The organism is Arthrobacter sp. Bz4, from assembly GCF_003075455.1.
GTDB lineage: Bacteria > Actinomycetota > Actinomycetes > Actinomycetales > Micrococcaceae > Arthrobacter_D.
The window spans coordinates 1-57472 of the sequence record NZ_QDAE01000014.1 but is presented as its reverse complement, the minus strand read 5'-3'; the positions used below and the strand labels follow the sequence as shown (position 1 = coordinate 57472).

The following is a 57472-nucleotide window of genomic DNA, read 5'->3' as shown; positions in this document are numbered from 1 at the left end:
CCGGGCCCGGTTGCGGATGTCGCCGTCGGTCTTCAGCACCAGGAACCCCAGGGCATGGACCAGGCTGAACAAGACGACGGCCGATCCGCCGAGGACCGCATAGCCATTGAACCAGGCGAAGGCTCCCCCTTCCCGGTCGCCATTGGCATTGATGGGAAGTCCTGTCGTCGTCAGCGCCAGGGCCGCGCCTATCCCGAATGCTGACACCAGCGACCCGAGCGCAATGGCCCAGTCCCACCGGTTGCGCCACGCCTCCGTGTCGCCTTTCCCCCGGTATTCGAAGCCGACAGCGCGGAAAATCAGCCCCATCAGGACCAGCAGCAGCGGCAGATACAGGGTGGAGAAGAGCGACGCATACCAGAGGGGAAAGGCAGCGAACGTCGCCGCGCCAGCCGTAATCAACCACACCTCGTTGCCGTCCCAGACCGGTCCAACGGTGTTAAGGAGAACCCGGCGGTCGCGGTCGGTGCGGGCGAACAGTTTCATCAGCATGCCGACGCCGAGATCGAATCCTTCCAGCAGCAGGTATCCGGTCCAGAGGTACGCGATGATGACGAACCACAGGGTGGGAAGGAATTCCATCTCAAATCTCCAGGCGTTCGATCAGGGCCGCGTTCGCGGCGGGGCACACGGGTCTAGTAGGCGAAGGCCAGCACATCGCCGTCGCCCTTCTTCGAGGGGGGAATGTCCCCGCCGGTGGAGTCGTCGTCGTCGGGGCCGTGCTGGGGAATGAGGTCAGGCATGGCCGAGGGAACCCCGCCACGCACATACCGGACCAGCAACTTCACCTCAACCACCAGCAATACGCTGTAGACGACGGTGAAGGCGATGAGCGACGTCGCGAGTTCGGCGGCCGAGACCCCGGGCGACACGGCCGCGGCGGTAAACATGAACACGTTGTCAATGCCGTTGGGGTCGGGGTTAGGGGCAACGACGAACGGCTGCCGGCCCATCTCCGTGAAGATCCAGCCAGCCGCGTTGGCCCCGAAGGGCGCGAGGATCCCGAAAACGGCGAGCTGCATCAGTCGTTTTGATTCCGGGACTGTCCCCCGGCGGGTTATGACGAGTGCCACTGCTGCTGCGAGCGCGGCGACGGCGCCGAACGTGATCATCATTCTGAAGCCCCAGTACGTCACCTCCATCACCGGGACGTAGTCGATTTCCATTCCGGCGCGTTCCCCGTACATCGGATCGTCCGGCAGGTTCGTTCCGTACTGGTCCTGGTACTGCGGCACGAGGGAGTTGACCCCCTGGACCTCGGTGGTGAGATCGCCGTTGGCCATGAAGGAGAGCATGCCCGGAACCTCGATCACTGCCACAATGTCATCGCAGTCCTGTGAGCCGAGGTTTCCTACCGACAGCACCGAGAAACCGGTCCCGTCGTGGCAGGCCGCTTCCGCCGCGGCCATCTTCATTGGTTGCTGCTCAAACATCAGTTTGGCTTGCAGGTCCCCGGTGACGGCAACACCAGCGAACGACACGACGGCGACGACGGCGCCGATCCGGAGGGAACGGAGCCAGACCTGGTGGTCGGCGGCATCCCGTCCCGTGCTTTCGACGCTGCCGACCAGGACTTTCCCGTCTGGGCCGATGGTGTCGATTCCGTCACGGCGTCGCTTCCACAGGTGATACCAGCTGATCCCCAGCAGGAACCCGCCGGCCACGGAGAAGGCTCCGAGGATGGTGTGGGGGAAGGCGACCAACAGGGTGTTGTTGGTCAGGACAGCCCAGATGTCCACCAGGACCGGGCGGCCGTCGACCATTTCCACTCCGACTGGGTGCTGCATCCAGGAGTTGGCGGCGAGGATGAAATACGCCGACATGATCGAGGCGATACTCGCGCCCCAGATGGTGGCCAGATGAATCTTCTTGGGGAGCCGGTCCCATCCAAAGATCCATAGCCCGAGGAAGACCGATTCAACGAAGAACGCGAGGAGTGCTTCCATCGCCAGCGGCGCACCAAACACGTCCCCGACAAAACGGGAGTACTCGCTCCAGGCCATACCGAACTGGAATTCCTGCACCAAACCGGTGGCGACACCCATGATGAAGTTGATCAGAAACAGCTTTCCCCAGAACTTGGTCATCCGCAGGTACTGCGCTTTCCCGGTCCGCACCCACATGGTTTGCATGGTGGCGACCAGCAAGCCCAGGCCGATGGTGAGTGGCACCATCAGAAAGTGATAGACGGTAGTGATGCCGAATTGCCAACGGGCAAGCTCCAGGGCTTCCATGCAACTTCCTTAAACCAACTAGGGCGTGAGCCCACCGATCCAGTTGTTCTACGATCCGTAGAAAAGCTGATTTCTACACAGTGTAGAACAACTCGTAGGGGGTCAGGAAATTGCCCTCCAGCCCGGCTTCCAGCACCTTCACAGGTTCTCCACATGTCGGCCGCACCCCGACCAGATTCCCGCTTGTAGGCTCGGAGGCATGACACAGGGCCGCGGAACCACCCACACAGTACTGGTCGTCGAGGACGACCCGACCATCAATCAGGCGCTCGCCGACCGGCTGATCGCCGAAGGCTTCGCCGCGGTCAGTGCGTTTGACGGGCCCGGCGCCATCAACGCCTACACCACTCACAAGCCGGACCTGGTCATTCTCGACGTCATGCTGCCCGGGTTCGACGGGCTCGAAGTCTGCCGTCGCATCCAGGCCCTGAAACCCATTCCGGTGCTGATGCTGACCGCCAAAGTGCAGGAGACGGACATGCTGGTCGGCCTGGGAGTGGGGGCCGACGACTACGTGGCCAAACCGTTCCGGATGCGGGAGGTAGTGGCCCGCGTCCGGGCACTGCTCCGGCGCGTCGACCGCGCCGCTCAGCTCTCGACGGTCCGGGTCCCCGAACTCGCCGTCGGCGAACTGGTGCTCCACCGGGATACCCGGCGCGTCCAAATCGCCCAGGTTGAGGTTCACCTCACCCCGCTGGAGTTTGACCTGCTCGCCATGCTCGCCGAGCAGCCGGGGACCGTCCGGACCCGGGAAACCCTGATGACCGAGGTCTGGGGGTGGGCCGATGCCCGCGGCACCCGCACACTCGACAGTCACGTGAAGTCTCTCCGGGCCAAGGTCGGTGCAGCGCGCGTGCGGACAGTGCACGGCGTCGGTTACGCCCTGGAGCAGTGACCATGACACCCGACCCGCTGCGTCCCCGCCGCCCACTGGACGGTGTAGCCTCCATCAAGATCAAAATCGGTCTGCTCGTGGCCCTGAGCATTATCGCCGCGGTGGTGGTCCTGCAGGTCGGCATCCGGGCTGGCGTGCCGGGCTGGCTGACCCTCCCCGCGACCCTCGCAGCGGCCCTCGGCGTGACACAATGGCTGGCCCGCGGAATGACCTCGCCGTTGAGGGAAATGACCGACGCTGCGGGACGAATGGCGACCGGTGACTACTCGACGCGGGTGGTGGCCACCTCGGCCGACGAGGTCGGCGCCCTGGCCCGGGCCTTCACCACGATGGCCGCGGATCTGGCGTCCGCCGAGCAGCAGCGTAGGCAACTAATCGCTACGGTGTCCCACGAACTACGGACACCTCTTGCCGCGCAACGGGCTCTTCTCGAGAACCTGGTCGACGGCGTCGTCAAACCCAACGACGCCATCCTTCAGTCGGCCCTCACCCAATCCGAACGGCTCAGCGCCCTGGTCACCGATCTTCTCGACGTTAGCCGCGTTGACGGCGGCGCAGCCGAACTTCAACTGGCGCCGGTACGGGTCGCTGACTTGCTTGATCAGGCCTGCCGGGAAGCGACACTCGGCGGACGGCCAATTCAGCTGACGACGTCGGTCGAACCACCCGATCTGGTGGTGACGGCCGACGCGGCCCGGCTGGCCCAGGTGGTGTCGAACCTTCTCGACAATGCGGTGCGGCACAGCCCATCCGATGGGACGGTTCATCTGGGCGTCGCCACCACGGAGGGGGACCTCTGGTCGCTCGAGGTCACTGACGAAGGGCCCGGAATACCCATCGAACAGGCACAGCGGGTTTTCACCCGGTTCGGCATGGGGGACGACAGCAGCGGCGGTACCGGGTTGGGCCTTGCCATCGCCAGTTGGATTGCCCAACTGCATGGTGGGTCAATTGCGGCTCTGCCCCCCGACCCAGGGTCAACCGGCGCACGGATGCTCGTCCTACTCCCCCGCACGCCCCATCCCCCGCCGGCATCCGGCCCTTCCGACGGATCGCCCCCTGCCAGTACCAACCCGAAGGAGATCGCCGTGACAGCTGCAGGCTACCCGTACCCCGCCGCCCATCCCGAGGGGACAGCCGACCAACCAGCCGCCCGGCCGTCACAATCGAGCGTTGACCGGTGGTGGCCGGAGCAGGGACTGCCCACCGCACCCTTGCCTGTCTACGCCTCGCTGGCCATCGGGGCGCTCGCCGCCGTCGTCCTCCCGGAGCGCAATCTTGGGCTGGGCACCCTACTGGTGTTGCTGGTCTCGGGGGTCCTCGTTCTGGCGCTTTCCCTGCACCGCCGTCGGCCGTGGACCGGTATCGCCGCCACCTTATGCCTCGGGCTGGGGTCCCTGGTCATCCTGCGCGACGCCGAATGGCTGGCAGTTCTGGCGGTGCTGGCTGCCGGGCTCCTGGTCACTACATCGGTGACTGATGCGAAGCGCCTGCTGCCCATCTGCGCCGGTGGGGTGGCCTGGGTGCTGAGCGGCATTCGGGGGCTTCCTCTGCTGGGGAGGACGGTGGCCGCGACTTCCAGCCACCGGATGCTGTGGCCCATGTTGCGCACCGCAGCCATTTCCCTGGTCGCGCTGGTCGTGTTTGGTGGCCTTTTCGCCTCTGGCGACGCTGTGTTCGGTTCGTGGGTGTCAACGGTGCTCCCCGATGTGCGGCTGGCAGACAGCCTCGTCCTGCGCGTCTTCGTCTGGTTCGTGGTCGGCGGCGTGGTCCTCGCCGCCTGTTATCTGGCGATCAACCCGCCTCTCGTGGAGAAGGTGTCGCTGACTGCTGGGCAGCCAGTGCGTCGGGCCTGGGAATGGCTGGTCCCGGTGGGCGTCGTCGTCGCAGTATTTCTTGCCTTCGTGACTGCCCAGGCATCGGCTATGTGGGGTGGCCATGAGTTTGTGCGGAACACCACCGGGCTGAGCTACGCGGACTACGTGCATCAGGGCTTCACCCAGTTGACCATTGCGACGGCGTTGACCCTGGCGACCATTGGCCTGACGGTCCGGAAAGCCCCTCGAGCGACAGCTCAGGACCGGCTGCTGCTGCGTCTCACGCTCGGCTCGCTGTCTGTTCTGACGCTCGTGGTGGTCGCGTCGGCCCTGAACCGGATGTCCGTCTATCAGCAGGCCTACGGATTCACGGTGCTGCGCGTGCTGGTGGACGCTTTCGAGGTGTGGCTAGGTCTGCTGGTGGTGCTGGTGATGGTGGCCGGGGTAAAGCTATCCGGCTGGTGGCTGCCTCGGGCTGCACTGGCCTCTGGGGCTGCGCTCTTGCTGGTTATCGGCGTCGCCAACCCGGCAGCCTGGGTGGCCGAGCAGAACATCGCCCGTTACGTGGAAAGCGGCAAGTTGGATGTCGCCTATCTGGCCACTCTGGGCGCCGATGCGACGCCCGCCGTCATTGAGGGTTTACCGCGGGAGATTGCCCGCTGCGTTGTGGCGTTCCAGCCCGCACCTGAGACCTCTGACGATTGGTTGGGCTGGAATCTGGGTCGGGTCCGCGCTGCCGAGTCAGTCACCGTTATTGATCGGGGCTCCCTGCCCGGGAACTGTTCACCCCAGCTGGGTCAGTGATGACGGCACGGGTTCGGGTACTCATGTGACCGCCCAGAAAGCCGCCCACCACGAGAAACACGCTGCCTAGCCGAGCGAGACCGATGCCCATGCTGTGTCGGTTTCGCCGTCGGGCCAGCCAGGAACCGGCGAAGATCAGGACAGCGACGGCGTTGGCGGACGCATGAACCACCCCCACCCGGCGAGTTCCGGGGTCGGAAAGGGCCCACTCGGCCCACCCGGTGAGGGCCGTCGGCGCAGCAGATACAACACCCAACCCAACCAACCGGGTAGCCGCCCGCCGCGATCCCTCATCCGGGAAGAAGTCGAGAAAGTCGGCCATGAACCAAGCGCCGAACGGAACATCGGTCAGAACCGGATGCAACGGCAGGCCTGTGGCGTCGCCGTGAAACATGCGGCGGATCGGCGCGTGGGCCACCAGTTGCGATGCGAAGGGTTCCACCAGGTCCACGGCGCGGTCCAGCGCCACGTTCTGCTCGAGCCCATGGACCAATCGAAGATAGGGATTTGGCTCCATAGGGCTCAAGATACTCCTCCAGCCCCTGGCTGTCACCCACGTCGGGGCACCCGTGACTAGCGGTACGGGCCCTCGGTCACCGCCCTGTTGGGGGTAACGATCGTGGGGCATTCGATATGCCACAGGACACTTCGGCTCACCGATCCGAGCAGAAGCCGGGTGAGCTTTCCGCGGCCACGCCGACCCACTACCAGGAGCTTCGCCCGCGATGCAGCCGTCACAAGCGCTTTGGCAGGCGACGCGTTCAACTCCAGATGTTGATGCACCACCAGATCCGGATACTGTTCGGTGAGGCCCGCCACCGACTCGGCAAGGTTGACCCGTTCCTCCTCGATCCGCCGTGTCACCACATCGTGTGGAATGGACCCACGCAACCGCAGGTTCGGTGATTCACTGGAGTAGACCGCGTACAGGTCCTCACCCAGACGATCGGCCTCCCGCGCCGCGTAGGCAACCGAGCCGAGGGAATGGGCGGACCCGTCAACGCCCACGACGACGCCCGACCGTCCTTCCATAGACGCCTCGGGGATGACTGCAACCGGCGATACGGCTGCCACGGCCACATTCAGGCTCAGAGCACCAAAAATTACACTCTCGACGCGTCCGAGTTTATGGGTCCCCACAACCACCAGACTGGAATTTTCCGACAGATCCGACAACACCCTGGCGGTATCCCCCAGTAGGAGTCTGGTAGACACCTTGACCGAGGGTGCCAGTTCGTTGGCTTTCGTGGCCGCCTCTTCAAGGACTTCCCGGCCGTGACGCATGAGGTCCTCGAAGTAGGAGACCTCCGGACCGACCCAATAGTCATCCAGCGTGTGTACCAGGATCAGTGGCCTTCGCAGACGCGCCGCCCGGGTAACTGCCCAGAAGAAGGCTTCAGGCGTCGGTCCGCTGGACGGCACGCCCAGAACGATTGACCGGGAGCCCGATGCTGAACCCATGGCATGAACACCTCCACTTGAACTGCCTTGGCTCCATTGTGGTGACATGCCAGCGACGCCTCTAGGGCACTAAGTCCCTTCGGGAACATGGGAGGTGTTCCCTAGCCAAATCTGACCACATCGGGCCAAAAGTCACTGGCCAGCACGCTCAGAAGGATCGACAGTATGCGGTAAGAAATAAGCCATGGAGAGGCCATGTCCGCCATGAATGACGCCCAGGGAGTGCTCCCGGAACTTCCACAGCCTGGTCTTAGCAGCGCGGATGCCTCAAGGCTACTGGCTGAGGTAGGGCCAAATGTGTTGCCCGCGGCCCGCAAGGCATCCCCGTGGCGGAAATTCTTGAGTGAGCTGACTCATTTCTTCGCCCTGATGCTGTGGGGGGCTGCAGGTCTGGCGTGGTTAGCTGGCCTGCCCCAGCTCAGCATTGCAATTGTTGTGGTGGTCATTGTCAACGGAGTGTTTGCCCATATCCAGCAGGAGCGGGCCGAACATGCGGCTGAACGGCTGCAAGGTTTACTTCCGTCGCAAGTCAGCGTCCGGCGTGATGGACGCCAACGGAGTGTCGGCGCCAGTGAACTGGTTCCTGGTGACGTCGTCATTCTGATGGCTGGGGACCGTCTTCCCGCAGACATTCGTTTTACTTCTGCGTCGGCCTGCACGGTTGACGAATCGATGCTGACTGGCGAGAGCGATGCGCTGTCTAAAGTTGTTGGAGAGGCAGCATGGGGCGGCACCTTCCTGGTCAATGGTCAGGCAGAGGGGGTGGTCACTGCTACCGGAGGGAACTCAAGAATCGCAGAGATCGCCTCGCTCACGAACACCACCGAACCCCCACCTACCCCGTTGACCCTGGAGCTGCATCGAATAGTCCGTGTCATTGCGATAATCGCCCTGACCGTCGCAAGCGTCTTCTTTGCAGTCTCAGTTTTGGTTGGAATCGAGTGGCGGCACTCCTTCCTTTTTGCAATCGGTGTCGCCGTCGCACTGATCCCGGAAGGGCTCCTCCCGACGGTCACGCTCTCACTGGCGATGGGGGCTCAACGGATGGCCTCGCGGAACGCCCTCGTTCGCAACCTGGAAGCAGTCGAGACGCTTGGATCCACCACCTTCATTTGCACGGACAAGACCGGAACACTAACCCAAAATCGGATGAATGCCGTTGAGGTGTTCACCCTGTCGGGCCCGGTACGTGTCCTCGGCGACGGGTACGAGCCCGATGCCGTCGTCGATGGCCCGGGGAGAGCCATGGCCCTTGAGGTCGCTGTGGCGGCACGCGCTGCCTCCCAGGGTCGCGTCGTCAAGGAGGGAAGGGAGTGGGTAGCAAACGGCGATCCGATGGAGGCGGCCATCGATGTTCTTGCACGGCGTCTCCTCCAGCATGAACCTGACAACCTGGCGCCAGACCGACGTCTCGCTTTCGACGCGCACCGACGGCGGGAGTCTGTCCTAATCGGCCCCACCCTCTACGTCAAAGGCGCCCCGGAATCTGTCCTCCCGCTCTGTGCAGATCGCGCCACGCGGCTCGAGGAGCAGGTCGAGGCGATGGCTTCCCGAGGCCTACGGGTGATAGCAGTGGCACGAAGAGACTTGCCCGGCCCGCGATCCTTCTGGCTGGATCAGCCCACTGAGAACATCGAACGGGATCTAATCGTCCTTGGCCTCATCGGTCTTCATGATCCCCCTCGCCCGGATGTCGCCGAGGTAATCAGGGCCGCCCGGAGAGCCGGAATCAAGGTAGCGATGATCACTGGCGACCATCCAGCCACAGCCTCGGCAATTGCGAAGGAAATCGGGCTGACGGATGACCCCAGTCTGGTGGTTCAGGGTGCGGACCTACCCGAGGACGAGCAGATCCTTGGTGCACTCCTGGATCGGGACGGCATGGTGGTCAGCCGGGTCTCACCCGAGCAGAAGCTTCGTGTAGCCCGCGCCCTCCAATCCAGGGGTCATGTTGTGGCCATGACTGGCGACGGAGTGAACGACGGACCCGCTTTGCAGCAAGCTGATATTGGGGTTGCCATGGGCCGGGGTGGTACCGACGTAGCTCGAGAGGCGGCCGATCTGGTTTTGCTCGACGATCATTTCGGCACCATTGTCGCAGCGATTGAACAAGGCCGCGCCACGTACTCGAATATCCGCCGTTTCCTCACCTACCACCTGACAGACAACGTCGCCGAGCTCACACCGTTTGTCGTTTGGGCACTTTCCGGTGGCCAGTTCCCGCTCGCCCTGGGTGTCCTACAGATTCTCGCCTTGGACATTGGAACTGACCTGTTTCCCGCTCTGGCGCTCGGAGCCGAGCCCCCGGGTCGGCGGGTCCTGACCAGGCCCCCGGAGCGGCGCCACCTCATGGACCGGAACTTGATGTTCAGAGCCTTCGTCATCCTCGGCCCTGTCGAAGCGATCATCAGCATGACAGCCTTCTCCCTCGTGCTCTTCGGCGGAGGTTGGGTCCGTGGCGAACCATGGGACGAAAAACTGGTGCTTGCCGCATCGGGAGCTGCGTTTGCCGCCGTCGTCTTCGGGCAGCTGGCAACCTCCTTTGCTTGCCGCAGCGCAACAGTGCCGCCATGGAAACAGGGGTGGTTCAGTAACCGCTTGCTGCTGTGGGCTGGCGCGGCCGAACTTGCAGCACTTACCCTGTTTCTTTATCTACCCCCTGTTGCAGCAGTCCTCGGACAGGCACCGCCACCGCCGTCGGGACTGATCGTTGCCGTCCTGGCCATCCCCGGCATGCTGATTGCAGACTGGATCTACAAACGGGTGCGGCAACCCGATAAACCCCTTGGGTAAGGGAGTCGGTCTACGATATCCATGCCCTTCGGCCCTAGTGCGTTTCCCACCCGAAGGGCAGGCTGGCCCCATGAACTCACTATCGAACTCGGGTGGAATCGTTGTTGGAGTGGACGGATCGGAATACTCGTCCAGCGCTCTGCTAGTAGCTGGGCGAATGGCGAAGCTGATGAATGAACCCATCGAGGTTATTTCCTGCATCAAGAAGTCCGACCAGCGCGCGGCGTCACGCTTTGAAACCGAACCCAATCGGTTCACCTCACAATTGAGCGAAAGTGTTGAATCGCTGGTTGAGGAAGCCTTGGACCGGGCCTTCGGTGCCTCCCGGCCGGACAACCTCTCGGTGTCTGTCAAATTCGACGGGGCAGCCGAAGCCCTGATCGAGGCAAGCCAAACGGCGCAACTGCTGGTGGTGGGGCGCAGGGGATCCGGGGGCTTCCTCAACCACCCGATGGGATCCGTCAGCAAGGCCTGCGCCGCACACGCCCATTGCCCAGTCCTGGTTGTGCCTCAGGACGAACCCACTCGACCTATCAAGGAGCACGACGATGGAAAGTGACGAGCGCCCAGGATCCACCCTCTCTGCAGAGGAGTCGTGGACCGTGCTGCAAAGAAACCAACATGGTCGCCTGGCGGTCAGCGTCATGGGCGATCCTGACATCTATCCGATCAATTTTCTTGCCCACGAGAGAAGGCTTCTCTTCAGGACCAATCCCGGGACCAAGCTGGCTGAGCTGACGGTGAACAACCGGGTGGCTTTTGAGGTGGACGAGATTGACGCAGGCGAGGCGCGAAGCGTTGTCGTTAAAGGAGTGGCCCGCGTGATCGACGCCCAGTCAGAGGTCGACAAGGTGGATCAGCTACCGCTCAAACCCTGGATTCCGACCCGGAAGTACACCTACGTTGAGGTGATTCCTACGAGTGTCCACGGTCGCTACTTCGAATTTGGGGAGGAACCGGACCGCTACTAGCGGCAGTGACGGCGGGCCGGCTGGTGCTGGCGGCCCGCCGCCCGCCGAGCGCCCGGAGCGCGTTAAGGATGGTTGCGAGATCCACCAACTCCTGCAGCAGCGCGCCAGCCACCGCGGGAACCATCCCCAGGGATGCAGCGATCATCAGGACGACACTGAGAACAATCCCCGTCCAGATACTGGCTTTAGCCACCCGGATGGTGTGCTGACCAATGTCGACGGCCGTAGCGACTCGTGACAGGTCGTCGAGCATCAGCACGACGTCGGCGGATTCGCTGGCGGCAGTGGAACCTTTGGCACCCATCGCGATGCCGACGTCGGCCGCAGCCAGCACCGGAGCATCGTTGACCCCGTCCCCGACCATCATCACCGGCCGCAACGACAGGGAGGCGACCTCATTCACCTTGTCGACCGGGAGACAATCGGCGATGAAGCGGGTGATTCCCGCTTCCGCGGCAATGTGTTCGGCCGTGGAGGAGGCGTCACCCGTCAGCAGAACAGTCTCTGAAACGCCCAACCGTCTGAGCGCGGCCAGGGTATCGACGGCGTTGGCACGCAAGGGGTCGCTCATGATCAGAGCCCCGGCGTAGATCCCGTCGACGCCGATGTAGATCCCCAACTGACCACTGACCAGGTCGACGCTTTCAAATCCGGAGGTCCGGGCGCGGACGAAGGCTGGCTTCCCCACAATCACCGTGTACCCGCCGCAATCGGCGCTCACTCCATCGGTGGCGTGTTCGCTCGCGTTTTCCGCCGGCAGAAGGGTCAGTCCGCGCGCCGATGCGGCTTCGATGACGGACCCCGCGAGGACGTGGGACGAATACTGCTCCGCCGAAGCGGCAAGCTGCAACAACCGATCCTCAGTGAGGGCGTCCCCGGTTCCCACCGCGATCTGGACCTGCAGGAGGGTGGGATGCCCGGACGTGAGCGTCCCGGTCTTATCGAACACGGCGGTCCGTACCCGGCTGAGCTGCTCCAGTGTCCCTGCGTTCTTGATGATAATCCCAGCATGGGCGGCCCGGCTGGTGCCGGCAAGGAACGCAACAGGGGCTGCGATCAGCAGCGGGCAAGGGGTTGCGACCACCAGCACCTGGGCAAAACGTGCTGGGTCCTGGCTGAGGAACCAGGCCACCCCAGCCAGGATAAACGCGAACACGGTGAACGGGACGGCGTATCGATCGGCCAGCCGGACCATCGGTGCCCGGCTTGCTGCCGCCTCCTGGACGAGGGCAACGATCTGGCTGTACTGGGAATTGGATGCGGTGGCGGTCGCCAACATGCGGACTGCATCGGCGCCATTCACGGTGCCACTGAGCAATCGGTCACCGTGTACCCGTTCCACGGGAAGACTTTCCCCTGTCAGGGCAGCCTCGTCGAAGGTACCGGCATCGGACGCCAGGGTGCCGTCGACTGGTACCGTCTCGGCGGGCCGGACGAGGAGGAAATCCCCTGGTACGACGTCCGCCACCGGGATGTCCTGCAGGGGAAGCCCCGGTGATTCGCGGTGCGCTGTGCGGGGGGAGCGATCGAGTAGCGCGCGTAACTCTTTCGTTGCCCGTCCGTGCGCGAAGTCTTCCAACGCCTCGCCCCCGGTCAGCATGAGGACGACGATCAGGGAAGCAATGTACTCGCCGACCGCCACTGTTGAGCCGATCGCTGCGACAGCGAGCAAATCGATGCCCAATCGACCGTGGAACAGTCCGCGGACCATCGTCACGGAGCGGAACACTGCAACGGCGAGGGCGTAGCTGCTCGCAGCCAGTTGTGCGGCAGCAGGCTGCGAGCTGATGAGGAGCACTGCCACGCCGACTCCGACAAGGAGGGTCGCGGACACCAACGGAAACCTGGTGATCAAGTTGATCGGCCCGGTGGGTTCGCGGCTCAGGGTCTGCTCCCGGTGGGGTTGAAAACGAGGGCTTTCAATCGGTTTCCTCCTTCAATCGTTCGAGTTTTGCGCGCAGGTCGTCGCTGAGAGGACTCCACCACATCAGGGGCGGGGTCACGGCGAAGCGGCGTCCGGTCAGGGATGTCGGGACGATGCGGATGAAATGGTCCTTCTGGCCTGCCTGCCAGGGGAAAAGCAGTAGCCCTACTGAGTCGAGGGTGTCTGGTGTGAGCTCGATGACTTCTGCCCGGCCTTTCACCACCACGCTCCAGGCGACATTCGCATCCACCAGAACGCCGTCGGCCTCGAGAGCGACGGGAGTGTCGCCTGCTGCTGCCTGGAGTTTGGTGCCTTCCCCGGTGCGGAACACCAGACTGCCGTGGTCCACCTTGTAGTTGACGGGGAAAATGTCGGGGTGATCCTCGACCCAGACCGCAAGCCGCCCCACTGAAGTACTCCGCAACAGGTCCCAACAAGCCTGCGATTGCAGAGTCTCGACCGACGGCAGGGATCGCTGGTTAGTCATGACAGTGACGATAGGGTCGCGGCGGTGGGATCAACAGGGCATAAAGGCCCCACCCCGAGAAACGGCTCGCTAACGGCTCGTCATAGACTGAAACTTTTCAGGTCCCCGGCGGCCAGGGGCTTCGTTTGAGCGTTCACCTGAATCCAGATCGGGGTAGCGTCCCCCGGTGCGGAGGAGATGTCGAGACGGCCTGGACTTAAATTGATCTGGAGCTGATGCCCCCGATACGAGATGCTGAAGGCTACTGCACCCAGCCCGGCGGGCATGCTCGGCTCAAACACCAGATGGTCACCGTTCAGTCGAAGTCCGGCGAAGCTGCGCTGCACGACATCGATCGTTCCGGCCATGGCGCCCAAATGGATGCCTGATTTGGTGGTCCCGTCTTGCGTGTCGTCCAGGTCGGCATCCAACGCCTCGCGGAAGCTGTCCCACGCCCGGTTGGGATCGGTCGACGCGAGCACCGAGGCGTGCACCACCCTGCTCAGGGTCGATCCGTGGGCGGTTCGGGCCAGGTAATAGTCGATGGTCCGAGCCAGCTGTTCCCGAGTCAGGGTGTAGCCGAGGTGGGCCAGCTGCGTGATCAGCCCCCCGTGACCGAGAAGATAGGGCAGCATGAGTACGTCGGCCTGTTTCGCTAGCTTGTAGCGGTCAACGGTGTCATCCTCGGCCTCAAGGATGAGATCAAGGCGTTCGATGTTGCCGTAGGTCTCGCGGTATCGCGCCCAGTCCAGCTCCGCCAGGGCGCTGTACCCATCGAACTGGCTGATGGTGCCGTCAGCCTCAAAAGGCACGTACATCGACCGTCCCATGCGTTCCCAGCGCGCCACCTCATCCGCGTTGATTCCCAGTCGCGCCTCCAGTTCGTCGAGCTCATGCCCAACGAAGGTCCGGTGGAGTGCTGCGGCCCGGACGAAGACCCAGGACGCCATCACATTGGTGTAGGCGTTGTCGTCCACGCCAGGATGGTCGCTACCCGGCCGTCGGGTGTGATACTCATCGGGTCCGGCCAGTCCCCGGAGATGGTGGCGGTCGGTGGCCGCCTCGTACTCCACCAGGGACGCGAAGTAACGACACACCCCCACGATCAGGTCTGCACCCTTGCTGAAGAGCCATGCACGATCGACTGTGGCCTCGTAGTACTGCCAGGCGTTGAAAGCGACCGCTAGCCCCACGTGCCGCTGCAGGTGGGAATTGTCGGCCATCCACCTGCCGGACCGGTGGTTGTACAACCAGCGGGGTGTCTCTTCGGTGCCGTCGCTTCCACTTTGCCAGGGGAACATTGCTCCGGTTCGGCCCTGGTCTGCTGCGGCTTGGCGGGCGGCGGGAAGCCGTCGCCAGCGGTAGTTGAGGAGGGCGCGTGCGACGTCGGGAGTTCTGAGTGTGAGAACCGGGAGCACGAAAAGCTCGTCCCAGAAAATCTGCCCACGGTAGCCTTCCCCGTGCAGGCCCCTGGCGGGGACCCCGGCGTCGAGTTCCATGGTGTGCGGTGTCAAGGTCTGGAGCAAATGGAACAGGTGCAGGTTCAGGACAAGGCGCACTTGCGTCGGCGCGTCGAGATCCACCCGGAAAGGACGGAGGAGGCGCTGCCAGGCGGCCCCGTGCGACGCAAGGAGCGCCTCGAAGTTCCTGCCCGAACGGGCGAGAATTGACTGAGCTTCGGTTCGCGGCGAGGAAATGGCCCGGTCCCGGGATGTCACCACGGCAACCACCTTTGTCAGGACTGTCGGTTCACCGTCCATCAAGGTCGATTCGTACAGTCGAAAATGATGCTGGCCGGTGCGCCCGGTGGTTCCCCGCGTTGTCTCCCCGGCGACTGCGGCCCTGAAGGCGACGGCGATGCGGATCCGGCTTTGCGTGGTTTCAGCTTCGGCAATGGTGTCGGCGCCGGCTTGCCCGTCGTCGTCGTCGGTGCAATCAAGGAGGTGCACCCGTGCACCAGCATTGGGGTCCGGGAGGTTTGTGTTTCGGGTCCCGGTATTGACCCCCGTGCGGAACGTGATGGTGCCATTCCAGCCCAAGGGGGTGACCCGGGTTTCGGTGGCGAGCAGGTGGCATTCGGCCATTGAGACGAACCTTTGCTGCTCGACCCGCAGGTGCCGGCCGGCAGCGGTCTCGAGGACAACCTGCCTTTCCAGGACCGCTCTCGCCAGATCCAGGGTTCGTAGCTCGCTGATGACCTGCAGACCTCCCGCCGACCACCAGTCGCCACTATCGACTCGAATGTCCAGCGAGAGACAATCCGGGGCATTGACCAGGTGTTCCTCGAGCACACGGCTCCCGCCAACCTGCTTCTCCAATCGGTTGAAGACGCCAGCCAGATACATCCCTGGGTAAGAAAATTCTCCGCCCTCCGGCGCTGCCCCTCTCACACCCAGATAGCCGTTGCCGAGGGTTGTCAGCGCTTCACGGTGGCCCTCATGATCGGAATTCATGCCCCGATACACCAGCTGCCAGGGGTCCCCGAGGACCACGCCAAGATCCAGCTGGCTCACGTCGTTGAGCACCACGTGCGCTCCAGCCTCTTCAAGCGTCCGGCGTGCCTTGAGCCGGTCGATGCCTACAACACGACCAAAGCCGCCGCGGCGGGCTGCCAATACACCGGCCACCGAATCCTCAATGACAACGGCACGTTCGGGTGATACCCCCAACCGGTGGGCGGCTTCAAGGAAGACTTCCGGTGCTGGCTTGCCGGGCAGGCCCAACTGCAGGGCAAGCGTCCCATCCACTACCACCTGGAAAGAGTCGGCCAACCCTGCAGCGGACAACACCGGCATGGCATTCCGGCTGGAGGTCACGATCGCAGCGGGCACGCCCTCATCCTGCATCGTCTTGAGCAGCCGACTGGTTCCCGGGTAGGCCTGCACACCGTCTGCAGCGAGCCGTTCCAGGTAGGCCCTGTTCTTGAGCGCCCCCAACCCATATGCGGTCCAGTCCCCCACGGCATCCGTGACCTGACCCAGGCCGAGGGGAATCCCGCGCGACGCCAGCAGGTCGATCAGTCCCGACTCCCGCGGTTTACCGTCAACGGTCCTGAAGTAGTCGTCCTGGGTAAAGGGGGAACGGTCAGCGTCGGACGGGCATCTCGGGTCATTGATGATTGCTTCGAAGACATCCTTCCAGGCCCGCTGATGAATGACCGCCGTGTTGGTGACCACGCCATCCAAATCAAAGATGACGGCGTCGAAGGGTGGCTGCGCTGCCGCAAGTGTCGGTGATCTGGTCATCAGCTAGATGTACCGGCGCCCGGGAACCGCAGGAAGTGCCTTTGTGCCCGAATAGAGCTGCGGCGACCAGGGCTGCGTGGACACCCACAATTCTTGGGACTTTCGACCCTATCGAGCGATATCGGTGCGCCAACACTCTTAGGCGAGAGCACAGGACGGCAGGACGCCGTTCGGCGGGAGGGAGTCTTTCCATGAACAGAGCAGGTTCAATCGCAATGCTCATCATCGGGATCATCCTGTCGATCATCGGCGCGTCGATGGCGGCCGGAGGAATCGCCGTCGCGTGGGTTGCCTCCGATCAGCGGGACGACGGTTATTTCACCTCCCCGACCGAACGCTACGCTGTCGCGTCCCATGCGCTTGTCTCGCCGCGTCTTGAGGCATTCGGCGAGGGTACAGCGGAACGCCTCCCGTTCGACGTCGGGACGCTCAGGTTGCGCGCCGCCGAACCGGACGCTGAAATTTTTATTGGCCTGGCACCACAGGATGAGGTCGACGAGTACCTCGCTGGGGTTAACCGCACCGAACTGCGGGACGTCGACTTCGATCCATTCCGTCCGGTCTACCGCAACATTTCGGGGTCAGCAGCACCAGCGGAACCAGGATCCCAGGATTTTTGGGCTGCCTCAGCATCAGGGCCGGGAGAGCAGGAACTCATCTGGGACATCGAGCCGGGCAACTGGACCGTCGTCGTGATGAATGCCGATGCTTCGCCTGGCTTCTCGGTCGATCTTCAGGCTGGCTTCCGGTCCGAACTGATTCGCCCTGCCGGCGCGATCGTCCTCATCATCGGCCTTGTAACCCTGGCCATCGGTCTGCCTCTCCTGGTTATCGGCGCCGTCGGGCTGGGACGCAACCAACCCGAAGCCGGCACCGTCGGCCCCGAAACCACGCCGCGTCGGGCTGCCCCGGTGACCGGACCGACTGCCGGAGTTGTTGCCGGACCGCCGTCGTACCCGGTGCACCTCGTTGCGCAACTCGATCCCGCACTGTCCCGTTGGATGTGGCTGGTGAAATGGTTCCTGGCCATTCCACATTTCTTCGTACTGTTTTTCCTCTGGTTCGCCTTCGCCGTGACCACCCTGGTGGCCTGGTTCGCGATCCTCTTCACCGGCCGCTACCCCCGCTCGCTCTTCAAATTCAACGTGGGGGTGCTGCGATGGAATTGGCGGGTGGCCTTCTACGCCTATGCAGCTGCCGGCACCGATAGGTATCCCCCGTTCACTCTGGGACGCACCGATTACCCAGCCGACATCGTGGTGGAGTATCCGGAGCGGCTATCCCGTGGTCTGGTGCTCATCAAGTCCTGGCTCCTTCTGATCCCACACTTGCTCATCGTGGCTGCGATTACCGGCTCAGCCACCTGGGGCTGGCAGGTGCAAAGTGGAGAGTATGACGCCACCGGCGGCCTGTCTTTGCTAGGGCTGCTGGTGTTGGTCGGGGTGGTGGCCATGCTCTTCACCGGCAACTACCCACGGCCTTTGTTCGCTTTCATCATCGGCTTGAACCGGTGGATCTACCGGGTTCTGGCCTACGGTTCCCTGATGCGTGATGAGTACCCGCCATTCCGCCTGGATCAGGACATCGAAACGTGACCGAGCCGACACGTGTCCCAGCGGTGATCCGGTCGCCGCAAGGCGCACTATGAGGCATGGAGAAATTGAACAAGGTGACGGCTGGCGCGTGGCGGTGGCTGCAGGCCAATCGTGACTGGTTGCCCGCAGTGGGAGTCCTCGCCTGCGTGGTGGCTTTCTGGGCTGTCGGGCTGGTGGGAGGACTGGCGATGCTGCGCGAGGCACAGTCCCCCATGGCTACCCTGATTGGGCTCTATTTCATGCTCGCCCTGATCGCGATCTCCATCACCGTTGCCGTCCTTGCAGCCTCCGATCTCACCCGCCGGATCGCTATCCGGAGGAAAAGGCAGCCCCGTTAAGTCACTGCACGGCGGCGGCTCAATCAGAACCCGCTGGACCTCATAGGCTGCGGGACCGGTAGACTAAAACGAAGGTGAGCCGGGAAGTCTGGTCGGCATTATCTTTGTTGACCCCAATCCAGGAGCTTTACTTATGGCAGACCCCACCACCGAGCCCAAACCAAAATCAGGGTTGCTCGGCCGCGGCACATACTCAGAATCACTCAGAGTCGGCGAGATCCTCCGTAAGGAAACCGTTGGCGGCATCCTGCTCGTGATCACTGCCACCGCAGCAATCATCTGGGCCAACTCCCCCGCGGCCGATAGCTACTTCGCGTTGCGGGACTTCACCTTCGGGTACGAGCCGTGGCATCTGGAACTGAGCCTCGGTGCCTGGGCGGCTGACGGCCTGCTGGCTGTCTTCTTCTTTCTTGTTGGTCTCGAACTGAAACGGGAATTTGTAGCAGGGGATCTGCGTAACCCACGCAAGGCTATAGTCCCGGTTGCTGCAGCAGTCGGCGGCGTCGTCGTCCCGGCCCTGGTGTATGTCGGCATCAACATCTTCAGCCCAGACACCCTCCGCGGGTGGGCCATTCCCACCGCCACCGACATCGCCTTCGCCGTCGCAGTGCTGGCCATTGTGGGATCACATCTGCCCAGCGCGCTCAGGATTTTCCTGTTGACGCTCGCTGTAGTTGACGATCTGATCGCCATTTCCATTATTGCCATCTTCTATTCGGACGATATCCAGGTCACCCCCCTGCTTCTGGCCCTCATCCCGCTGGTGCTTTACGCGGTGCTGGCGCAGAAGTATCGGGAGTTTTTTCACCTGAAATCGTCCGCTGCCTGGTTCATCCTGCTGCCCATCGGCTTTGTCGTCTGGGCCCTCGTGCACGCCGGTGGTATCCACGCGACAGTCGCTGGGGTTCTCCTCGGGTTTACCGTCCCCGTGCTGCATCGAAAGGCCACCGCGGGACCTGATGCGGGGCCGGGCCTGGCGGAGCTGTTCGAACACCGGATCCGGCCACTATCCGCAGGGTTCGCCGTCCCCGTCTTCGCTTTCTTCTCTGCAGGTGTCACCATCGGCGGCTGGAGTGGGTTTGTTTCAGCGGTGACCGATCCGGTGGCGCTCGGGATCATTCTTGGCCTGGTGATCGGCAAGCCCATCGGCATTGTCGGGACCACCTGGCTGCTCACCAAACTCACCAGGGTCAACCTCGACCCTGCCCTGCGTTGGGTGGACCTGATCGGTGTGGCGCTGCTGGCGGGAATTGGCTTCACGGTCTCCCTCCTGATTGCCGATCTGAGTTTCACCCCAGACGGCTCTACCAATGATCACGCCAAGGTCGGCATCCTCACGGCGTCCATTGTTGCGGCGCTAATTGCGTCAGTCATCCTGCGAGCACGTAACAAGCGGTACAAGGCGATTGAGGCTGAGGAAAACGTCGACGACGACGGCGACGGAATCCCTGATGTTTACCAGGACAACCCAGCAAATGAAACAGTGACAGCACCTGCAGCGGAAGATGCTGCGCCCGGCACCGACCGGAGCGGGCAACCACCCAGCAAGAACCGGGACGCATAACCCGGGGCGAACCATGCGATAAGGCGATTTCCGTGGCACGGAGATCGCCTTATCGCTTTAATCGGCAGGACCCGGGGTGCCGCAGCCGCCAGCCTTGCACGCCTGTGGCGAGTTGGACCCTGTCTTACCCGCCAGCTCTGTCCATTGGTTTGAGTTCATTCACCGCTGCTGCCCGCCCACTGTGGGAGCTTCATGGCCAGTGCGCGGGGTGGAAATCCAGGGCATAGGGCGGTACTTCCAGCGCCCGGTCATCGTTTGAGCGCCCCGTCTTCGTCGACCCGGTAAGGTCTGTTGGCTCGTCGGTGTTGCTGGGCGTAGCGGAGCTAGGACTGTGATCCATGTTTCCCCCATGGTGAACGTCGACGGAGGATACCGTCGCAGTACAAAAAGTATGCCATTCGCCTCGGACATTTCAGCGGATGGCCCGCGGAAAACCTTCCAGAATCGACCAGCTCGCAACTCCTTGCGCCCAAGACAGCGACGACGGTGACACGGTGCAACCTCCAGAACGCCACTAACACTGACCCGGGTGGTGGTTCGCCACAAGTAATGTATCGACTCGCTGCAGACTCATGGACCAATCGGTATTACTGTGTTCCTAATCGTCACCGATCCACCACGAAAGAGGCACCCATGGGCAAAGCACCATCTACACCGACGGAGACTTCGCTCCTGAAAGTTCTCGGCAACTGGGACGCTTTGGCACTGGGCTTCGGTGCCATGATCGGGTTCGGCTGGGTAGTGCTGACCGGGGGCTGGATTGCCGACGCCGGCACCATGGGCGCCACCCTCGCCATGATCACGGGTGGTGTAATCATGGCCGTCGTCGGGTTGACCTACGCCGAACTCACCGCGGCGATGCCCAAAGCAGGCGGTGAGCACAACTTCCTCCTGCGAGGCATGGGTCCGCGCTGGTCCTTCATCGGGTCCTGGGCCATCACCGGCGGCTACGTCACCATTGTGGCGTTTGAAGCGGTGGCGCTCCCCCGCACCGCTCTCTACCTCTTCCCTGATCTGAATCAGGTGCCGCTGTGGGAAATCGCCGGTAGCCAGGTGCATCTCACCTGGGCCCTGGTCGGCGCCATCGCCGCCGTCGTCATTACCGGTGTCAATATCCGGGGAGTGAAGCTGGCAGGTGTGGCCCAGACCTTCGTCGTGCTGCTGCTGCTGATCATCGGCTTGATGCTGATATTCGGCTCCTTTACCGGTGGATCAACCGACAACATGGAGCCCTTCTTCACCGGAGGGATGGGCGGATACTTCGCCGTACTGGTAGTGGTGCCGTTCCTGTTTGTGGGCTTCGACGTCATCCCGCAGTCTGCGGAGGAAGTGAACATTCCACCGCGACAGATCGGCCGTCTGGTGGTTATCGCAGTGGTTCTCGCAACCATTTGGTACGTGATGACGGTTCTCACCACGTCCTCGGCAATGCCTGCCAACGAGATCGCTCAGGCTGATATCGCGACGGCGGATGCGATGGGTGCACTATTTGGTACAGATGTGATGGCGAAGATCCTGATTGCCGGCGGTATCGCCGGGATCCTGACATCCTGGAACTCGCTGCTGTTGGGCGCGTCACGACTGATGTATTCGATGGCCCGGTCCGGCATGCTCCCACGATGGTTTGGCGTACTGCACCCGAAATACCGCACGCCTGTCAACGCTTTGCTTTTCATCGGCGGCTTGTCGTTCATCGCGCCGTTCTTCGGTGAGGCGATGCTGGTCTGGCTCGTGGACTCTGGCGCCCCCAGCATTGTGATCGCCTACCTTCTGGTGGCAATCGTGTTCATCATTCTGCGCCGCAAGGAACCAGCCATGGACCGGCCCCTGCGGATCGGTGGTGCAGGCAATGGTGGAGTCATTATCGGCTTCTCCGCGGTGGTGCTCTGCGTAGGCCTGCTGAGCCTGTACCTCCCGGGTATGCCCGCGGCCCTCACTCCCCCGCCGTGGATCCTGTTTGGGTTCTGGTGGGTCCTTGGCCTGTTCTTCCTGTTCCGGATCCCGACCGGCGTCAAGCCCGGAGCCGACGCCGAAGAGGACCTCCTGGCAAAGCTCGGCCGGAAGGGCCGGTAGCCCAGGGGTGATCCGCCTGCCGACGAACGGGTAGGCGGATCACCCCGCATGGTGTTGCTTTCGGCTACTGACCTCTGCACGAACGAAATCAGGGCGTTGTTCCACTCGTCCGGATGGCTGACGTTGCAGCCATCCGGCGCACCCTTGTCGCAGAAACTTTCCTCATCTTTCGTCAAGTCTTGGGTCATCCCGGCCGCGACGTCCTTGGTCAACGGCCCATCGGGATTCTCGTCGGTCTGCATGAGGTATTGAGTTACCGTCGTAGGTGATGACTCGATACCCTGCCTCCTGGAGCGTCGGAACCTGAGCTTTGAGTCGACCTAGAGCGACTCAGCCCTGGACTGGGTCACCCACATCTCCACGGTCTACACTGAGCCTCACTGTTGACGACGATACTGTTGACGACGATGCGACGCTTCGGTACCGCACAAGAGGTCCAAAGTCCGCTTCCCCACTGGACGGCCCGCCCCAATTATGGGGAGGATAAGACTGTGCCGGGTGGGTCCGTCGAGACTAGAATAGGGGCTGGCGCCAGTTCAATCCGTTCGTCGTTCCTTTGGCTAGGAGAACGACCCGGGGAAGGGTGGAGAAGATGTCCTTTGGGGCTCTTTGGGGTGAAGAGTGTGCGGGCGATGGCTAACGGAAACGTGGCCGAGCTGGAACAGTTAGGTTCCAACGTCTGTGCGTCCTATCTGGACGCGCTGCCGGTGACCGGAGCCGCGTTATCTGCGCTCGGCGGGTCCCTTCAAGAAACAACGCTGTGCGCTACTGACACCCTTTCAGGGGAACTGGATGAATTGCAGTTCGACCTGGGGGAAGGTCCACGGTGGGCGGCTATCCGGTCTCGGACACCAATATTGATACCCCAGGTGCGTCGCGCATCCCACGAGAATTGGCCCGTGTTTGGGAAGGCTCTCCTGGCGACGGACGCGCAGGCGCTCTTCGTCTTCCCGTTGGTCGTTGGTGCCATGAACATTGGCGTGGTTGAACTCTATAGTTTTGACCCCGGACCTCTCAGCAATAGCGATCTCACTGTGGCAAGCTCGCTCAGCGACAGGGCGGCGTGGTCCCTGCTGCGCAGCATACTGACGCTTGAGTCCGCCGGTGACTCAGTCCAGGCCGGCTCGTTGCTCTCACGACGTGAGATACATCAGGCAACCGGCATGGTGTTGGCGCAAACCGGCGGGTCGGCTGCCGATGCGCTGATGATGCTGCGAGCCCACGCGTTTGCCAGCGGATCCACGCTTCGCGCAACCTGCGACTCCGTGCTGAGCAGGCAACTGGATTTCAGTTTGCAAATAGGGTGAGCAATTAACGCCAGATTTGTTAGCATGTGCCCATGGAAATCGAGACCCGCTCGATTCGGGTCAGTGCAGCGTTCGTCAAGATTGCGGACACGCTCGTGGGTGACTATGACGTGTTGGAGCTGCTGCATACTCTCGTTGAAGAGTCTGTTGAATTGCTCGACGCCGCCGCCGCCGGGCTAATGCTGGCTGGCCCGGACGGCGTCCTGCAGGTGCTCGCGTCAACCAGCGAGGAGAGCCAACTGGTCGAGGCGCTGCAACAGGAATCTGGAGCAAGGCCGTGCGTTGACTGCTATGTCACCGGGGTACCCGTGACCGTCCGTGACATCGCCGGGACTGAAGATCGGTGGCCAGACTTCAGGAGGGCCGCCGCGACCCAGGGGTTCCGTTCGGTCCATGCCTTCCCAATGAGGTTGCAGGGGCGGACTATTGGCGCGATGAACCTGTTTCGGACTGAAACCGGGGAGCTGTCCGACGAAGACGTTGCGATTGGGCAGGCCTTGGCTGACGTGTCCACCATCAGCATCCTGCAGAAAAAGACGGCGTCAGAATCCGCCGTCGTCAATCAGCAACTGCAGGACGCCCTGAACAGTCGGATCGTCATTGAGCAGGCCAAGGGCATGATTGCCCACATCGATGACATTGGCACTAACGAGGCATTCCGTCGACTTCGTAACCACGCCCGCTCGAACAATAAGAATCTGCGGGAGACGGCGCAAGCTGTACTGAACCGCTCTCTCACTGTCTAGTGTCGGATTCCAGGATTTCCCGCCGTTCCTGTCGGACACATCAGGTGTGAGCGGAGTGTACTGGGTGTTGCACGTCGACCTCGATCAGTTCATCGCGGCGGTCGAAGTGTTGCGTCGCCCGGAACTCGCAGGCAAACCGATCATCGTCGGGGGTAGGGGCGATCCGGCGGAACGAGCCGTGGTGTCGACCGCATCCTACGAAGCCAGGGCATTCGGCGTCGGATCGGGGATGCCCCTCCGCGTTGCCGCCAGGAAAGCACCCCAGGCGGTCATTCTGCCCGTCGACCAGGCAGCCTATCTTGCTGCGTCTGAAACGGTGATGACCACCCTGCGGGGCCAATCGGGTGCCACAGTGCAGGTGCTGGGCTGGGATGAAGCCTTTGTTGGTATTGAGACCGACGATCCAGAAGCCTACACCCGTCGGCTGCAAGCCGCTGTATTGGATCAAACTCGGCTCCGTTGCAGCGTCGGCATCGGGGACACACTGGTTCGAGCCAAGGTCGCCACCGGTTTCGGTAAACCGGCGGGCGTCTTCCGTCTCACCGCGAAAAATTGGCTCGACGTCATGGGAACTCGACCGACGAAGGACCTTTGGGGCGTTGGCACCAAAGTCTCCGGCCGGCTGGCCAAACTCGGTATCACCACCGTGGCCGAACTTGGTGCGTCCGACCCCGAAGGTCTCGTCCCGGAGTTTGGTCCAAAAATGGGGCCCTGGTACGCGGAGCTTGGACGCGGGGACGGCACCAGCGTTGTGGATGACACTCCCTGGGTTGCCCGAGGACACAGCCGCGAAACCACCTTCCAACAGGACCTAACCGACCCCGTTCACATTAATGACGCCGTGCAGGAGCTCGCGCTGCGGGTCATGACAGAGGTATCGGCATCGGCCGAGGGACGGCCAGTTGTTGGCCTCACCCTCAAGGTGAGGTACGCACCGTTCTTCACCAAGACCCACGCACGGAGGATCTCTGCGACATCAGATCGAAACGAGATACTTGCGCGTACAGCGGATCTCGCAAGCGGGATCGAGGCGGGTCGTCCCATTCGACTTCTTGGTCTGCGAGCAGAAATGGCAATGCCCGACGACGCCCGCAAGGGTCACACGCCCACACGAGGCGGCTGGTGAGTGGCATCCCCCAGGGGAGGCTTCAGCGCGTTCGATAGCGGGCGTAGATGAGCCCAGTGGAGAACGCACGTTCCTGAACCAACTCCAGGTCCAGTCGCACACCGGTGGGAAAGAACCGTTTGCCGCCGCCCACCACGCTGGTGGTGATGAACAGGTGATACTCATCCACCAGGCCAGCCGCAATGGCCTGGGCCGCGAGGTTTGGACCATCAACGCTGAGGTCGTGATCAGACTCGGCCTTGAGCCTGCGCACCATCTCCGGATCGAAGGTTCTCTGGATCCGGGTCTTTGTGCTGGACACCGACTCTAGTGTTGTGGAGTAAACGACCTTCTCTGCGGCCTGCCAGTCGCGGGCGTACTGCACTATATGCGGCGGCACATCCGGCTCTGCGTGTGCTGTCTCCCAGAAGACCATCGTCTCGTACATCCGCCGGCCGTAGAGGAAGGTGCGGACGGGGCGGAAGATATCCCCGATAAAAGTATGCACTTCCTGATCTTCTGCTCCTCGGCCAATGTCGCCCTTCGCTGCCTCTGCGTAACCGTCAAGCGATGTGATCATTGAGTAGATGAGCTTTGCCATCAGTCTCCTTCGCATCCGAATAGGTCTGCGCCAATCATAGGACTCCCGGTGCCCCAGAAAAGGGCACCAGGTGGGCCAATTATGGGTCCCGTTTCTGGCTGAAGCCACCGATGATGGGCCGCCACCACTGTGCAGCCGGGTTGGAGTCGATCAGGACTGTGCGGACTAGCAGGGTGAGCGGGATCGCCAGAATTGCCCCGATTGGGCCGATGACCACCGCCCAGAACAGAACGGAGACAAAGGTGACGGTCTGGCTGAGGGCGACCGCATTCCCCACGATCCTGGGTTGGATTATCGATTGCACAACGAGGTTGATCACTCCGTAGACGACGACGACCGCGACGACGGTACTCCACCCACCAACGAAAAAGCCGAACACCAGCGGAGGAATGATTGCGATGAAGTAGCCGATGTTCGGGATGAAGCTGCAGATGAACGCCAGTAGACCCCAAAGAAAAGCGCCCGGCACACCGAGCAGCAAAAGTGCCAACCAGTTGAGAACCCCCTGGGCGATCCCCAGACCGGTGGTGGCGACCATATACTTCCGCACACCGATCGCAAAGGACTGCAGAGCCTCAACCACAGCGGGGTGTTCCGGCTCCAATTCACTGAGGACTTTCGGGATAGATGTCGCGTCCATAGCCATCAGGATGAGCGTGGTGAGGATGATGACAAGTGCGAAGGCCATGCCCGTGACCGAACCGAGGATGCCACCGATAACGGCGACGATTCTTCCCGAATCCAGATTTGAAACGGCCGCCTGGATCTGTTGTTGATCGAGCCCGGTCGCAGCCAGCATGTTGGCGATCGTTTGACCGATCTCCTCGATCTGCGAAGCGTACTGTGGCAGGAGGGCTGCGAACTGCGCGAACGCCACCACGAGCGCCGCTACGAATGCGGCAAGCAGAGCAAAGACCGCTGCAATGACGGTGCCGGTGGCGACCCCCTGGGGTGTTCCATGGCGTTCAAGCGTGAGTCGCAGCGGATGCGCACAAATTGTGAGGATCAGCGCCAGAAATACTGGGGCAAAGAACCCCTGAATGGCGGAGATGCCGAACACCGTGACCGTGGCCCCACCCAGCCCGGCGAGAATGGCCGCCGACCTGTACGACCGAGCGGATACCTCACCGGCCCGTGGTTCGGAGCGAATTTCGGTCGGTTCAGCGACAGCGAGACCGGGATCGGGCCGAATTCTTCTACGCCACCACACCATTCCGCCCTCCGGCTCCGTTGGTTTGGCCAGTATCGCTCGGGCAAATCGCTTGAGCATCACCCGATGCGGGCGATCTAGATGTTGTTGGCAGTATCCACACGGATACCAGAAAACAGCTCTGTCAACCTTTGGCCCCGCACCTGGGGTGAGCCTGTTCTGAATCAAGTGTGCATGTGTGTGCACTTAATGCTATATCTAGATGAGACAGGTCTTCAGTGCAGGTTTGATGGACAGGATTCGCATGCTTGAGGTTCTCCGGGTTGTCGCCTATCGGAGGCTGTTCACGGCACAGATTCTTGCACTCTTAGGCACGGGTTTGCTGACTGTGGCACTAGGCCTGTTGGCTTTTGATCTGGCCGGCGGGAAGGCCGGTGCGGTGTTGGGCACCGCGTTGACTATCAAAATGCTGGCCTACGTTTTCGTCGCTCCGATAATGGCTGCCCTGGTTCAGCGGTTACCCCGCAAAACGGTTCTTGTCGCGGCGGATCTGATGCGCGCGGCCATCGCACTCGCATTACCCTTCATTGACCAGGTCTGGCAGATTTATGTGCTGGTATTCCTCCTGCAATCCGCATCCGCCACGTTCACTCCGGCATTTCAGGCTCTCATACCGGTGATTCTGCCGAAGGAGAAAGATTACACCCGAGCCCTGTCGCTCTCTCGTTTGGCCTACGATCTGGAGTCGCTGCTTAGCCCGCTGATCGCAGCGGTGTTGTTGACGGTCATGAGCTACCACAACCTGTTCGTCGGGACGATGGCCGGATTCTTGCTCTCCGCGATAATTGTGCTTACCACCGCGCTGCCGCGGATACCGGCATTGGATCGAACCGGATCTCTACTACACCGGACCACTTTGGGTACGCGAATATTCCTCGGCAACCCGTCCCTCCGGGGCTTGATGGCTTTGAACCTTGTGGTGGCCTCCGGGACGGCTTTGGTGCTGGTCAATACCGTCGTCTACGCCCTGGACGTATTTGGTGGGTCCACTACTGATCTGGCTGTGGCCCTCGCCTGCTATGGCGCTGGCTCAATGGTCGTTGCGCTAGCCGCTCCACGGATCCTTGAGCGGGTGACGGACCGCACCATGATGGTTCGGGGCGGCGTTATTCTGGCGCTCGCGATCGCCGCGGCCGCGGTGATCGCCTGGACCGAACAATCCTGGCTGTTACTTCTCGCTCTGTGGATGGTACTGGGCGCGGGCACCTCAATGATCAATACGCCGTCGGCGCGGCTGCTCCGGCGCGCCGCCACCGACCGCACCCGTAGTTACCTCTTCACCGCACAGTTCTCCCTGTCACACGCCTGCTTCATCGTCACCTACCCGATCGCAGGTTGGGTTGGTGCGGGGTGGGGACAACCGGCCGCGGCAGTAGTCCTTTCTGCTCTCGCCACGCTGGGGACGGTGGCCGCGTTGCGGTTGTGGCCCGATGACCAGCACCCATGTCCGCCTAAGGTTTCGGTTAGACAGCAGGCCCGGTAACGTGATCAATCATGAAAGCGGCCCCGCGCCGAGCCTGCATCACCCTGGCGCCCCCGACAACGTCCGCCTCGAGGCTGGCGCAGCGGTGTTCAGGATGCTCGCCGATCCGACCCGGCTGCATCTCCTGTGGATCCTCGCCCAGGCCCCGAACGACGTCAGTTCACTCGTCGACCAGACTGGCGCATCACGGACATCTGTGAGCCAGCACCTGGCGAAACTGCGGTTTTCCGGTCTGGTGACCACCCGCAAGGAGAGCCGCAACGTGGTGTACAGCATCGTCGATGGACACCTGGCCCGGCTCGTGCAGGAGGGTCTCAATCTTGCTGACCACCGGGTCACCGGCGAGCCCACCCACGGCTGAGGCCCTCTCCCCCGGATCGATTAGCGCGGCCGACCAGGGTTAGAGTTCGGCGAGCAGCTGTTCCATTTCCTGGATTTCGGCGAGCTGGGTTTCCATGATGGTCTCGGCGAGAGCAATTGCCGCAGGATACTCCCCGTTATCGATTTCCTCCTGGGCCATCTCCACCGCCCCGTCGTGGTGTTCAATCATGGATTCCAGGAACAACCCGACCGCGTCGTCACCCTCGGCCGCTTCCAGATCAGCCATCTGATCTTCATCCAGCATGCCGTCCATCCCACCCATCCCGCCCATCTCGTGCCCAGCCATGCCACCGTCGGGCATGACCGGTCGGTCCCACGCTTCGAGCCAGCCGGTCATGATATCGATCTCAGGACCCTGCGCAGCCTTGATCCTGGTGGCGAGATCCGAAATCTCAGGGCTGACATCGTCTTTGGCAAGCATCATCTCGCTCATCTCCACCGCCTGCTGGTGGTGAGGAATCATCATCTGGGCGAACATGGCATCCGCGGGATTGTGCTCGGCAGACACCACAGCACTGGATTCGGTGGGAGTGCTCTGTTCAGCAGAGGCAGACGAGTCCGCAGCCGGGGTGCTGGTGTCACTGCTGCACCCGGCGACGCTAATAACGGCGGCAATACTTAATGCTGGCAAAGAGAGATAACGCTTCATAGTGATCTGATCCTTTTGAAATATCTGATGAATAGTCTGCAGTGGTGCCTTCGAAGGGCAGGTGCGTCGCTGAGTGAGAGCCTTAGGTGGTGAAGCGTTCGGGGCTGAGGTCGATCCTGCGCAGTAGTTGCGCGTTCAATGCGACCACGATGGTGGAAATACTCATGAGCACTGCTCCCGCCGCGGGCGATAGCACGAAACCGGCGAAGGCCAACACGCCGGCGGCCAGGGGCACGGCGATCAGGTTGTATCCCGTCGCCCAGACCAGGTTCTGGATCATCTTCCGATAACTGGCCCGGGACAAATCGATCATCGCCAGGACTGATCGTGGATCGTTGCCTGCCAGCACCACGCCGGCGGATTCCATTGCGACGTCGGTCCCGGCGCCAATGGCAATTCCCACCTCCGCCCGGGCCAGTGCGGGGGCGTCATTCACGCCGTCGCCGACCATCGCCACTTTCAGGCCACGGGACTGCAGCTCCGCGACCTTGGAGTCCTTATCCTGCGGGAGTACGTCGGCGAAGACTTCGTCGATACCGAGTTCAGTCCCGACCGCGTCCGCCACCTGGCGTGCGTCCCCGGTAATCATCGCGACCTTCACGCCCCGGTCCTGCAACGCTTTCACCGCGGCCCGGGACTCATCCCGTACCCGGTCCTCGAGTCGCACGGCACCAAGCACGGTGCCGTCACGGACCACATGCAACACAGAAGCGCCACGGCCGATCCATTCCTGGACGGTATCTCTCATGTCCGACGGGGTCTCCAACTGCAGTTCCCTGAGCATGTTCGGGCCACCAACAATGACCTCGGTCCCGTTGACAGTGGCTCGGACACCCCGGCCGGTCATCGACGAAAAGTCGCTTCCCCGATAACCGAACACCGCCGCTTCAGGCGTGTCCATAGCTGCGTTGACGATGGCGCGTGCCACCGGGTGTTCGCTGTCGGACTCTGCCGCCGCGGCCAACGCCAACATTTCCGCATCGGACATCGTTCCGGACGTGGTGGTGGCGGTGACGGCGTGCCGGCCCTCGGTGAGAGTGCCGGTCTTATCGAACAGCACTATGTCGACAGTGCGCATGCGCTCCAACGCCATCCTGTTCTTGATCAACACACCCGCCTTCGCCGCGCGCTCCGTCGAAATCGCGATCACCAGGGGAATCGCCAAACCAAGCGCATGCGGGCAAGCGATAACCAGGACCGTGACCGTGCGGATGACCGCATCATCGGGGCTACCCAGCAGGATCCACGCGATGAAAGTGAGGATGCCAGCGACCAGGGCAAAGTAAAACAACAAGGCAGCGGCCCTGTCAGCGAGGGCCTGCGCTTTCGACGACGAGGCTTGCGCCTCAGCGACCAGACGCTGAATCCCGGCCAGAGTGGTGTCGGCTCCGACGGCGGTCACCCGCACCCGGACCGCGTTATCGGTTGCCACAGTTCCCGCGACCACCACCTCCCCGACCATGCGTTGCACGGTGCGGGATTCGCCGGTGATCATCGCCTCATCGAACTCGGCCACACCGTCAACGATCTCGCCATCGGCGGGTACCCGTGCGCCTGACCGGACCAAAACGACGTCGCCGGTGGCCAGCGAGCTCACGGAGACGGTTTCGATTCCCGTGTCGGTGACTTTATCTGCCTCATCGGGCAGCAGCGCGGCCAACGCATCCAAAGCCCCCGCTGCGGATCCGAGGGCACGCATTTCCATCCAGTGCCCCAACAACATGATGACCACCAGCAGGGCCAGCTCCCACCAGAAGTCCAGATTGAAATCTCCAATCCCCAGGGTGGTCACCCAGGATGCGATGAAGGCGACGCTGATGGCCATCGCAATCAGCAACATCATCCCCGGTTGCCGGGTCCGTAGTTCGGTGATCCCGCCCTTGAGGAACGGGGCACCGCCATAGAAGAAGATGATGGTACCCAGAATCGGTGAGATCCACATCGCGCCGGGGAAATCCGGCGGCGTGTAGCCGACGATCATGGCGAACATATGGCTGAACAACACCACCGGAACACTCAAGACCAAACTCAACCAGAACTTGTTCTTAAACATTGCGGTGGAATGCCCCGCATGCTCCCCATGAGAATGCACCTCATGGTCCTCGCTCTTTTTCACCTTCGGAGTTGATTCTGCAGCTGGAGTACTGGACATGATGGTCCCCTAACAAACGCAATGGTGTCATTTAGAAGTCAACGGGTGCAGCGCCCGGCAGTCATTCCGCGGGCTACAGCCGCATCAAAAGACCTTCAAGGAGTAAGCGGCCCTCTTGGGGCTCGGACTTCCCGCTCGGTACCCTGACACTATACCCCCTAGGGGTATTGGTCAAGGATGAGCTGCGGCATTGTGATCGCCGTTTCGCATCCGTAGCGCGACGACAAGTCCCGAGAGTGCGGTGACGAGCGCGACGACCGCCACAGCAGCCGGAATACCGTAAGCGTCCGCGATGACGCCGGAGAGAAGGGCCCCGACGGCGAAGCCACCGTCGCGCCACAACCGGTAAACCCCCACCGAGCGGGCCCTCCACTCGGGGTGCGCGACATCGCCTATCGCAGCCAGCAATGTGGGGTAGACCATCGCGGTGCCTGCACCAAGCAGGATGACGGCGGCAAGCCAGGTTCCGAAGCCAGTTCCAGCAGCGACCATGACCAAGGCGACTGCTTGAACCAGCATCCCCGCGACAATCAAGGGCTTGCGGCCGATTCGATCTGACAAACCGCCAGTGATCAATTGCCCGGCACCCCAGACAGCTGGATAGACGGCAGCAAGAATACCGATACGTTCAAGACCCAGACCCGCTGTGGCGAAAAGGATGGGAAACAGCCCCCAGGCGAGACCATCGTTCAGGTTATTCACCATGCCGGCCTGGCTCACTGAGGACAGGGATTTGTCCCGGAAACTCGTCAGGGTGAAGACGGCACGGCTGCTCAGCCCTGCTTCGGTGCCGGCATGGACGCTGACATGCCGAGCCGCTTCGGCTTTGGCGTGGTGATGGGTTTCGCGGATGGTCAGGGCGGATAGCCCCAGCCCAAGAGCAATGAAGACGGCACCCAGCAGGAACGGTCCGGGACGTAACCCATAGGTCGATGCTATGTAGCCGGTGGCCAGTGCTGCTCCCGCGACGCCGAGGTAGCCAGCCGCTTCGTTCAGGCCCATCGCCAGTCCTCGGCGTTCGGGACCCACCAGGTCCATTTTCATCATGACGGTGATTGACCAGGTTAGGCCCTGGCTGATGCCGAGGACGACGTTGGCTGCCACAATCCACCCCCAGGACGGCCCGAAGATCAGCAGGAGTGGGACCGGCAACGCGATCAGCCAGCCGGAAATGAGGACGGGTTTGCGCCCGTAGCGGTCTGCGAGAGTGCCGGCAAAATAGTTGGTTGCAGCCTTCGCGAGACCGAACGCGAGAATATAGGTCAGCGCGGAGGTGTAGAGCTCGAGGTGGAAGACCTTCTCGGCCAGCAGGGGCAGCACCGTCCGCTCCTGGCCAAGAGTGCCACCCACCAGGGCATTGACTGCGACGAGGAGCATGAACTGCGCCAAATTCTGCCGCAATCCCAGCTCTATTGCAGCGCCCTGTTTAGGTGGCGACGAGTTTCTGCCGGGTTTCACGGATATTCTCCTGTCACGGACCGATGGCCGAGGTTAAATGCTGTGGCGGCGACCGGAATGACCGTGCCGCCGCCACAGCTCAAGGACTGAGCTGGCTCTGTTTACTTGGAGGAAACAGTTTCCTGCTGCTTCCAGCTGGCCCATCCCGCGTAGCTTCCGTCGAGTTCGACGACGTCGTACCCTGCGCGACGAAGGCCGCTGGCCGCCACGGAGTTCCGCACTCCGGACTGGCAGTACGTGACAATGGTTCCTTCACCTGGCAGTTCATCCAGGTGCCACATAGCACGGCCACCGCTGAGCTGGTGCGAGCCGGGGATGTGCCCGGCAGTGTGTTCGGTGCGGTTGCGGACATCCAGCACCATGGCGGCGTCGAAATCGTCCAATTCCGCAGGCTGGATCAGCTTCGGGGTGTTCGTGGGAAGCCCGTCAATGCTGGTGACGTAGCCGCCAACCTTGTCGATGCCTACCCGGACCAGGTGATCCCACATGTCCTGCGCCATTTCTTGATCGGCGGCCAGAAGCACCAGCGGATTCTTGTCCGTTTCCGGGTTGACCACCCATGCTCCGTAGCTTGCCACTGACTTGCCGGCAGGAACGTTCAGGGAGCGGGCAACCGTGCCCTCATGCACCTCGGTATGTGACCGGGTGTCGATGAAGGTGACCTGATCGTCGGCTAGCTTTGCGGCGACGTCGGCGATGCTCAGCTCCGTCAAGGGTGCTCGCTGGCCCATGACTACTGGACCTTCACGATTCTCCCTCTTCATTCGACCGAAATAGGCGTGAGCATCGGGCTGTCCATCAAGCAGTTCGTCGATGAAGCCCTGTTCGTCATTGGCCGCGAGATACGGTCCCCACCAGGCGTACAGGCGCTCGTATCCCACAGTGGAAGACGGGATTGCCCCGAGGGCCTTACCGCAGGCACTGCCGGCACCGTGGGCAGGGTGGACCTGGACATAGTCGGGCAGGGTCAGAAACTTATCCCGCAGGCTGGTGAACAACTGCTTGGCACCCTCGAATCGGGTATCAACGCCGCCCGCTGCCTCATCCAGCAGATCGGGGCGCCCCAAATCTCCCGAGAATACAAAGTCCCCCGACAGCAGGAAGCCGGGTTCGGAGCTGAAAGCTCCGTCGGTCACCAGGAAGGACAGGTGCTCCGGGGTGTGGCCAGGGGTATGAACGGCCTTGATGGTGATGTTGCCGATGACAATTTTGTCGCCGTCGTAGAGCCGTTCGCCGTCAAATTCGTACTGCCAGTCGGGGCCACCTTCACCGGAGACGTAAATCTTTGCACCAGTGGCGGCGGCGAGTTCGCGGGTACCTGAGAGGTAGTCGGCATGGATGTGGGTTTCAGTGACGGCGATGATCTCCATGCCGTTCTTTTTGGCCAGATCCTGGTAGACGGCAATGTCGCGGCGGCCGTCGACAACTACCGCGGTGCCGTTGGCCTGGCAGCCAATCAGGTAGCTGGCCTGTGCGAGGTCTTCATCGTAAATACGCTCGATAAGCATCTGCTGATCTCCTTCGTTCGTGGTCTTGATCTATTACTACTGTAATACCCCTAGGGGTATATGGCAAGGCAACATTCTTCTATGCTTCACGCTCTGGGGCACGCCCCCATGGCGGCCACCGGCGGAATGGGTTAGGTAGTCGGAAGACCGGCCTTGGTCCAGGCAGACATTCCACCGGCCATCGTGTCGGCGGTAAACCCTGCGCCGTTCAGCGCGTCGGCAACCCGGGCGGAGCGGTTGCCGCTCCGGCACACCGCGATCACATGAACCGAGGGATTCAGTTCGGACAGTCGCGCCTGCAACTCGCCCATCGGGATATGCAACGCCCCGGGGATCATGCCCTCGGCTACCTCAAAATCTTCCCGAACATCGAGGATGATCGACTCTGAACGGCGTTGGTCGGCCTCGTTGATGGTGATTTCAGCCATGGTTTTCTCCTTCAATAGTTCATTAGGGTGTGGCAGCGGTCAGGTCTTGCCCGCCGAACGATTGGATTGCGGGTGGGCCCACAGGTCTCGCCTGGCGTGGGCTGTGATTCAGGCGGGCGACGGGGCCTTCTCGCGTCGTGGCCCGTCAGGCTTGCGAAGGGGACACGATTTGAGGAAGAACCAGCAGGCCACAACCCCGACTGCCGCGAGTGCGGCAACCCCAGCAACAAAGAACCACCGCAGGTCAGCGGGTGCCTGCTGAATGAGTACAAACGTGCCCATTGCCAGAACGAACCACCCAAACGCCTTCCGCAGCGCCACCTCGGGAATTCGCCCGGCCAGTCTGGAGCCAATTAGGGTGCCCACGACGGCCGCCGCGGTCACGGCCAGGGTGATACCCCAGTCGATCTGCACCGTCGTCAGATACCCAGCGAGTCCGGCGAAGGACTTCATGGCGATGACGACGAGCGAGGTACCGACGGCAATCGACATCGGCAAGCCACCGAGCAATGCCAACGCTGGAACGACGAGGAATCCGCCGCCTGCGCCGACTAGTCCAGTCACAAGCCCCACAACAGCCCCATCCAGCAGCACTCTGCCGATAGGAAGTTCGTGCTTGACTGGCTCACCGCTGTCCGTCGATTTTTTCTTACGTCCGCGAAGCATCGCCACGGAGGTGGCGACCATCATGAGCGCAAAGGCAATGAGCAGGATCTGCCCCGGGATTTGGCCACCTAGGAGACCGCCGGCAAATGCACCGACCATTCCGGCCGCGCCAAAGATCAAGCCGGTTCGCCACATCACCCTCCCCCCACGGGCATGACTGATGACACTGACCGCTGACGTGACGCCGACGACGAAAAGGGAAGCGGCGATAGCCTCCTTGGCCTCAAACCCGGCGACGTAGACCAGGATTGGGACGGTGAGGATCGATCCGCCGCCACCCAGCACGCCGAGGGAGAGCCCGATCACCACAGAGAGGGCCAGAACCAGGACCAGGGTGGTGGTCATGAGGCTGCGGTCTCATCTCCGGCGTTAGCAACGGGAAGAGTCAGTATGGCACTTTCGCGTGTGGGATCAACAGCGGCCCTGTTCCACGGCATCGTCGAGATGGCTTTACCCATCGCACAGGTGTTGGTTGCGGCCGAGAAGGTGAGACCAGTGCCAATGACACCGGCCAACAAACGGATTTTCGGTGATACGAATTTACCTCCAGTGAGGCCCACCATCACCAGGGAACCTGCTGCGAGACGGACCTGGCGCTCTAGATCCCAGCGGTCCTTACCCTTGACTACATCTCCACCGGCGGCAGCAAATCCTGGAACACCACCGGTCAGTACATAAGCGGTGTCAATACCTGAGGTTGCTAGCCGCTGGCGGGCCTGTTCGGCGCGGATGCCGGAATGACAGACCAGCACGACGCGTGAGGCCAGGCGGGCTGCAAGCTCATCGGTGTGCTCTGACAGCAACGGCAGCGGCACGTTGTAGGAGCCGCGGATATGCATGGACTCAAATTCGGCGGCGGAGCGGACGTCGATCACGACGAGGTCCTGATGCTCTGTCGCCCATTCACGCAGAGTCCCCGGATCAAGTGCTGTGATGGAAGTGGACGTGGAAACAGGAGTCATGTGTGCCTCTCAAAAGGATGTACTGGATACCCCACCGAGTATTGCAGATACCCCATGGGTATGCAAAACACCCCAGGGGGTATACGATGGATCGTACACAATCTAAGCCCTTGGAGATCTCATGCAACTTGATTCGACTGAACTAGCGCCGGTCGTCAACAGACTTAAACGTGCGCAGGGTCAGCTCGCTGCTGTTACGCGCATGCTTGAGGAGAGCAAGGACTGCAAGGACATCGTGACGCAGCTGGCCGCCGTTTCCAAGGCACTCGATAGGGCGGGCTTCGCTATTATTGCCAGCGGTCTCGAGCAGTGCATCGTTCGCGAGGACGCCACGATGGACAGGAAAGAACTCGAGAAGCTTTTCCTCTCCCTCGCCTAACCGGCATGATCTTCCCTTGGGAGAAAGCTTCCGCACATGCTTTCGCCTCAGGCGTTGCGAGTCCCGCTGCCTTCGCCTCTGGAATCACAGGCACTCATAAGTCAGCAGCGAAGAGCGCATCCTCAGCCGCGCGGGTCAGGGAACGAATTAGCTGGATCTGATCGGCTTCACTACCGTCACCGGTGTTCTTGGTATAGATCACCAGGGCTACAGTGGAATCGCCATGGGTCAGGAGTGCAGCATCGTGAAGATCTGAACCTATCAGTCCGTACTTATGATGCACGGTGACCTCCGGACTGGCTCCTGCAGGGATTAGTTCTTCATTGTTCGTTTCCTGCATGTAGCCCAGCAACTGAGCTGTATTCTCCCGGTTCAGCAGTTCTCCCTCATGAAGCATTGTCAGCACCCGCGCCATATCCGCGGTGGTAAGCAGATTTTCCTCGGGATCATAGGCAACACCAAGGGACTCGGCATAGTCAGTCAGTTCCGGATAACCGACCGACTGCATCAGGAGCAACCAGGCATTGTTGTCACTGTTGTTGACCATGTCCTGGATCTGGAAGCCCGCGTCTTCTTTGCCCAGGTTTTCATCGAGACTGGCTTCGCCGTCTTCGACTGAATGGTAGAAGGCTGCAGCCGTAATGATCTTTGCCGTGCTGGCAGCAAAGAACGCTGACTCTTCCCCGAAAAGTCGTGCATTATCGCCGGAAGTGTCGGCTATCGCGACCCCGACGCGGTAGTCACCTGCGGCGTCAAGGATCGCTGTGATGTCTTCATCAAGTGACTCGGGTGCTTCCGCTACGGGGGCCGACGGACGCTCCGCTGAACGTTCAGCATCCGTCGGGAGCATATCGGCGGCAGAGGGTATAGCCGTCGAGGTTTCTTCGGGAGCCATGTCCGTCGGCTTCCCTGTCGCCGGAGCGCAGCCAGCACCGGCCACCAACAATACAAGTGCAGGCAAGAACGCAAACTTCTTCGTGGTGACCTCCCAGGTGGTTCGATCTTGTCATGGCCGGTACGACGCGCCGGCATCTCAACAAACCGATATTTGGCGTCTCTATGACCTCCGGCAACACCTTGCATTCAGTGTCTCGCCTGTTACGAGCGTCCCACAGACCACCGCAGGGACAAGAACCAGTGTGCAGGTCAACCGTAGATATGAACCCTTCCAGCGGTGTCGTCGGCCGCAATCCAGCTCAATGGAGTCCGCAGCAGGGGTGGGGCGACGGACCGAGTGCGCTCCTTATGGGAGCGACACTTCGCAACCTTGGAGGGGTGTACTCACTAGCTGCTTGCAAAGCCTGGGAAGGGGATCTCCATTCCTGACCTTTCTGTCTTCCATTGAGCAACATCGTCATACCTGTGTGCAACAGTCGGCGTATTTGGTAGTCAATCTGACTAGACTTTTAGTTATCCGGATGTCAACCTTGGTCATCCTGACCGCGCCTATTGAGGAGAACCATGGCCATCAACAAAGATCAACGTCCGATCAGGGATGCTATTGATCGCGCTGTCCTCGAAGCACTCGACGCTGACCCTCGAATGACCGTGCTGGCCATCGCGCACCGCACAGGGTTGGCCCGCGGCACGGTCCAGGCGCGCCTGGAGCGCTACGAGTCACAAGGTGCCCTGCGGGATAACAGCGTGCGCATCGTGCCAGAGGCCCTCGGCCTGTTCATATCAGCGCATGTAGCCGCAGAGCTTGACCAGCACAGGATCGATGTTGCCGTTGAAGGGCTCCGCGCCATTCCAGAAATTGTCGAATGTCTTGCACCCGCAGGAGAAACGGACCTTCTCTGCCGGGTTGTCGCTCGCGACCCGGACGACCTCTACCGAGTGTCAGAAGAGATTCGCCTCTGCCCCGGAATCCTGCGAACCAGAACCAGCATGTTTCTTCGCCAGCCCATCCCCTACCGGATGAGTCCGCTGCTTGCGACGCTGGGTGGCTAACCAACGGATCGGTACAGCGGTTCCGCTGCGCTTCATGCCTGGTGACTGTCTACGTTCCCTATTGCTGCCCTTGCTGCTGCAGGAGGTCGGCGTGGTGAAGCGCGGCAACGTTTGGGTGGGCCCGCAACCGATAGCGCAGAGCATTATCCCCATAGGTTTCAAGGATTGGGCTGTTGGTCGGGTCCACCGACAGCCCCTGGGCCTTGGCGTGAAACTGCGGGCTCATGCGCAGTGCGGGCATGGTGGCATCCAGCGCCGGATTGTAGAAGAAGGGCAGGGAAATCCTGTCGGTTCCGGTACCAGGTGAGATGACACGGTGCAGTGTCGCTTTGAGGTAGCCGTTTGTCGCCAATTCGAGCATTTCACCGATGTTGACCACGAACGTTCCAGGGACCTGAGGTACGTCGATCCACTCTCCTTGGTATTCGACCTGGAGTCCGCCCTTTCCCGGTTCCACCAGGAGCAGCGTGAGCACTCCGCCGTCGCGGTGCGACCCGACGCCTTGTTTCGGCTCGTTGCCGGACTCCCCCGGGTAACGCACGATTTTCAGCATCGGGAAGGCGCTTGAACCAAAGGCTTCATCGAAACTGTCCTCCGGTGCACCGAGAGACACGGCAAGCGCCCGTAAAAGGTCGAGGGAAATGGCACTCAGTCGCTGAGTCCACTCAGAGACGATCTTCCGCATCTCGGGCAATTCAGCCGGCCACAAATTGGGGCCTTCCAACCGCCAGTAGTCAGCGACCCCTGCCGCCGGTTCCACAGCGTTGCGCTCGACGCCAATGTCGATCTGCTCTCGCCAGTCCACCGCCCGATCAGTCAATTCGGCGCCCATCCTGGTGTAGCCACGAAACTGGGGGCTATGAACGTTCTCCAGCTCCAGTTTTTGCTCCTCCGACAAGTCGAAGAAGCGTCTGGAGGTAGCGAGCATGGCGTTAGTGAGCTCCTGCGGGATGCCATGACCTGCCAGGTACAGGAATCCGACCTCGTGCATCGCATTGCGCAGATCGTCCCGGAAGTCCGATGCCTCCTCGGGCCCTGCGTTCAGCTGAGAGTAATCCAGGACGGGCAGTGATTCGAGTGACAAGTTCTTATAGTCCTTTACAACGCGTTTCGGAAACCGAAGTCCGTATCCGCTTCAATGTTACGACTCAAGCCGAAGAGACGAACGATCCCGTTGCGAAGTATGTCGATCTGACTTTGTGGCCGCGCGCAGTCCTCGTTTCAGCCCAGGCCGCAGCTTGGGAGCTGCAGTGAAATCAGGAGGCGGTCTTCACGACGAGCACGTCACAGGGTGCGTTATGTACGACACTCCACGCAACGCTTCCCAGAACCCGTCGAAGCCCCTTCATTCCCACGTTACCTACCACCAGCAATTGGGCACCGACACGCTCGGCTTCCTCGATGAGGACATCCTGCGGCTTGCCCCGCCCCGCAGCGGGGCGCACCTTCACGGAAGGGTGTTGTTCTCGCAGTTTCACTGCAACCTGCTCGGCCAACTTGAGAGCCTGCTCAGCATCATCCAGTATCCAAGTGTCGTTGCCGATATGGACAACTTCCGTGTTACCCGTAATGTGCGCGCTGACCACCACAAGTTCTGCATCGAGCCTTCGGCAAGAGTCGCGGCGCGCGAGGCTGCCTTGTACGCGGTCTCGCTTCCATCCACACCAACAATCACACTTCCGGTCATGACGTTTCCTCCTCGAACTTCGAACCGCAATTGCGGTATGTGGTGCCTACTTGGTTCGCTTACCTTACTCGGTCAAAGAATCCCATGCCTCTTCGCCGGCGCCCGGAACAAAACGGCCGGCGCGGTGACTATTGCAAGCCCCTTTCAGCGCCGCAGTGAATCACAGCGAATTCCGTCGAGGTCACCCGAATCGGAATCCCGACAGGAGAGTCGATCCTTACTGGTGTACTGGCTCGTGGAGGCCTAGATTACGGGCATGACTAGTTCTCCCGTACCAGGCACGCATAGTGACGAACCCCATGACAACACCATCCATGGCAGGCTCAATTGGCTTCGAGCGGGTGTGCTTGGAGCCAATGATGGGATTGTCTCGGTCGCTGCCCTCGTCGTCGGAGTTGCGGGAGCGACAACGGCAACCCCCGTGATTCTTGCCGCTGGCATTGCCGGTCTTGTCGGCGGCGCGATATCCATGGCCCTCGGAGAGTATGTGTCCGTGAGTAGTCAGAAAGACAGCCAGCAGGCCCTCATCGCCAAGGAACGCCTTGAGCTTGAAACCGAGCCTGAAGCGGAACTTGCGGAGCTGGCCGGAATCTACGAATCGAAGGGGCTTAGCCGGGACACAGCCCATCAGGTGGCAGTGGAACTCACCAAACACGATGCCCTGGGGGCCCATCTCGAAGCTGAACTCGGATTGCGCGAGGACGCCGTGGCGAGCCCGCTAGCTGCTGCGGCCGCATCTGCGCTGGCCTTCACCCTTGGCGCGATCCTCCCCCTGCTGACGATTCTTCTGTTTCCAGAGGAAACTCGTGTCCTCGCGACCTTCGTCGCAGTCCTGATTGCCCTCGCCGTAACCGGCTACGGAAGCGCACGGATTGGCGGCAACCCGGCGACGCGCCCAACCGTAAGGATCGTTCTTGGCGGCGCGCTGGCATTGGCAGCCACTTTCCTGATCGGGTCACTCCTGGGCACCACGGGAGTGGTCTGACGCTCCACTGGTGCCTGGGAATCGCTCTCTCTTCATTGAGGTTGCCAACCAGGGAGGCGCCGTCAGTGTAAATGTTTGTACATTTAGTTTTTCCGAGTAGGTTTAATACAGTGCCCCACTGAAGGTGGGGCTTATCGAGGCCTTTTACCGAACCCAGCCAAAGGCCTTGGTCCTTTAGATAGGAAGGCTGGGGCGGGGAAACCATAGGTGGGTTCTTTAGGAACCCTTGGGGTGAAGCCGGGCGGGGCGTTTGTCTTCGTGCGGCCGGGTGTCTCCCATCCGAATCCGACAGCTCACCTCGTAGGTATAGGGAGAGATTATCCATGTCATCAAATACTGTGCGCGCCCGACATCGCGCCGATACGAAAAGCCGTTCGATTCTTCTCCTCAGCAGGCAAGCCGTCCTGCCTCAGGGGGGACCCAAGATCGCCGCGCTTGTGGTTGCTTCCGGAATGCTTGCGGCGGGAGCAAGCCCCGCCCACGCTTCGGCGATCGCCCACCCGGCGCAGGATCACACCGTTTCATCGTTCTCATCGGCTGCTTCAACAGTCGAAGTGGAGGCGAGCCCCACCAATCAAGGCACTGCGTACACCGTGAAGTCAGGTGATTCGCTGGGCGCTATCAGCGTTCAGACAGGTGTGGCGTTGCACAAGCTGCTGAGCCTAAACCAGCTCACCGTCACGTCAATCATCTACCCGGGAAACACCATCGTGCTGTCCGAGGAGTCGAATGCCGTGACTGCTGCACCGGTTGCCTCTGGCTCCGCAGCCTCGCCATCAGCGGTTTCCGACTTTAGCGTGAGTACACAAAGTGCATCGATCAGTCCCCTGAGTAACCGGGTGAGCAGCGAGTCAGGAAATATCTGGGATTCCTCGGACTCTCCCCAGAGCGGTACTGCCAACAGCCGTATTCTTGCCTTCGCCAACACGCAGTTGGGCGCTATTCAGGACTGCACCGTCCTGGGCGAAGGGGCATTGCGAGCCGCCGGGGTGATGGGGGTGGGAGACGAGTCCCCTGAGTCCTTGATGGCCTTCGCTACTCCGGTATCAGATCCCCAGCCCGGCGACTTCGTCTACTACGCCGACGGCGGGATGGGCTTTTCGCACAACGCCGTCTACCTCGGCGACGGACGAGCCATCCACAGCGGCTGGAACGGTAACCAGACCGTTGAGGAATCCGTCAATGTGGGTTCCGGTCCTGTCTATTACCGGGTCAACATCTAGTTATCCAACGCCGCTGGTGGGGCTCTGACCTCGCTGACAGCGGTGTTCCTCGGACGCGCCCGGACACCAGATCCGACAAACAGGGATCTGGTGTCCGGGTGAATCCCCCTTTTCCCTCCCCTTGTGCCTTCCCAGGGGCGCACGACGCCAGGAGTAATGAATGCCACAAGAATCTGATCAACGAACCGCGGGTGTTCGATCGGCCACCCTCATCGCTGCCCTGCTTGTCGCCGCGCTCATCCTGATTATTGGCTTGATCGCTTCCCAGCGAGCCTCCTCCCCCGCTTCTGATGGATCAGGAACAGACGTCGCAGAGGAATCCGGCGGCCGGGAGGAAGAAAAGTTCGATTTATCCCGGCGCATCGCCGACGACCCGTTAGCAATGGGTGAGGTCGACGCCCCCGTTGTTCTGGTCGAATACGCCGATTACAGATGCCCGTTCTGCGGGGTTTTCTCGCGCGAGACATTGCCGGCGTTGGTCGAGCAGTATGTTGCTAGCGGAGAACTGAGGATTGAGTGGCGAGATTTACCTGTTTTCGGAACTGAGTCTCTTGATGCTGCAGTTGCCGGCCGGGCCGCAGGGGAACAGGATAGGTTCTGGGAGTTCAATAAAGCCGTCTTCGCTGCGGCCCCCGACCGCGGACACATCAGCCTCCCGCGCGAGGAGCTGATCCGCATCGCAGAAGAAGTTGGGGTAGCCGACATCACGGCGTTCACAGCGGATCTGGACTCGGAGGAGCTCAATCAGGCTGTTCAAACCGACGCTGAGGAAGCCGCAGCCCTGGGAGCTACCGGAACACCCTTGTTTCTGGTGAACGACATCCCCATCTCGGGCGCCCAACCGGTAGAAGTATTTGAACAAGCCATTGAGACTGTGCTGGCAGAAACCAGTCCCCAGTAATGCTAATCGGATACAGCGGGGCGTTCCTCGGTGGTCTCCTCACCCTCCTCAGTCCGTGCTCAGCATTGTTGCTGCCAGCATTCTTCGCGTATGCCTTCAGCACAAAACGGCAACTGGTCGGCCGGACCATGCTCTTCTACGCAGGATTGTTGTGCACCCTCGTACCCCTGGGGGTCTTCGCTGGCACCCTGGGGTCCCTCGTCACCACTGACCGACACATTCTCATCGGGCTCGCAGCCGCCCTCATGATCGTTTTGGGTCTCATTCAGATCCTCGGTGTCCGCCTACCGGCATTCATCCGCACCCGGTCCGCGACTGTCGGTTCCGGCGGTTCCGTCTTCGTCCTCGGATTGGCGTACGGGGTCGCAGGAGCCTGCACCGGACCCATCCTTGGGTCAATTCTTACCGTCGCCGCAGCTGGCAGCAACGCCGTCTACGGCGGAATTCTGCTCGCCATCTATGCACTGGGAATGGCAGTCCCGCTGTTCTTCCTCGCTGCGCTGTGGGACCGCCTCGGTGTTTCCGGACGTCGGTGGCTTCGTCCCCGCCCTGTAACCATCGGACGGTGGTCCAACACCTGGATTATGGTGATCTCTGGCTCCCTTTCAATCGGCATCGGAATCTTCCTCATCGCCACAGACGGAACAGCGAGTCTGGGTGGGATCCTTTCCGTTACCGACCAGTTCGCCCTCGAGAACGCGGTACGTACCTTCGCGGACTCAATCCCCGACGTAGCTGTCATGCTGTTAATTCTCATGCTCCTCACCGCAACCGGCGCCATCTACTTACGCCGGCGCAGCCACAGGTCATCAGCACCCCCGAATGACCCCGCATCACCAGAAGCGTCTTCGGATCAAGTGTCAAAGGAAGCTCCATGACTCCCCTCACCAGGAACCCCACGACCCAGCGACACAGTCTGTTCATTGCTCTTCGTCAATGGCCCTTACGCCGGTGGATCTCCGTATTATTCGGTGCGGTGGCGACCTTCCTGCTCGTAGCCATTCCGACCGATCTCATCGACACGCCATTATTCAGCCGTGAAGTTCCCCCCACCTGGTGGTCGGTGCCAGCACTGATCATCTCCTCGGCGCTAAGCGGCCTGGTCCTCGGTACCTATGTCGCCCAGGATCGGATTGAGGAATCTCCGCGGACCCGTTCGGGCATCGCGGGGGCGATCGTGACTTTTTTTGCCGTCGGCTGCCCCGTGTGCAACAAGATCGTCTTGCTCGCTCTGGGAACCTCGGGAGCGATGCAGTACTTCGAGCCCATTCAACCCGTCCTCGCGGTTCTCGCTATCGGCCTACTCTCCTGGGCCTTCTACCGGCGCGCCACGTATGAGGATCGTTGCCCAGTCCCAGCGAAGTCGGTATAACGGCCGTTTGTTCAGGACGTCGGCGGATCCGCTTTACACCCGAAGTTGGTCGCAATCTCCACCCGGTCACCCACAACATAGGTTCGTCGGAACTCGACGTATTGCGCCCGATGACACCCAGTTCGCTCGATCAGTAGAAGTGGCGAACCGGCGGCACATTGCAGAAGCCTCGAGTGCTCCGGAGCGGCCAGGACAGCCGAGAGTTGCTCAGTTCCGCCGTTGAGGACCATTCCGCAATGCTTTTCGAGCTCCCCATACAAGGAGTTCCTGGTGAAATCTGAATCCACTAAACCTCCCGCAATATCTGCAGGCATCCACACTTCGTCCAGCGCAATTGGCTCCTCGTCGGCAAAGCGCACCCGAGTGAGATGGAAGAATTCGGCGTCCTGCTTCAAGGAAAGCAGGGTCGCCGTGGCAGGACTCTGTGTGATTTCCTGTTGAAGCACAACGCTTCGGTGTTCCATCCCAGAGTCTCGCACGGACGCCAGCAGGCTGTATAACGGGCCGAAGGCTGTATTTCCTCCCGCCTGGACCCGCGACATTCGCCCGGGATGCGCGTTAACGTGCCCCGCATCCCGCAAGGGCCTCAACGCTGCCCTGATCGTTCCGCGGCTGACCCCGTATCGTTGCGCCAACTCAAGCTCGCCCGGGAACCGGGCATCGAACGTGCCACGTTGGAGCTCGGTCAACAAATCGGCGCTCACCCGTTTCCACAACGGACCTGCCGCTCTAGTTCCATCAGTTGTCGTCATGCCGGTAATCCCTCCCGAAACCCTTCATTCAAACCGCACACCCGCATCCCCATTCATCCCATCTACTAGCTGAACCAAGGCTACGCCCCAGCAACTGGCCGAATGACGCAGCTTGAACGGCCTGGGAATGGAACCGTGAGGGATTGTCTCGCTGGGTCCCGTGCCACACTCCTGGCGCTGTGTGAGAGGTAACGCCGACCTGGAGCCAGCGACCAACCACCTGTTCCTGGCCTCGCGAGCCCTAGGAACACACGGCACGCTCACTGACTTCGGCTAGGCGACCCGGGCAGTCAGTTATGGTCTTCCTTTTGCCTTGGGGTGGACGTTGTCTCGGAGGCCCGGCAGACTGAAAGGTCAAAGCGGACGCAAGACTGTCGCCGGGAGAGACCCGATGGAGCACTTCAGCCGATTTAAAGGCGAGTTCCTCAAAGCGCTGAGGAATCTTCTGCCGATCGTCGTCGTCGTTGTGGTGTTTCAGGTTTTCGTTTTCCGTTCCGTGCCCGATGATCCTTGGGGTTTGTTGGCCGGGTTATTGATCATCGGTGTTGGGATTGCCTTGTTTCTGTATGGGCTGGATTTGAGCATCTTTCCGGTGGGCAAGAATTTGGCCAATCAGTTTGTCCGGCGCGGCGCGCTGAGCCTGTTGTTGCCGTTTGGTTTCGCCATAGGGTTTTCTGCATCCGTTGCAGAACCGGCGGTTATTGCGGTCGCGGAGCAGGCTCAACTGGTTAGTGGGGGGCTCATTGATGGGTTGACGCTTCGCCTAATCATCGCCATCTCGGTGGGACTCGTGATGATCCTGGGTATTCTGCGAGTGCTACGGGGTTGGGCTGTCCAGAAGCTCCTGATTGTCGGCTATGCCGTGGTGCTTCTTTTGACGTATCTGGCACCACCGGAAATTATCGGGCTCGCCTATGATTCGGGTGGGGTAACAACCAACATCGTTAGCGTCCCTCTGATCGCGGCCATTGGTCTCGGGTTGGCCAATTCCATTCGGGGACGCAGCCTTCTGGCGGATGGTTTCGGGCTGGTGGCGCTGTGCGTCATGGTGCCCATGATTGGGGTGCAGCTCTACGGGGTCTGGGTATACGCGCTCAGCGGGTCAGAGGCAGGGCTACCTGCAGTCGACCCTGAGGCGAGCACGGGTGGCTGGGTTGTAGGGATGATATTGGGTTTGGCTTCGATGATCCGGGAGGTCCTGCCGATCGTGGGTGTGGTCCTCTTTTTTCAATACGTCGCCCTCAGGCGACGGCTGGCCCACCCAATACGGGTAGCTGTCGGGTTCGCCATGGTACTGGTGGGGCTCTACGCCTTTGTTGTCGGGTTGAGGCTTGGGTTGTTTCCGATCGGGACCCTCATGGCGGAGCAACTCATCGAGCTGGGCATTCCGGCCCTCATTGTCCTGTTCGGGCTGCTGATTGGATTCGCCACTACGATGGCTGAACCCGCCCTGCTCGCAATTGGTGAGCAGGCTGAGAGTGTGGCACCGGGGCGGATCAACGGGTCCGCGGTGCGGGTTGTCGTTGCGACCGGAGTCGCTCTGGGCATTTCTTTCGGGGTGTACCGGATTCTGGTGGGGCCCCGTTCCAGTACTTCATCATGGCCGCCTATGCCGTAGCTCTGGTGCTGTCCTTCTTTGCTCCGAAGTACATCCTCGCACTAGCTTTCGACCTGGGCGGAGTGACGACGTCGGAGGTCACCGTACCGCTGGTAACGGCCCTCGGCATAGGATTGGCGGCTGCAGTAGAGGGAAGAAACGTGCTGGTCGACGGTTTTGGACTCATCGCTTTCGCCTCGGTCTTCCCGGTCATATCCGTCATGGTGTATGCCATGGTAGTGGAGCGATTTCCCAGGCTTAGAAAGGAACCGGCATGAAATTCACGGCCGTAGTAGTCATTGCCCCGGATGACCTTGAGGATGAAGTCATCAGACACGCCCAGCAGGCTGGTGCGGCGGGAGTGACGATCATGCAGGGAAAGGGCATCGGGGGCGAGGCGCGAAAGACGTTTTTCGGTCTAACGTTCGAGGGGACGCAGTCCGTGCTCCTGATAATCGTAGGGACACATCTGAGTACTCCGATCCTGAAAGAGTTGCACCAGGTCCTGGTCCGGGATAGGGAAAGCCGCGGACTGGCCTTTGCGATCCCCATCGAACACCTGACTGGGATCGATTTACGGCAGGTAGCCAGGTTCGAGGAACGCCTTCGCCACGATGATGCCTAGCCTGCCCGCTACTGATTGAGGAGAAAAAAGATGCTCACTGTCAAAGATGTCATGGCGGTCCAGGTGGTCACCATCTCGCCCTACAGCACACTGCGCGAGGCGCTGTCCCTAATGAGGGAACGCCAGGTGAAAAGCCTCGTGGTGGACCGTCAGCACGACCACGATGCCTATGGCCTCCTAGGCTACAGAGAACTGCTGGACGCTGTAGTGGCGCAGGAGGGCGATGTGGATCTACTGAACGTCTACGATGCAGCGACCATCCCGGTGATCACCATCAATGAACACCTGTCCGTACGGCAAGCAGCCGCCCTCATGAGCCGGTATCAGCTCAGCAGATTGGTGGTCGTGGAGGGAAATCGACTTGTCGGACTGCTTGCGATGAACGACATCTTGGCCCGGCGCATGGACGAACTGGCCTAGTCCTATCCAGTTCCGGGTTCGAGCACGGGCAGGCATTTCATTATCTGACTATCAGCACGTCCGCACGTGACAGCGCCAGTACCTGTTTGGCGACACTTCCAAGGAACACCTGTTCCAGCAGTGGCACCGTGCCACGCCGGCCGATAATGATGAGGTCACACCTACGTGTCTTCTCCAGTTCGAGGATCTGGGGCAGCGGCTCACCATGCACGGCGACTAGTTCAGAGACTTGTCCGGCCACTCCGGCAGTTTCGAGAAGTTTTCGCATCTTCTGGTAAGCTCCCTCTGGGCAGTAGCCAGGAACGGTTCGAGGATCGCATCGAGGTCTCGGGATGCCCGGAGCTTCCCTTCAAATGGCACCCCGTATGCATGCATCAGAATAAGATTCCCCTCCGGAGCTACAGCCGAGGCTGCACTCAGCGCAAGTCCGGACTGCGCGGAAAAGTCCACCGGAAGGAGCAGGTTCCGGTAAGGACCGGACGGCTTCTCTTTGACTACCAACACGGAGTGCCGGCTGGCTGCAGCCATCCTGGCTACAGTCGAACCCACGATGGGAAAGGGCAAGGCGCTGATTCCGTGGGACCCCAGGACCACTAGGTCTGCGGACACCTCGTCGGCGCATATTTCGATCTGGGTGAAGGCGTCGCCGGTGGCGACACTGACTCCGGCTACGATTTTGTGACGTTCGCCCAGTTCCCTACTCAGAGTGGCCAATTGTTCTCTTTGCGTGTTCACAGCCCGCTGTTCCAGCCCCTCAAGGATCCTAGGGACGAGCTGCCTGAAGCTGTGCAGGCTTGAAAGGTTTACTGCATGAAACAGGTCCAGGCCGGCCCCAGTTTCTTTCGAAATAAGGGCGGCCCTGTGGGCCACGCGATCGGCTCGGGCCGAGAAGTCGATACCGGCTAGTACCCGGCGTAATGCGTTCATAGTCCGATCCCCTTGGAGTGTGCTGTCCCGTCGTCGGGTAGCCGCCGTTGCTGCGGTGTTCCAAGGGGAAAGGTCCGCGTTTGCCCGGGTGAGAGGGTTGCCGATAGTCCCTCGATGATGACGTTGACAGGTTTTGTGTCGCTGGCGCGCAGGGCTAGGCGAACACTGGTCTGTGTGATGTTGATCTGGATTGGCTGTTCCCGGTAGTTGATGGAAAAAGTGACACCGGTTAGTTGAGCTGGAAGCACCGGGTGTATGCGCAGGATGTTGTCGCGGATCTCGAGCCCGGTGTAGCAACGGATAACCATGTCGATTGAGCCAGCCATGGCTCCGAGATGGATTCCTTCCCTGGTGGTGCCGCCCTGGATATCGGCCAGGTCGCTCTCAAGCGTTTCGGTGAGGAATGTCCAGGAGCGTTCCCGGTCACGTCGGGCCTCTACCCAGGAGTGCACCACATTGCTCAGTGTTGAGCCATGTGTTGAGCGTGACCCGTAAAAATCAACAGTGCGCACGATTGCCTCCGGTGGGAGGAGGTAACCCATATCCTGCAGCAGATCCCGAAGTTCCTCTGCAGAGAAGAGATAGAGGAGCATCAGCACATCGGCCTGCTTTGAGAGCCTGTAGTTATTGGTGCTGTCGCCTTCCGCCGCGAGGATCAGATCCAACCTGCCGATAGATCCGTATTTGTCCCGGTATCCCTGCCAGTCGAATTCTGGCAGGTTTTCGTATCCTTCGAACTGGCTCGGGACGCCGTCCGGGTGAAACGGAACGCGCAGTCGGCGGCTGATGTGTTTCCAGCGCTGGATTTCATCCGGCCCCAAGTTGAGCCGGGTTCGGAGAGGTTCGCAGTACCGGTTTTCGAGTAGTCCATAGACCTCTACTGCCCGGCGCAGGACCCATGCGGTCATCACATTAGTGTAGGTATTGTTGCGCAGGCCCAGCCCCGGAGAGCCCGGGTACCCATCGTGGAATTCGTCAGGGCCCATGACGCCCTCGATGTCGTACCGGTCGTCCCGGCTGTCGTAGCTACATAGGCTGGCGAAGAAGCGCGACACATCCAAGATAAGCTCGGCGCCTTGCTGGATGAGGAAGGCAATGTCGCCGGTGGCCTGGTAGTGGTGCCACACACTGTAGGCAACGGCGAGGCCCACGTGCCGCTGTCGCTGCGAGTTATCGGGCATCCACTTATCGTTATATGGGTTGAAAAGCTCTGTGGGCGTTTCTTCTCGTCCGTCAATGGCGCTTTGCCACGGGAACATTGCGCCTTCGAAACCGGCAGCCAGTGCTGCCGCGCGCGCCTCGTCCAGACGCCGGTATCGGTAGCCCAGTAGCGCCCGGCTGAGATCGGGGCGGCGGAGGGTGAGAATGGGATATACGAACAACTCATCCCAAAAGACGTGTCCGCGATAACCCTCCCCGTGCAGGCCACGTGCCGGGACGCCAGCATCCAGGTCCACGTCGACGGCAGCCACTGTTTGCAGGACATGGAAGGTGTTCAGGTTCAGCGCGAGTGATTGCCTCTTGCCGGAGTCCAGTGACACCTCGAACGACTCCCACAGAATATTCCATTCCTGCTCGTGGGCGGCCAATAGCCCATCGGCATCGCCCACGCGGTGCAGGGCATTAGTCACCGCTCGGGCGGGGGAAGCTATCGCCCGGTCGCGTGAGGTATAGACCGCGGCGGCTTTTTCCACGCGGGTCGGATGTCCCTGCTCCACGTCCAGAATAAATTCCTGGGCTACCCAGCCAGCGTTATCGCAGAGGAAATGGCGGTCTGGGGTGAGTGGGCTGTCCCCGTCGAAGGCCCGGGTGCGTGCGCCTGTGGCCACATGGATGCCAGATTGGGTGGTCTCCATATCGAGCAGTACGGTCTCACCATCGAGCTCGACTACCCGGCGAGGCATGAGATGGTTGCCGGTTAGCGAACGGTCCGCGGCAACGTTCCGGTTCGCAATCTGCCCGTTAATCGCGGACCGTACGGTGATGGGACCTGACCAGTCCTCGGCCTCAAACGTGGTGCTGAGCACGGCAATGTGCGGAGCCGCGTGAGACACGAACCGCAGTGATGTGACCTTGGTGGTTCTTCCTGCGTCATCTCGGAACCGGACGACACGGGTCAGGACACCTCTTCGTAGGTCCAACTCTTGACGGTAGCGAAGGAGGTGGGCGGTTCCCGGTTGGAACCAGTTGCCGTCGGCTACCCTGAACCACAGGGGTAGCCAGTTGGGGGCATTGACCATGTGTTCATCCTCAACGGAGTGCCAGGCCCGGTCTGTCCTCGCCCGGTTGTACACACCGGCGAGGTAGGTTCCCGGATAGTGCACAGCGTCCGCGTCGGCTTCTGGCGCTGCTCCCCGGGTAGCCCAGTAGCCATTACCGACCGTGCAAAGGCTCTCGCGCAAGCCTTCGGTCACTGGATCGAAACCGTCGTAGCTCAGAAGCCATTGGCTGCTGCCGGAATTGCAGCCGGCCCACGCCGATATTTTGGCGTCGGAGCCGTGATCCGGGTGGTCAGGGGCCGTCTCGCCGTGGGGCGGGGTTCTAGTCATGCCGGTGGCGTGTCGTGGCGGTGCGCCCAGCGCCGGACGCCCTTCTCGGCCTCCACGATGATCAGCACCGTTGAGCCGATGCCGATGCAAAGGAGCCATTCCCACGGACGCAGGGGCGTGAGCCCGAGTAAGTCCGCGGAGACCGGCCAGGTTTGCACGGCCCAGTGCAGTGTCTGGGCCGCCAGGGAGGTGAAGAGCAGAGGTTTGTTGGCTAGCAGCCGGAGCTGGAAGAAGGACTTGTTTTCGGCCCGCGAACTATGGACCTGAAAGAAGGTAAGCACCACGAACATCGTCAGCGCGAAGGTCCGGGCATGGGTTTCCGTGTACCCGTTGTGTAGAGCCACAATGAAAGTCAGGGTCACGGCCAGCGCCATCCAGCAGCCGGTGATCCCCGCCCGGAACCACAGGGTGCGCGAAAGGATGCCCTCGGACTGCGCGCGGGGCGGACGGGTGAGCTCATCACCTTCCGCCGGTTCGAAGGTCAGTGCGATGTCCTGGGCGCCATTGGTCACCACGTTCATCCACAGCATCTGGACCGGCAGGAACAGCAGGGGTGCCTCGGCAAAAACGCTCAAGGTCACGGCAACCAGGGCGGCCGCACCAGTGGAGAGCAGGAAGAAAGTGGTCTTCCGGACCGCGGAGAACGTAACCCGCCCCTCTTCAACGGCGTGCACGATGGTGACAAAGTTGTCGTCGGTCAGTACGACATCGGAGGATTCGCGGGCGACGTCGGTTCCGGACTTACCCATCGCGACGCCGATCGCAGCCGCCTTGAGAGCCGGGGCATCGTTGACGCCGTCGCCGGTGACAGCGACGACCTTGCCGTTGGCCTGCAGCGCGCGCACGATCCGGAGCTTCTCCACCGGGGACACCCGTGCCGCAACGGACGTCTGTAGGATCCGGGCGGCGAGCATCTGATCATCCAGGTCCGCCATTTCCGCGCCAGTGAGTGCGGGTTTGTCCGTCGAGAGGCCCAGCCGGCCGGCGATGGCCGTCGCCGTCACGGGATGGTCCCCGGTGATCATCATGACTTTGATCCCGGCCCGTCTGCATTTCACAATGGCGTCGGCTACTCCGGCCCGCGGAGGATCAGTCATTCCTTCCATCCCCAGAAACGTCAGACCGGAGGGCGGCGGCAGAGGTGAAGGCAGTTCCTCGCTATCGGCGAGGATTCTGGACCCAGTGGCAATGACACGCAGCCCGTCCCTGCCCATCGCTTCGTTGGCCGCGTGGACCTGCGCCTCGTCCAGAGGAACGGTTCCGCCGGGTACCGCCAGAACAACTGCCCCAGCCAGTACTGCCTCCGGAGATCCCTTCACGTACAGTGTCCGGCGCCCGGCGGCATCCTGCTGAACGGTCTGCGAATAGCGCAGGTGAGGTTCATAGGGTTGATGGGCAGCCGGTTCGGCTGTGCGCTCCGCTTCACTGATCGCGGCGCGGACGACGGCGGTCAGGGCCATTGCCGCGTCGACCGCGTCGCCTGAATATTCAAGGTCATCGTCTTCGGCGGAGAGTGTCGCCTCATTGGTCAGTGCACCGGCGCGCAGGACGGCACGCACCAAGGGCGAGTCCGTTGATCCGCTGTCGTCCCCAGCGGAAACATCCACGGTCCCGTCACTCGTCCAGATCCTCTCCACGGTCAGCCGGTTTTCGGTGAGCGTCCCGGTCTTGTCCGAACCAATGACATTGGTGGACCCTAACGTCTCAACGGCAGGCAGAGTGCGCACAATCGCGTTCCGCCGGGCCATCCGTGACACCCCCAGGCTCAGCGCCACCGTCAGGACGATCGGCAGTGACTCGGGAATGCTGGCAACCGCCAGTCCGACAGCGGTGCGGAACATCGTAGAGACGTCGTTGCCTAGCACCAGCCCGGCGATGAAGATGAAGACAATCGCGGCGAGGACAATCAGGCCGATCCGACGCTCCAGGCTGTGGGTGAGCAGCTGTAGCGGTGATTTCCCGGTTGGGCCCTGGACGAGGGCGTTGATCTCTCCCAGGGCAGTGCTGGCCCCGGTCGCAATCACGACGCCTTTGCCTCTGCCATTCCCAACAAATGTGCCACTAAATGCCACGTTCGTTTTGTCGGCGTCGCTGATGTCTGCTGGCAGGGCAGCGGTATGCTTGGACGCGGCGAAGGACTCCCCCGTCAGCATCGACTCATCCACCTGCAGTCCGTTGGCTTCGAAAAGCCGCAGGTCAGCCGATACCCGTTCGCCGCTCTCCAGCAGCACCACGTCCCCGCGGACGACGTCTCGCCCCGGGATTACCTGTTCTGTGCCGTCCCGCAGTACCCGGCACGTCGGGCTGGCCAACGATTGGAGTGCACGCACGGCCTCCTCCGCCTTGCGTTCCTGAAAAAAGCCCAGGGCCGCATTGATACACAGGATGAGGAAGATCGCGCCTGCGTCCACCCAGTGCTGCTGAACCAGGGTCACCACAGCCGCCACCAGCAGAATACCAATCAGCGGGCTGATGAACTGGCGAAAAAGTATCCGCCACCAGGGGCTCACCTTCGCGAAGCTCAGCTCATTCGGGCCCAGTTCAGCCAGTCGGCGGGTAGCCTCGGAACCGCTGAGCCCCTGCGGGCCCGATGACAAAACCGAGAAGACCTCGGGAGGATTCAACGCGTGCCATGAGGGCGGCGTCGCTGAGCTCGGCGCGGAGGCCGCGAACTGGGCTGACATAGGCTCAGTCTTCTCGGACACTGGCTATCCGACAAGGGACTTTCGGACCGAGTGCAGCAACTGACTGCAACAGGACAGCGGGAGCTCCTGTGCGCCGTAAAGGCCTTCCAGAAGGGGTCCTTAGGCTCTACCTGCCCGAATTCAGCCAGGGCATGATCTAAGGAGGAGACCCTCAACCAGTCAAGGACTGATCGTGAACGCGACTTTGATCCCACCCCATGCGAAAAGAGCTATGATTCCTCGCCCGGAGTCTACTGGCCCAACTCACAGTGGGGGGCCAGCGTGAGTACCCACGAGGCGCCGCAGCATCCGATTCTCGTCGGCTACGACGGATCTGACACATCAGAACGTGCAGTTTTGTGGGCTGCGCACCACGCCGCTGCGACCGGGCTGCCCCTCGTCGTCGTGCACTGCTGGATGGGAATGTCTCATTCAGGCGGACCTGGCTCGATCATCGACGCCTCCGACAGTGCCCGGCGGGCAGCAGAAAGAACTGCTGCCAGAGGGTTGGAACTCGCCAAACAGGCCGAGCCAGACGTCAACACAAGCGCTCATCTGATTGTTGGACACCCCTCCGAGGTCCTCACGAAAGCTTCCACGGACGCTTCTCTGCTTGTCACCGGGTCCAGAGGACTGGGCGGTTTCAAAGGCCTGCTCATCGGATCAGTCAGTCTCCACCTGGCATCCTGTGCCTCCTGCCCCGTTGCCGTCGTACGAAAAGAACGACTGGCAAAAAGGGGCATCCTCGTCGCCATTGACGGCTCGCCCCAAAGCGACAAAGCCCTTCTGTTTGCCGCGGATATGGCGAAAGCGCGCCACACCTCCCTACGTCTACTGCATATTCGTCCCTACAGCCGATACGCCATCACGCGACCACCGGTTTCAGAATCAAAGAACGATCCAGTCGTCCAACAGGCCCTCGATCTACTGGACGATGACGTCGATGTCACCATCGTCGAAGACTCGTTGGACGGACCCACTGTGCCGAGGAATATCGTTTTGCATGCACAAAAGGCCTCCTGCGTTGTTGTCGGCGCCAAGGGACGCAACACCCTCACCGTTCGCCTCGGGTCCACCGTGCACGCGGTCTTGCATTATGCCCAGGGGACAACCATCATCGTCCGCTGATGAAGCCTGTTCTCGGCCCAGGTGAATCCCCCAATCTTGTCTACGAGCCCGCCGATCACCCAGCTCATCGACTGCGGCGTGGAAGTTCTCCAGTACCCGTGAGGTATTCAGCAATTGTGGCAAGTTTGGTATTGGTATTCGAGCTCGAACGCACAAGCAGAATGAATGCTTGATTCCCAGTGATTCCGTACCGCTCCATCAAAATCCCCTTAGCCTGGCCGATCGTGTCCCGGCTGGCAAGAGCATCATGCATCTGATCCATTTTTTTGCTCTCCGCAAAAGCCACCGACGCGTGAGCGGCAATCAAGAGTCCAATTTCCTCCGATTCGGCATTGAATGCGTTGGTGTGCCGGCTATAGAGGTTCATCGCCCCAAGGTTGTCCCCTTCCACGTAAAGCTGAAAAGCGAGCATACTCGCAGCACCGAGGTTCATCGCCCCCTCAGCAAAACGAGGCCAGCGGTCTTCGTGAGCCATATCCGGAACACTGACGGTGCGGTGTTCGAATACCGCATCAAGGCAAGGACCCTGACCGACCCGGGTCTGCAGAGCATCAACCTGTCGGGGGAGATCGCTCGACGGGGCGCGGGACTCTACGCGCCGTCGTCCCGTTATCAGACTGATCGAGGCATCATCGGTGCCCGGCACCAGGTCGATGGCTGCCTTGACCATATGCGCGAGGAGGGATTCCACATCGTCTTCGGCTTGCAGCACACGAGCGAACTCACTCATCTGCTCGGCCATGTCTTCGAAAGCGACACTGCTTGGGATAGCTCCAACGAGTCTGTTCGGTGCGGTACTGCTTTCCGCCATATCCCAGTATCCCGCGTTATGTGAATCCAGTCCACAGATCGTCCGAAGCCCCGTCATTACCACGATTGGACATCAACTCGTGGAGAGACGCGTGGGCTACTTCTGCGCACTTTGCAGTGCTCGGGGCTACCGCCCTGGCGTATTTGCGTCTACGCTGTCCCTTAGGTCCAGTAGCTGGCCGCAAGAAGATCAACTTGTGGAGCCATGCGTGGAACATAAATTGCGAGTCATTATCAAGCTGGAGATCGACCATGCCAGCGCGACCGTTCAGATTACCGGTTGTCTGACGCCTCAAGGCTGTAAGGCGCTTCTCCCCCTAATCATCCGCGCTCAAGGCTTATCCGGAAGTCTCGCGGTTCAGATTGACCTCTCGCACGCACGTCACATCGACGCCGAAGCACTGCATTCGCTGGAGGCCTACTCGCTCACGGGGACCGTCGCGGCAGATCCCCAACTCCGGATCACGATGCCCGCTCATCTCCCTACCTGTCCCGCGCTGAAGCACAGCCTCGATGTTCTTTAGCCGCAAGCAACCCAGAAGAAGCCTTCCCCTGGGTGCCAGAATGCCCAGGGGACCTCCACTTGCCGATTTCTCGACGAGTCCCGCCACGTTCGGGCGGAGCATGGGGGGTCTGCCCGGACGTGG

Annotated in this window: 50 protein-coding genes, 2 pseudogenes and 1 riboswitch (1 of these 53 cut by a window edge); of the genes and pseudogenes, 27 read left to right on the top strand and 25 right to left on the bottom strand. The window is 61.4% G+C overall.

The genetic code is table 11. The annotated features are described in order from the left end of the window. Together cydB and DDA93_RS11420 are read right to left on the bottom strand one after the other, a co-directional pair. A pseudogene (gene cydB / locus DDA93_RS11425) lies at positions 1-582 on the bottom strand (cytochrome d ubiquinol oxidase subunit II) (it extends 437 nt beyond the left edge of the window). A gap of 53 nt (positions 583-635) precedes the next feature. Beyond that, entirely contained in the window at positions 636-2234 is a 1599-nt protein-coding gene (locus DDA93_RS11420; protein WP_019481424.1) for a cytochrome ubiquinol oxidase subunit I, read from the bottom strand. A 199-nt stretch (positions 2235-2433) separates the two neighbouring features. Between DDA93_RS11420 and DDA93_RS11415 the strand changes: the two genes are divergently transcribed. Together DDA93_RS11415 and DDA93_RS11410 are read left to right on the top strand one after the other, a co-directional pair. Then, the gene (locus tag DDA93_RS11415; protein ID WP_024475574.1) at positions 2434-3129 is read left to right on the top strand and encodes a response regulator transcription factor; all 696 of its coding nucleotides are present in this window, start codon (positions 2434-2436) and stop codon (positions 3127-3129) included. A 2-nt stretch (positions 3130-3131) separates the two neighbouring features. Beyond that, entirely contained in the window at positions 3132-5750 is a 2619-nt protein-coding gene (locus DDA93_RS11410; RefSeq protein ID WP_243400609.1) for a DUF4153 domain-containing protein, read from the top strand. On the opposite strand, the gene DDA93_RS11405 is transcribed toward DDA93_RS11410, so the two are convergent. Next, complete coding sequence (locus DDA93_RS11405) at positions 5698-6267, bottom strand: DUF2231 domain-containing protein (RefSeq protein ID WP_035746695.1); 570 nt, start codon at positions 6265-6267, stop codon at positions 5698-5700. The genes DDA93_RS11410 and DDA93_RS11405 overlap by 53 nt on opposite strands. Before the next feature lie 56 nt (positions 6268-6323). Then, on the bottom strand, positions 6324-7211 hold the full coding sequence (locus tag DDA93_RS11400; protein WP_024475572.1) for a universal stress protein: 888 nt from the start codon (positions 7209-7211) through the stop codon (positions 6324-6326). Positions 7212-7406: 195 nt separating this feature from the next. Between DDA93_RS11400 and DDA93_RS11395 the strand changes: the two genes are divergently transcribed. The 3 genes from DDA93_RS11395 (at position 7407) to DDA93_RS11385 (ending at position 10975) form a co-directional block, all read left to right on the top strand. After that, on the top strand, positions 7407-10004 hold the full coding sequence (locus DDA93_RS11395) for a cation-transporting P-type ATPase (protein ID WP_116778860.1): 2598 nt from the start codon (positions 7407-7409) through the stop codon (positions 10002-10004). A 70-nt stretch (positions 10005-10074) separates the two neighbouring features. Continuing rightward, a complete protein-coding gene (locus tag DDA93_RS11390; RefSeq protein WP_116778859.1) occupies positions 10075-10563 on the top strand; it encodes a universal stress protein in 489 nt (162 codons plus the stop codon). Further along, positions 10553-10975, top strand: coding sequence for a pyridoxamine 5'-phosphate oxidase family protein (locus DDA93_RS11385; protein ID WP_019481418.1), 423 nt, complete (start codon positions 10553-10555; stop codon positions 10973-10975). The genes DDA93_RS11390 and DDA93_RS11385 overlap by 11 nt, the downstream gene beginning before the upstream one ends. Here DDA93_RS11385 and DDA93_RS11380 read toward each other — a convergent pair. The 3 genes from DDA93_RS11380 to DDA93_RS11370 form a co-directional block, all read right to left on the bottom strand. Continuing rightward, positions 10920-12809 carry a heavy metal translocating P-type ATPase gene (locus tag DDA93_RS11380; RefSeq protein WP_347693569.1) on the bottom strand — a complete coding sequence of 630 codons (1890 nt, stop codon included), beginning with the start codon at positions 12807-12809 and terminating at the stop codon, positions 10920-10922. The genes DDA93_RS11385 and DDA93_RS11380 overlap by 56 nt on opposite strands. An 85-nt stretch (positions 12810-12894) precedes the next feature. After that, positions 12895-13386, bottom strand: a complete 492-nt coding sequence (locus DDA93_RS11375; protein WP_026040887.1) for a pyridoxamine 5'-phosphate oxidase family protein — start codon at positions 13384-13386, stop codon at positions 12895-12897. Positions 13387-13466: 80 nt separating this feature from the next. Continuing rightward, positions 13467-16610: an HAD-IA family hydrolase gene (locus DDA93_RS11370; RefSeq protein WP_116778857.1), complete on the bottom strand. Its 3144-nt coding sequence runs from the start codon at positions 16608-16610 to the stop codon at positions 13467-13469. Positions 16611-16801: 191 nt separating this feature from the next. Here DDA93_RS11370 and DDA93_RS11365 point away from each other — a divergent pair, with 191 nt between their 5' ends. The 7 genes from DDA93_RS11365 (at position 16802) to DDA93_RS11330 (ending at position 25359) form a co-directional block, all read left to right on the top strand. Beyond that, positions 16802-18205, top strand: a complete 1404-nt coding sequence (locus DDA93_RS11365; RefSeq protein WP_116778856.1) for a DUF4389 domain-containing protein — start codon at positions 16802-16804, stop codon at positions 18203-18205. A gap of 56 nt (positions 18206-18261) precedes the next feature. Further along, on the top strand, positions 18262-18543 hold the full coding sequence (locus DDA93_RS11360; RefSeq protein ID WP_116778855.1) for a hypothetical protein: 282 nt from the start codon (positions 18262-18264) through the stop codon (positions 18541-18543). 133 nt (positions 18544-18676) lie between these two features. Beyond that, positions 18677-20107, top strand: coding sequence for a Na+/H+ antiporter NhaA (nhaA, locus tag DDA93_RS11355; RefSeq protein ID WP_116778854.1), 1431 nt, complete (start codon positions 18677-18679; stop codon positions 20105-20107). A gap of 633 nt (positions 20108-20740) precedes the next feature. Next, on the top strand, positions 20741-22180 hold the full coding sequence (locus DDA93_RS11350; RefSeq protein ID WP_116778853.1) for an APC family permease: 1440 nt from the start codon (positions 20741-20743) through the stop codon (positions 22178-22180). A 632-nt stretch (positions 22181-22812) separates the two neighbouring features. Further along, on the top strand, positions 22813-23487 hold the full coding sequence (locus tag DDA93_RS11340) for a GAF and ANTAR domain-containing protein (RefSeq protein WP_243400607.1): 675 nt from the start codon (positions 22813-22815) through the stop codon (positions 23485-23487). Positions 23488-23519: 32 nt separating this feature from the next. Further along, positions 23520-24233 carry a GAF and ANTAR domain-containing protein gene (locus DDA93_RS11335; RefSeq protein WP_116778851.1) on the top strand — a complete coding sequence of 238 codons (714 nt, stop codon included), beginning with the start codon at positions 23520-23522 and terminating at the stop codon, positions 24231-24233. A 64-nt stretch (positions 24234-24297) separates the two neighbouring features. Next, the gene (locus DDA93_RS11330) at positions 24298-25359 is read left to right on the top strand and encodes a DNA polymerase IV (protein ID WP_116778872.1); all 1062 of its coding nucleotides are present in this window, start codon (positions 24298-24300) and stop codon (positions 25357-25359) included. Between the two features lie 22 nt (positions 25360-25381). Here the strand turns inward: DDA93_RS11330 and DDA93_RS11325 are convergent, their stop codons facing one another. Together DDA93_RS11325 and DDA93_RS11320 are read right to left on the bottom strand one after the other, a co-directional pair. Further along, positions 25382-25939: a dihydrofolate reductase family protein gene (locus DDA93_RS11325; protein ID WP_116778850.1), complete on the bottom strand. Its 558-nt coding sequence runs from the start codon at positions 25937-25939 to the stop codon at positions 25382-25384. Positions 25940-26018: 79 nt separating this feature from the next. Then, the gene (locus DDA93_RS11320) at positions 26019-27209 is read right to left on the bottom strand and encodes an AI-2E family transporter (RefSeq protein ID WP_243400606.1); all 1191 of its coding nucleotides are present in this window, start codon (positions 27207-27209) and stop codon (positions 26019-26021) included. A 184-nt stretch (positions 27210-27393) separates the two neighbouring features. Here DDA93_RS11320 and DDA93_RS11315 point away from each other — a divergent pair, with 184 nt between their 5' ends. Then, on the top strand, positions 27394-28632 hold the full coding sequence (locus DDA93_RS11315; protein WP_116778848.1) for an MFS transporter: 1239 nt from the start codon (positions 27394-27396) through the stop codon (positions 28630-28632). 1 nt (position 28633) lies between these two features. Next, positions 28634-28993 carry a metalloregulator ArsR/SmtB family transcription factor gene (locus DDA93_RS11310; protein WP_116778847.1) on the top strand — a complete coding sequence of 120 codons (360 nt, stop codon included), beginning with the start codon at positions 28634-28636 and terminating at the stop codon, positions 28991-28993. A gap of 39 nt (positions 28994-29032) precedes the next feature. Here DDA93_RS11310 and DDA93_RS11305 read toward each other — a convergent pair whose 3' ends face one another. The 7 genes from DDA93_RS11305 to DDA93_RS11275 all read right to left on the bottom strand — a co-directional run bounded on the left by DDA93_RS11305 (position 29033) and on the right by DDA93_RS11275 (position 36836). Further along, positions 29033-29662, bottom strand: coding sequence for a DUF305 domain-containing protein (locus tag DDA93_RS11305; protein ID WP_116778846.1), 630 nt, complete (start codon positions 29660-29662; stop codon positions 29033-29035). A gap of 82 nt (positions 29663-29744) precedes the next feature. Further along, positions 29745-31715: a heavy metal translocating P-type ATPase gene (locus DDA93_RS11300; protein WP_116778845.1), complete on the bottom strand. Its 1971-nt coding sequence runs from the start codon at positions 31713-31715 to the stop codon at positions 29745-29747. Between the two features lie 270 nt (positions 31716-31985). Beyond that, entirely contained in the window at positions 31986-33191 is a 1206-nt protein-coding gene (locus DDA93_RS11295) for an MFS transporter (RefSeq protein WP_035746658.1), read from the bottom strand. A 182-nt stretch (positions 33192-33373) separates the two neighbouring features. Beyond that, positions 33374-34780, bottom strand: coding sequence for an MBL fold metallo-hydrolase (locus DDA93_RS11290; RefSeq protein ID WP_116778844.1), 1407 nt, complete (start codon positions 34778-34780; stop codon positions 33374-33376). A 131-nt stretch (positions 34781-34911) separates the two neighbouring features. Then, on the bottom strand, positions 34912-35208 hold the full coding sequence (locus DDA93_RS11285) for a rhodanese-like domain-containing protein (protein ID WP_024475554.1): 297 nt from the start codon (positions 35206-35208) through the stop codon (positions 34912-34914). Positions 35209-35316: 108 nt separating this feature from the next. Continuing rightward, on the bottom strand, positions 35317-36219 hold the full coding sequence (locus DDA93_RS11280) for a sulfite exporter TauE/SafE family protein (RefSeq protein ID WP_019482224.1): 903 nt from the start codon (positions 36217-36219) through the stop codon (positions 35317-35319). Continuing rightward, positions 36216-36836, bottom strand: coding sequence for a rhodanese-like domain-containing protein (locus DDA93_RS11275; RefSeq protein WP_024475553.1), 621 nt, complete (start codon positions 36834-36836; stop codon positions 36216-36218). Before DDA93_RS11275 ends, DDA93_RS11280 begins: the two co-directional genes overlap by 4 nt. Before the next feature lie 121 nt (positions 36837-36957). Between DDA93_RS11275 and DDA93_RS11270 the strand changes: the two genes are divergently transcribed. Beyond that, the gene (locus DDA93_RS11270; RefSeq protein WP_019482226.1) at positions 36958-37215 is read left to right on the top strand and encodes a metal-sensitive transcriptional regulator; all 258 of its coding nucleotides are present in this window, start codon (positions 36958-36960) and stop codon (positions 37213-37215) included. Positions 37216-37309: 94 nt separating this feature from the next. On the opposite strand, the gene DDA93_RS11265 is transcribed toward DDA93_RS11270, so the two are convergent. Further along, positions 37310-38110: a serine hydrolase gene (locus DDA93_RS11265; protein WP_084442777.1), complete on the bottom strand. Its 801-nt coding sequence runs from the start codon at positions 38108-38110 to the stop codon at positions 37310-37312. A gap of 566 nt (positions 38111-38676) precedes the next feature. On the opposite strand from DDA93_RS11265, the gene DDA93_RS11260 reads away from it, so the two are divergent. Then, positions 38677-39165 (top strand): Lrp/AsnC ligand binding domain-containing protein, encoded by a 489-nt coding sequence (locus tag DDA93_RS11260; protein WP_019482228.1) that lies wholly within the window; start codon positions 38677-38679, stop codon positions 39163-39165. Positions 39166-39223: 58 nt separating this feature from the next. Here the strand turns inward: DDA93_RS11260 and DDA93_RS11255 are convergent, their stop codons facing one another. Together DDA93_RS11255 and DDA93_RS11250 are read right to left on the bottom strand one after the other, a co-directional pair. Beyond that, on the bottom strand, positions 39224-40249 hold the full coding sequence (locus tag DDA93_RS11255; RefSeq protein ID WP_116778843.1) for a 2-oxoglutarate and iron-dependent oxygenase domain-containing protein: 1026 nt from the start codon (positions 40247-40249) through the stop codon (positions 39224-39226). Positions 40250-40421: 172 nt separating this feature from the next. Further along, positions 40422-40852: pseudogene (locus DDA93_RS11250) on the bottom strand (universal stress protein). 256 nt (positions 40853-41108) lie between these two features. On the opposite strand from DDA93_RS11250, the gene DDA93_RS11245 reads away from it, so the two are divergent. The 5 genes from DDA93_RS11245 to DDA93_RS11225 all read left to right on the top strand — a co-directional run bounded on the left by DDA93_RS11245 (position 41109) and on the right by DDA93_RS11225 (position 45333). Continuing rightward, positions 41109-41837, top strand: coding sequence for a VIT family protein (locus DDA93_RS11245; RefSeq protein ID WP_024475551.1), 729 nt, complete (start codon positions 41109-41111; stop codon positions 41835-41837). Between the two features lie 135 nt (positions 41838-41972). Beyond that, positions 41973-42158, top strand: a riboswitch (cyclic di-AMP (ydaO/yuaA leader). 2 nt (positions 42159-42160) lie between these two features. Continuing rightward, on the top strand, positions 42161-43060 hold the full coding sequence (locus tag DDA93_RS11240; RefSeq protein WP_116778842.1) for a LysM peptidoglycan-binding domain-containing protein: 900 nt from the start codon (positions 42161-42163) through the stop codon (positions 43058-43060). A 160-nt stretch (positions 43061-43220) separates the two neighbouring features. Beyond that, positions 43221-43961, top strand: coding sequence for a DsbA family protein (locus tag DDA93_RS11235; RefSeq protein WP_024475549.1), 741 nt, complete (start codon positions 43221-43223; stop codon positions 43959-43961). After that, complete coding sequence (locus tag DDA93_RS11230; protein ID WP_024475548.1) at positions 43961-44839, top strand: cytochrome c biogenesis CcdA family protein; 879 nt, start codon at positions 43961-43963, stop codon at positions 44837-44839. The genes DDA93_RS11235 and DDA93_RS11230 overlap by 1 nt, the downstream gene beginning before the upstream one ends. Then, positions 44836-45333 carry a hypothetical protein gene (locus tag DDA93_RS11225; protein ID WP_116778841.1) on the top strand — a complete coding sequence of 166 codons (498 nt, stop codon included), beginning with the start codon at positions 44836-44838 and terminating at the stop codon, positions 45331-45333. Before DDA93_RS11230 ends, DDA93_RS11225 begins: the two co-directional genes overlap by 4 nt. An 11-nt stretch (positions 45334-45344) precedes the next feature. Here DDA93_RS11225 and DDA93_RS11220 read toward each other — a convergent pair whose 3' ends face one another. After that, complete coding sequence (locus DDA93_RS11220) at positions 45345-46085, bottom strand: GntR family transcriptional regulator (protein WP_243400605.1); 741 nt, start codon at positions 46083-46085, stop codon at positions 45345-45347. Between the two features lie 391 nt (positions 46086-46476). On the opposite strand from DDA93_RS11220, the gene DDA93_RS11215 reads away from it, so the two are divergent. Genes DDA93_RS11215 through DDA93_RS11205 form a run of 4 tightly spaced genes read left to right on the top strand, consistent with a single transcriptional unit; the run spans position 46477 to position 48727 of the window. Then, positions 46477-47703 (top strand): DUF1538 family protein, encoded by a 1227-nt coding sequence (locus tag DDA93_RS11215; protein WP_347693552.1) that lies wholly within the window; start codon positions 46477-46479, stop codon positions 47701-47703. Next, positions 47685-47960 carry a DUF1538 family protein gene (locus DDA93_RS17130; RefSeq protein ID WP_347693550.1) on the top strand — a complete coding sequence of 92 codons (276 nt, stop codon included), beginning with the start codon at positions 47685-47687 and terminating at the stop codon, positions 47958-47960. Before DDA93_RS11215 ends, DDA93_RS17130 begins: the two co-directional genes overlap by 19 nt. Continuing rightward, the gene (locus tag DDA93_RS11210) at positions 47957-48307 is read left to right on the top strand and encodes a transcriptional regulator (protein ID WP_116778839.1); all 351 of its coding nucleotides are present in this window, start codon (positions 47957-47959) and stop codon (positions 48305-48307) included. Before DDA93_RS17130 ends, DDA93_RS11210 begins: the two co-directional genes overlap by 4 nt. Positions 48308-48337: 30 nt before the next feature. Beyond that, complete coding sequence (locus tag DDA93_RS11205; RefSeq protein ID WP_116778838.1) at positions 48338-48727, top strand: CBS domain-containing protein; 390 nt, start codon at positions 48338-48340, stop codon at positions 48725-48727. A 40-nt stretch (positions 48728-48767) separates the two neighbouring features. On the opposite strand, the gene DDA93_RS11200 is transcribed toward DDA93_RS11205, so the two are convergent. From DDA93_RS11200 to DDA93_RS11185, 4 genes are read right to left on the bottom strand one after another with little or no spacing between them, the layout of a single operon-like run. After that, on the bottom strand, positions 48768-48968 hold the full coding sequence (locus DDA93_RS11200; protein WP_165802624.1) for a universal stress protein: 201 nt from the start codon (positions 48966-48968) through the stop codon (positions 48768-48770). Then, a complete protein-coding gene (locus DDA93_RS11195; protein WP_116778837.1) occupies positions 48944-49654 on the bottom strand; it encodes a universal stress protein in 711 nt (236 codons plus the stop codon). The genes DDA93_RS11200 and DDA93_RS11195 overlap by 25 nt, the downstream gene beginning before the upstream one ends. Beyond that, entirely contained in the window at positions 49651-52203 is a 2553-nt protein-coding gene (locus DDA93_RS11190; protein WP_243400604.1) for a glycosyl hydrolase family 65 protein, read from the bottom strand. Before DDA93_RS11190 ends, DDA93_RS11195 begins: the two co-directional genes overlap by 4 nt. Then, positions 52200-54887, bottom strand: a complete 2688-nt coding sequence (locus DDA93_RS11185; RefSeq protein ID WP_116778835.1) for an HAD-IC family P-type ATPase — start codon at positions 54885-54887, stop codon at positions 52200-52202. The genes DDA93_RS11190 and DDA93_RS11185 overlap by 4 nt, the downstream gene beginning before the upstream one ends. Positions 54888-55169: 282 nt before the next feature. Here DDA93_RS11185 and DDA93_RS11180 point away from each other — a divergent pair, with 282 nt between their 5' ends. Continuing rightward, positions 55170-56015 carry a universal stress protein gene (locus tag DDA93_RS11180; RefSeq protein WP_116778834.1) on the top strand — a complete coding sequence of 282 codons (846 nt, stop codon included), beginning with the start codon at positions 55170-55172 and terminating at the stop codon, positions 56013-56015. A 64-nt stretch (positions 56016-56079) separates the two neighbouring features. On the opposite strand, the gene DDA93_RS11175 is transcribed toward DDA93_RS11180, so the two are convergent. Then, complete coding sequence (locus DDA93_RS11175; protein ID WP_116778833.1) at positions 56080-56757, bottom strand: GAF and ANTAR domain-containing protein; 678 nt, start codon at positions 56755-56757, stop codon at positions 56080-56082. Positions 56758-57034: 277 nt separating this feature from the next. On the opposite strand from DDA93_RS11175, the gene DDA93_RS11170 reads away from it, so the two are divergent. After that, complete coding sequence (locus DDA93_RS11170; RefSeq protein ID WP_116778832.1) at positions 57035-57349, top strand: hypothetical protein; 315 nt, start codon at positions 57035-57037, stop codon at positions 57347-57349. The last annotated feature ends 123 nt before the right edge of the window (positions 57350-57472 follow it).

Bases quoted from the DNA above. Each gene is read 5' to 3' on its own strand.
- DDA93_RS11420 (WP_019481424.1), bottom strand. From the start codon at position 2,234: ATGGAAGCCCTGGAGCTTGCCCGTTGGCAATTCGGCATCACTACCGTC.
- DDA93_RS11415 (WP_024475574.1), top strand. From the start codon at position 2,434: ATGACACAGGGCCGCGGAACCACCCACACAGTACTGGTCGTCGAGGAC.
- DDA93_RS11410 (WP_243400609.1), top strand. From the start codon at position 3,132: ATGACACCCGACCCGCTGCGTCCCCGCCGCCCACTGGACGGTGTAGCC.
- DDA93_RS11405 (WP_035746695.1), bottom strand. From the start codon at position 6,267: ATGGAGCCAAATCCCTATCTTCGATTGGTCCATGGGCTCGAGCAGAAC.
- DDA93_RS11400 (WP_024475572.1), bottom strand. From the start codon at position 7,211: ATGGGTTCAGCATCGGGCTCCCGGTCAATCGTTCTGGGCGTGCCGTCC.
- DDA93_RS11395 (WP_116778860.1), top strand. From the start codon at position 7,407: ATGTCCGCCATGAATGACGCCCAGGGAGTGCTCCCGGAACTTCCACAG.
- DDA93_RS11390 (WP_116778859.1), top strand. From the start codon at position 10,075: ATGAACTCACTATCGAACTCGGGTGGAATCGTTGTTGGAGTGGACGGA.
- DDA93_RS11385 (WP_019481418.1), top strand. From the start codon at position 10,553: ATGGAAAGTGACGAGCGCCCAGGATCCACCCTCTCTGCAGAGGAGTCG.
- DDA93_RS11375 (WP_026040887.1), bottom strand. From the start codon at position 13,386: ATGACTAACCAGCGATCCCTGCCGTCGGTCGAGACTCTGCAATCGCAG.
- DDA93_RS11370 (WP_116778857.1), bottom strand. From the start codon at position 16,610: ATGACCAGATCACCGACACTTGCGGCAGCGCAGCCACCCTTCGACGCC.
- DDA93_RS11365 (WP_116778856.1), top strand. From the start codon at position 16,802: ATGAACAGAGCAGGTTCAATCGCAATGCTCATCATCGGGATCATCCTG.
- DDA93_RS11360 (WP_116778855.1), top strand. From the start codon at position 18,262: ATGGAGAAATTGAACAAGGTGACGGCTGGCGCGTGGCGGTGGCTGCAG.
- nhaA (WP_116778854.1), top strand. From the start codon at position 18,677: ATGGCAGACCCCACCACCGAGCCCAAACCAAAATCAGGGTTGCTCGGC.
- DDA93_RS11350 (WP_116778853.1), top strand. From the start codon at position 20,741: ATGGGCAAAGCACCATCTACACCGACGGAGACTTCGCTCCTGAAAGTT.
- DDA93_RS11340 (WP_243400607.1), top strand. From the start codon at position 22,813: ATGGCTAACGGAAACGTGGCCGAGCTGGAACAGTTAGGTTCCAACGTC.
- DDA93_RS11335 (WP_116778851.1), top strand. From the start codon at position 23,520: ATGGAAATCGAGACCCGCTCGATTCGGGTCAGTGCAGCGTTCGTCAAG.
- DDA93_RS11325 (WP_116778850.1), bottom strand. From the start codon at position 25,939: ATGGCAAAGCTCATCTACTCAATGATCACATCGCTTGACGGTTACGCA.
- DDA93_RS11320 (WP_243400606.1), bottom strand. From the start codon at position 27,209: ATGCTCAAGCGATTTGCCCGAGCGATACTGGCCAAACCAACGGAGCCG.
- DDA93_RS11315 (WP_116778848.1), top strand. From the start codon at position 27,394: ATGCTTGAGGTTCTCCGGGTTGTCGCCTATCGGAGGCTGTTCACGGCA.
- DDA93_RS11305 (WP_116778846.1), bottom strand. From the start codon at position 29,662: ATGAAGCGTTATCTCTCTTTGCCAGCATTAAGTATTGCCGCCGTTATT.
- DDA93_RS11300 (WP_116778845.1), bottom strand. From the start codon at position 31,715: ATGTTTAAGAACAAGTTCTGGTTGAGTTTGGTCTTGAGTGTTCCGGTG.
- DDA93_RS11295 (WP_035746658.1), bottom strand. From the start codon at position 33,191: ATGCTCCTCGTCGCAGTCAATGCCCTGGTGGGTGGCACTCTTGGCCAG.
- DDA93_RS11290 (WP_116778844.1), bottom strand. From the start codon at position 34,780: ATGCTTATCGAGCGTATTTACGATGAAGACCTCGCACAGGCCAGCTAC.
- DDA93_RS11285 (WP_024475554.1), bottom strand. From the start codon at position 35,208: ATGGCTGAAATCACCATCAACGAGGCCGACCAACGCCGTTCAGAGTCG.
- DDA93_RS11280 (WP_019482224.1), bottom strand. From the start codon at position 36,219: ATGACCACCACCCTGGTCCTGGTTCTGGCCCTCTCTGTGGTGATCGGG.
- DDA93_RS11275 (WP_024475553.1), bottom strand. From the start codon at position 36,836: ATGACTCCTGTTTCCACGTCCACTTCCATCACAGCACTTGATCCGGGG.
- DDA93_RS11270 (WP_019482226.1), top strand. From the start codon at position 36,958: ATGCAACTTGATTCGACTGAACTAGCGCCGGTCGTCAACAGACTTAAA.
- DDA93_RS11265 (WP_084442777.1), bottom strand. From the start codon at position 38,110: ATGGCTCCCGAAGAAACCTCGACGGCTATACCCTCTGCCGCCGATATG.
- DDA93_RS11260 (WP_019482228.1), top strand. From the start codon at position 38,677: ATGGCCATCAACAAAGATCAACGTCCGATCAGGGATGCTATTGATCGC.
- DDA93_RS11245 (WP_024475551.1), top strand. From the start codon at position 41,109: ATGACTAGTTCTCCCGTACCAGGCACGCATAGTGACGAACCCCATGAC.
- DDA93_RS11240 (WP_116778842.1), top strand. From the start codon at position 42,161: ATGTCATCAAATACTGTGCGCGCCCGACATCGCGCCGATACGAAAAGC.
- DDA93_RS11235 (WP_024475549.1), top strand. From the start codon at position 43,221: ATGCCACAAGAATCTGATCAACGAACCGCGGGTGTTCGATCGGCCACC.
- DDA93_RS11230 (WP_024475548.1), top strand. From the start codon at position 43,961: ATGCTAATCGGATACAGCGGGGCGTTCCTCGGTGGTCTCCTCACCCTC.
- DDA93_RS11225 (WP_116778841.1), top strand. From the start codon at position 44,836: ATGACTCCCCTCACCAGGAACCCCACGACCCAGCGACACAGTCTGTTC.
- DDA93_RS11220 (WP_243400605.1), bottom strand. From the start codon at position 46,085: ATGACGACAACTGATGGAACTAGAGCGGCAGGTCCGTTGTGGAAACGG.
- DDA93_RS11215 (WP_347693552.1), top strand. From the start codon at position 46,477: ATGGAGCACTTCAGCCGATTTAAAGGCGAGTTCCTCAAAGCGCTGAGG.
- DDA93_RS17130 (WP_347693550.1), top strand. From the start codon at position 47,685: ATGGCCGCCTATGCCGTAGCTCTGGTGCTGTCCTTCTTTGCTCCGAAG.
- DDA93_RS11210 (WP_116778839.1), top strand. From the start codon at position 47,957: ATGAAATTCACGGCCGTAGTAGTCATTGCCCCGGATGACCTTGAGGAT.
- DDA93_RS11205 (WP_116778838.1), top strand. From the start codon at position 48,338: ATGCTCACTGTCAAAGATGTCATGGCGGTCCAGGTGGTCACCATCTCG.
- DDA93_RS11195 (WP_116778837.1), bottom strand. From the start codon at position 49,654: ATGAACGCATTACGCCGGGTACTAGCCGGTATCGACTTCTCGGCCCGA.
- DDA93_RS11190 (WP_243400604.1), bottom strand. From the start codon at position 52,203: ATGACTAGAACCCCGCCCCACGGCGAGACGGCCCCTGACCACCCGGAT.
- DDA93_RS11185 (WP_116778835.1), bottom strand. From the start codon at position 54,887: ATGTCAGCCCAGTTCGCGGCCTCCGCGCCGAGCTCAGCGACGCCGCCC.
- DDA93_RS11175 (WP_116778833.1), bottom strand. From the start codon at position 56,757: ATGGCCGAGCAGATGAGTGAGTTCGCTCGTGTGCTGCAAGCCGAAGAC.